Annotated in this window: 49 protein-coding genes; 31 read left to right on the top strand and 18 right to left on the bottom strand. The window is 62.7% G+C overall.

Annotation, left to right across the window (positions count from 1 at the left end; all coding sequences use genetic code 11):
- Nucleotides 1-208 precede the first annotated feature (208 nt).
- Nucleotides 209-2,566 (top strand): type II secretion system secretin GspD, encoded by a 2,358-nt coding sequence (gspD, locus tag GSQ88_RS21970; RefSeq protein WP_502706757.1) that lies wholly within the window; start codon nucleotides 209-211, stop codon nucleotides 2,564-2,566.
- A gap of 28 nt (nucleotides 2,567-2,594) precedes the next feature.
- Nucleotides 2,595-3,128, top strand: coding sequence for a tetratricopeptide repeat protein (locus GSQ88_RS21965; protein WP_246784905.1), 534 nt, complete (start codon nucleotides 2,595-2,597; stop codon nucleotides 3,126-3,128).
- A 12-nt stretch (nucleotides 3,129-3,140) separates the two neighbouring features.
- Here GSQ88_RS21965 and GSQ88_RS21960 read toward each other — a convergent pair whose 3' ends face one another.
- Nucleotides 3,141-3,914, bottom strand: a complete 774-nt coding sequence (locus tag GSQ88_RS21960) for a ferredoxin--NADP reductase (protein ID WP_159009840.1) — start codon at nucleotides 3,912-3,914, stop codon at nucleotides 3,141-3,143.
- Between the two features lie 161 nt (nucleotides 3,915-4,075).
- Between GSQ88_RS21960 and GSQ88_RS21955 the strand changes: the two genes are divergently transcribed.
- Complete coding sequence (locus tag GSQ88_RS21955; RefSeq protein ID WP_159009839.1) at nucleotides 4,076-5,275, top strand: amidohydrolase family protein; 1,200 nt, start codon at nucleotides 4,076-4,078, stop codon at nucleotides 5,273-5,275.
- Between the two features lie 114 nt (nucleotides 5,276-5,389).
- Here GSQ88_RS21955 and GSQ88_RS21950 read toward each other — a convergent pair whose 3' ends face one another.
- Nucleotides 5,390-5,821, bottom strand: coding sequence for an EamA family transporter (locus tag GSQ88_RS21950; protein ID WP_159009838.1), 432 nt, complete (start codon nucleotides 5,819-5,821; stop codon nucleotides 5,390-5,392).
- A 41-nt stretch (nucleotides 5,822-5,862) separates the two neighbouring features.
- Nucleotides 5,863-6,594 (bottom strand): transporter, encoded by a 732-nt coding sequence (locus GSQ88_RS21945; protein ID WP_246784904.1) that lies wholly within the window; start codon nucleotides 6,592-6,594, stop codon nucleotides 5,863-5,865.
- Nucleotides 6,595-6,717: 123 nt separating this feature from the next.
- Between GSQ88_RS21945 and GSQ88_RS21940 the strand changes: the two genes are divergently transcribed.
- Genes GSQ88_RS21940 through GSQ88_RS21930 form a run of 3 tightly spaced genes read left to right on the top strand, consistent with a single transcriptional unit; the run spans nucleotide 6,718 to nucleotide 9,201 of the window.
- On the top strand, nucleotides 6,718-7,605 hold the full coding sequence (locus GSQ88_RS21940) for a MurR/RpiR family transcriptional regulator (RefSeq protein WP_159009837.1): 888 nt from the start codon (nucleotides 6,718-6,720) through the stop codon (nucleotides 7,603-7,605).
- A gap of 36 nt (nucleotides 7,606-7,641) precedes the next feature.
- Nucleotides 7,642-8,415: a COG4705 family protein gene (locus tag GSQ88_RS21935; RefSeq protein WP_159009836.1), complete on the top strand. Its 774-nt coding sequence runs from the start codon at nucleotides 7,642-7,644 to the stop codon at nucleotides 8,413-8,415.
- A gap of 42 nt (nucleotides 8,416-8,457) precedes the next feature.
- A complete protein-coding gene (locus GSQ88_RS21930) occupies nucleotides 8,458-9,201 on the top strand; it encodes a COG4705 family protein (protein ID WP_159009835.1) in 744 nt (247 codons plus the stop codon).
- Between the two features lie 7 nt (nucleotides 9,202-9,208).
- On the opposite strand, the gene GSQ88_RS21925 is transcribed toward GSQ88_RS21930, so the two are convergent.
- The 8 genes from GSQ88_RS21925 to GSQ88_RS21890 all read right to left on the bottom strand — a co-directional run bounded on the left by GSQ88_RS21925 (nucleotide 9,209) and on the right by GSQ88_RS21890 (nucleotide 17,370).
- Complete coding sequence (locus GSQ88_RS21925) at nucleotides 9,209-9,664, bottom strand: MarR family winged helix-turn-helix transcriptional regulator (protein WP_159009834.1); 456 nt, start codon at nucleotides 9,662-9,664, stop codon at nucleotides 9,209-9,211.
- A gap of 23 nt (nucleotides 9,665-9,687) precedes the next feature.
- On the bottom strand, nucleotides 9,688-10,392 hold the full coding sequence (locus GSQ88_RS21920) for an ABC transporter ATP-binding protein (RefSeq protein WP_159009833.1): 705 nt from the start codon (nucleotides 10,390-10,392) through the stop codon (nucleotides 9,688-9,690).
- On the bottom strand, nucleotides 10,389-11,180 hold the full coding sequence (locus tag GSQ88_RS21915; RefSeq protein WP_159009832.1) for an ABC transporter ATP-binding protein: 792 nt from the start codon (nucleotides 11,178-11,180) through the stop codon (nucleotides 10,389-10,391). Before GSQ88_RS21915 ends, GSQ88_RS21920 begins: the two co-directional genes overlap by 4 nt.
- The gene (locus GSQ88_RS21910) at nucleotides 11,177-13,063 is read right to left on the bottom strand and encodes an ABC transporter permease (RefSeq protein ID WP_159009831.1); all 1,887 of its coding nucleotides are present in this window, start codon (nucleotides 13,061-13,063) and stop codon (nucleotides 11,177-11,179) included. Before GSQ88_RS21910 ends, GSQ88_RS21915 begins: the two co-directional genes overlap by 4 nt.
- A 119-nt stretch (nucleotides 13,064-13,182) precedes the next feature.
- A complete protein-coding gene (locus tag GSQ88_RS21905) occupies nucleotides 13,183-14,391 on the bottom strand; it encodes an ABC transporter substrate-binding protein (protein WP_159009830.1) in 1,209 nt (402 codons plus the stop codon).
- Between the two features lie 25 nt (nucleotides 14,392-14,416).
- Nucleotides 14,417-15,001, bottom strand: a complete 585-nt coding sequence (locus tag GSQ88_RS21900; protein WP_159009829.1) for an amino acid synthesis family protein — start codon at nucleotides 14,999-15,001, stop codon at nucleotides 14,417-14,419.
- A 24-nt stretch (nucleotides 15,002-15,025) separates the two neighbouring features.
- The gene (locus tag GSQ88_RS21895) at nucleotides 15,026-15,931 is read right to left on the bottom strand and encodes a UPF0280 family protein (protein WP_159009828.1); all 906 of its coding nucleotides are present in this window, start codon (nucleotides 15,929-15,931) and stop codon (nucleotides 15,026-15,028) included.
- Nucleotides 15,928-17,370 (bottom strand): 6-hydroxynicotinate reductase, encoded by a 1,443-nt coding sequence (locus GSQ88_RS21890; protein WP_159009827.1) that lies wholly within the window; start codon nucleotides 17,368-17,370, stop codon nucleotides 15,928-15,930. Before GSQ88_RS21890 ends, GSQ88_RS21895 begins: the two co-directional genes overlap by 4 nt.
- Before the next feature lie 339 nt (nucleotides 17,371-17,709).
- Here GSQ88_RS21890 and GSQ88_RS21885 point away from each other — a divergent pair, with 339 nt between their 5' ends.
- The 3 genes from GSQ88_RS21885 to pncB all read left to right on the top strand — a co-directional run bounded on the left by GSQ88_RS21885 (nucleotide 17,710) and on the right by pncB (nucleotide 23,156).
- Nucleotides 17,710-18,192, top strand: coding sequence for a (2Fe-2S)-binding protein (locus tag GSQ88_RS21885; RefSeq protein WP_159009826.1), 483 nt, complete (start codon nucleotides 17,710-17,712; stop codon nucleotides 18,190-18,192).
- On the top strand, nucleotides 18,192-21,752 hold the full coding sequence (locus tag GSQ88_RS21880; protein WP_159009825.1) for a molybdopterin cofactor-binding domain-containing protein: 3,561 nt from the start codon (nucleotides 18,192-18,194) through the stop codon (nucleotides 21,750-21,752). Before GSQ88_RS21885 ends, GSQ88_RS21880 begins: the two co-directional genes overlap by 1 nt.
- A 99-nt stretch (nucleotides 21,753-21,851) precedes the next feature.
- Nucleotides 21,852-23,156: a nicotinate phosphoribosyltransferase gene (gene pncB, locus GSQ88_RS21875; protein WP_159009824.1), complete on the top strand. Its 1,305-nt coding sequence runs from the start codon at nucleotides 21,852-21,854 to the stop codon at nucleotides 23,154-23,156.
- Between the two features lie 5 nt (nucleotides 23,157-23,161).
- Here the strand turns inward: pncB and GSQ88_RS21870 are convergent, their stop codons facing one another.
- Together GSQ88_RS21870 and GSQ88_RS21865 are read right to left on the bottom strand one after the other, a co-directional pair.
- On the bottom strand, nucleotides 23,162-24,739 hold the full coding sequence (locus GSQ88_RS21870) for an MFS transporter (protein ID WP_159009823.1): 1,578 nt from the start codon (nucleotides 24,737-24,739) through the stop codon (nucleotides 23,162-23,164).
- Nucleotides 24,740-24,758: 19 nt separating this feature from the next.
- A complete protein-coding gene (locus GSQ88_RS21865) occupies nucleotides 24,759-25,856 on the bottom strand; it encodes an HlyD family secretion protein (protein ID WP_159009822.1) in 1,098 nt (365 codons plus the stop codon).
- Nucleotides 25,857-26,151: 295 nt separating this feature from the next.
- On the opposite strand from GSQ88_RS21865, the gene GSQ88_RS21860 reads away from it, so the two are divergent.
- Nucleotides 26,152-27,240 carry a YeiH family protein gene (locus GSQ88_RS21860; RefSeq protein WP_159009821.1) on the top strand — a complete coding sequence of 363 codons (1,089 nt, stop codon included), beginning with the start codon at nucleotides 26,152-26,154 and terminating at the stop codon, nucleotides 27,238-27,240.
- Between the two features lie 5 nt (nucleotides 27,241-27,245).
- Nucleotides 27,246-28,124: a LysR family transcriptional regulator gene (locus tag GSQ88_RS21855; protein ID WP_159009820.1), complete on the top strand. Its 879-nt coding sequence runs from the start codon at nucleotides 27,246-27,248 to the stop codon at nucleotides 28,122-28,124.
- Between the two features lie 287 nt (nucleotides 28,125-28,411).
- Here the strand turns inward: GSQ88_RS21855 and GSQ88_RS21850 are convergent, their stop codons facing one another.
- On the bottom strand, nucleotides 28,412-30,091 hold the full coding sequence (locus tag GSQ88_RS21850; protein ID WP_159009819.1) for a methyl-accepting chemotaxis protein: 1,680 nt from the start codon (nucleotides 30,089-30,091) through the stop codon (nucleotides 28,412-28,414).
- A 556-nt stretch (nucleotides 30,092-30,647) separates the two neighbouring features.
- On the opposite strand from GSQ88_RS21850, the gene GSQ88_RS21845 reads away from it, so the two are divergent.
- Nucleotides 30,648-31,322, top strand: a complete 675-nt coding sequence (locus GSQ88_RS21845; protein WP_159009818.1) for a response regulator transcription factor — start codon at nucleotides 30,648-30,650, stop codon at nucleotides 31,320-31,322.
- A 1-nt stretch (nucleotide 31,323) separates the two neighbouring features.
- The gene (locus GSQ88_RS21840; RefSeq protein ID WP_159009817.1) at nucleotides 31,324-32,682 is read left to right on the top strand and encodes a sensor histidine kinase; all 1,359 of its coding nucleotides are present in this window, start codon (nucleotides 31,324-31,326) and stop codon (nucleotides 32,680-32,682) included.
- 350 nt (nucleotides 32,683-33,032) lie between these two features.
- Here GSQ88_RS21840 and GSQ88_RS21835 read toward each other — a convergent pair whose 3' ends face one another.
- A complete protein-coding gene (locus GSQ88_RS21835; RefSeq protein ID WP_159009816.1) occupies nucleotides 33,033-34,082 on the bottom strand; it encodes a hydroxyacid dehydrogenase in 1,050 nt (349 codons plus the stop codon).
- Between the two features lie 305 nt (nucleotides 34,083-34,387).
- On the opposite strand from GSQ88_RS21835, the gene GSQ88_RS21830 reads away from it, so the two are divergent.
- Entirely contained in the window at nucleotides 34,388-35,272 is an 885-nt protein-coding gene (locus tag GSQ88_RS21830) for a GNAT family N-acetyltransferase (RefSeq protein ID WP_246784903.1), read from the top strand.
- A gap of 33 nt (nucleotides 35,273-35,305) precedes the next feature.
- Here the strand turns inward: GSQ88_RS21830 and GSQ88_RS21825 are convergent, their stop codons facing one another.
- Complete coding sequence (locus tag GSQ88_RS21825; protein WP_159009815.1) at nucleotides 35,306-36,274, bottom strand: Bug family tripartite tricarboxylate transporter substrate binding protein; 969 nt, start codon at nucleotides 36,272-36,274, stop codon at nucleotides 35,306-35,308.
- A 226-nt stretch (nucleotides 36,275-36,500) separates the two neighbouring features.
- On the opposite strand from GSQ88_RS21825, the gene GSQ88_RS21820 reads away from it, so the two are divergent.
- The 4 genes from GSQ88_RS21820 to GSQ88_RS21805 all read left to right on the top strand — a co-directional run bounded on the left by GSQ88_RS21820 (nucleotide 36,501) and on the right by GSQ88_RS21805 (nucleotide 39,015).
- A complete protein-coding gene (locus GSQ88_RS21820; protein ID WP_159009814.1) occupies nucleotides 36,501-37,049 on the top strand; it encodes a thiamine pyrophosphate-binding protein in 549 nt (182 codons plus the stop codon).
- 8 nt (nucleotides 37,050-37,057) lie between these two features.
- Nucleotides 37,058-37,672, top strand: coding sequence for a thiamine pyrophosphate-dependent enzyme (locus GSQ88_RS21815; RefSeq protein WP_159009813.1), 615 nt, complete (start codon nucleotides 37,058-37,060; stop codon nucleotides 37,670-37,672).
- A 130-nt stretch (nucleotides 37,673-37,802) separates the two neighbouring features.
- On the top strand, nucleotides 37,803-38,162 hold the full coding sequence (locus GSQ88_RS21810; protein WP_159009946.1) for a VanZ family protein: 360 nt from the start codon (nucleotides 37,803-37,805) through the stop codon (nucleotides 38,160-38,162).
- A 100-nt stretch (nucleotides 38,163-38,262) separates the two neighbouring features.
- Nucleotides 38,263-39,015 carry a F0F1 ATP synthase subunit A gene (locus GSQ88_RS21805; RefSeq protein ID WP_159009812.1) on the top strand — a complete coding sequence of 251 codons (753 nt, stop codon included), beginning with the start codon at nucleotides 38,263-38,265 and terminating at the stop codon, nucleotides 39,013-39,015.
- Nucleotides 39,016-39,051: 36 nt separating this feature from the next.
- Here GSQ88_RS21805 and nikR read toward each other — a convergent pair whose 3' ends face one another.
- Nucleotides 39,052-39,504 carry a nickel-responsive transcriptional regulator NikR gene (nikR, locus tag GSQ88_RS21800; RefSeq protein WP_159009811.1) on the bottom strand — a complete coding sequence of 151 codons (453 nt, stop codon included), beginning with the start codon at nucleotides 39,502-39,504 and terminating at the stop codon, nucleotides 39,052-39,054.
- A 515-nt stretch (nucleotides 39,505-40,019) separates the two neighbouring features.
- Here nikR and GSQ88_RS21795 point away from each other — a divergent pair.
- Nucleotides 40,020-42,047: a TonB-dependent receptor gene (locus tag GSQ88_RS21795; RefSeq protein WP_246784902.1), complete on the top strand. Its 2,028-nt coding sequence runs from the start codon at nucleotides 40,020-40,022 to the stop codon at nucleotides 42,045-42,047.
- 262 nt (nucleotides 42,048-42,309) lie between these two features.
- Here GSQ88_RS21795 and GSQ88_RS21790 read toward each other — a convergent pair whose 3' ends face one another.
- Nucleotides 42,310-44,439 carry an acetate--CoA ligase family protein gene (locus GSQ88_RS21790; RefSeq protein WP_159009809.1) on the bottom strand — a complete coding sequence of 710 codons (2,130 nt, stop codon included), beginning with the start codon at nucleotides 44,437-44,439 and terminating at the stop codon, nucleotides 42,310-42,312.
- Nucleotides 44,440-44,785: 346 nt separating this feature from the next.
- Between GSQ88_RS21790 and GSQ88_RS21785 the strand changes: the two genes are divergently transcribed.
- From GSQ88_RS21785 to GSQ88_RS21735, 12 genes are all read left to right on the top strand, one after another.
- The gene (locus tag GSQ88_RS21785; protein WP_502706760.1) at nucleotides 44,786-45,478 is read left to right on the top strand and encodes a GntR family transcriptional regulator; all 693 of its coding nucleotides are present in this window, start codon (nucleotides 44,786-44,788) and stop codon (nucleotides 45,476-45,478) included.
- Nucleotides 45,479-45,575: 97 nt separating this feature from the next.
- Nucleotides 45,576-47,315: an oxalyl-CoA decarboxylase gene (gene oxc / locus GSQ88_RS21780; protein ID WP_159009807.1), complete on the top strand. Its 1,740-nt coding sequence runs from the start codon at nucleotides 45,576-45,578 to the stop codon at nucleotides 47,313-47,315.
- Nucleotides 47,316-47,404: 89 nt separating this feature from the next.
- Nucleotides 47,405-48,682 carry a formyl-CoA transferase gene (gene frc / locus GSQ88_RS21775; RefSeq protein WP_159009806.1) on the top strand — a complete coding sequence of 426 codons (1,278 nt, stop codon included), beginning with the start codon at nucleotides 47,405-47,407 and terminating at the stop codon, nucleotides 48,680-48,682.
- 198 nt (nucleotides 48,683-48,880) lie between these two features.
- The gene (locus GSQ88_RS21770; RefSeq protein WP_159009805.1) at nucleotides 48,881-49,069 is read left to right on the top strand and encodes a hypothetical protein; all 189 of its coding nucleotides are present in this window, start codon (nucleotides 48,881-48,883) and stop codon (nucleotides 49,067-49,069) included.
- A 14-nt stretch (nucleotides 49,070-49,083) separates the two neighbouring features.
- A complete protein-coding gene (locus GSQ88_RS35045; RefSeq protein WP_174248077.1) occupies nucleotides 49,084-49,221 on the top strand; it encodes a hypothetical protein in 138 nt (45 codons plus the stop codon).
- A gap of 265 nt (nucleotides 49,222-49,486) precedes the next feature.
- On the top strand, nucleotides 49,487-50,800 hold the full coding sequence (oxlT, locus tag GSQ88_RS21765; protein WP_159009804.1) for an oxalate/formate MFS antiporter: 1,314 nt from the start codon (nucleotides 49,487-49,489) through the stop codon (nucleotides 50,798-50,800).
- 276 nt (nucleotides 50,801-51,076) lie between these two features.
- On the top strand, nucleotides 51,077-51,511 hold the full coding sequence (locus GSQ88_RS21760) for a CBS domain-containing protein (RefSeq protein ID WP_159009803.1): 435 nt from the start codon (nucleotides 51,077-51,079) through the stop codon (nucleotides 51,509-51,511).
- Between the two features lie 51 nt (nucleotides 51,512-51,562).
- On the top strand, nucleotides 51,563-52,618 hold the full coding sequence (locus GSQ88_RS21755; RefSeq protein WP_159009802.1) for a ketopantoate reductase family protein: 1,056 nt from the start codon (nucleotides 51,563-51,565) through the stop codon (nucleotides 52,616-52,618).
- Between the two features lie 326 nt (nucleotides 52,619-52,944).
- Nucleotides 52,945-54,240, top strand: coding sequence for an aspartate aminotransferase family protein (locus GSQ88_RS21750; protein ID WP_159009801.1), 1,296 nt, complete (start codon nucleotides 52,945-52,947; stop codon nucleotides 54,238-54,240).
- A 184-nt stretch (nucleotides 54,241-54,424) separates the two neighbouring features.
- The gene (locus GSQ88_RS21745) at nucleotides 54,425-55,420 is read left to right on the top strand and encodes an NAD(P)H-dependent flavin oxidoreductase (protein ID WP_159009800.1); all 996 of its coding nucleotides are present in this window, start codon (nucleotides 54,425-54,427) and stop codon (nucleotides 55,418-55,420) included.
- Between the two features lie 204 nt (nucleotides 55,421-55,624).
- Nucleotides 55,625-56,599 (top strand): zinc-binding dehydrogenase, encoded by a 975-nt coding sequence (locus GSQ88_RS21740; protein ID WP_159009799.1) that lies wholly within the window; start codon nucleotides 55,625-55,627, stop codon nucleotides 56,597-56,599.
- A 178-nt stretch (nucleotides 56,600-56,777) separates the two neighbouring features.
- Nucleotides 56,778-57,653, top strand: a complete 876-nt coding sequence (locus GSQ88_RS21735; protein WP_159009798.1) for a carotenoid biosynthesis protein — start codon at nucleotides 56,778-56,780, stop codon at nucleotides 57,651-57,653.
- Nucleotides 57,654-57,671 lie beyond the last annotated feature (18 nt).

The following is a 57,671-nucleotide window of genomic DNA, read 5'->3' as shown; positions in this document are numbered from 1 at the left end:
AAAACATTTGTCACCGACATTCGCCAATGATCGCAACGCAGTGTGTCGCGGAATCAACGCATGATGAATTGATTGACCGGCCAACGATGCCGACAATTATTTCTGTCATGATCCGGCGCTAGGTATGCGGCCGGGCTTCGGCATCGTCGCAAACCATCCGCGCGAACGATCCGCATGTCCAAGCACACACTCGGAATGGCGGGAACTTATGGTACGCGTCGGCATGCTGGGCCGGTACCGGTTAATCGGTCGCAGCGCTTGCGCTGTCTTTACTCTATTATCCATGGGCCTGTTGGCCTCGTGCAATTCCGCCACCACGGGCACGACATCGACCAAGGACGGCTCCGAGCTCGACGTGCTCGACAGCGTGCGCTCGCTGGATCTGCTGCCGCGCCAGTCGCAGCCAGTCGATGCCGTGACGAAAATGTCCGGCCAGGGCGGCAGTAGTCGTGCGGTGATGTACGAGGGCACCGAGGTGACCGCCGTCTCCGACGCGCGGCCGCAACCCGCAAGCAGCGGCAACGGTTTTGATCTCAATTTTGAAAACACCCCGGTGGCGACCGTCGCCAAGGTGGTGCTCGGCGACATCCTCAACGTCGGCTACACGATCGATCCGCGAGTGCAAGGCACCGTCAGCCTGGTTTCGGTGCGGCCGGTTCCCAAATCCGATATCGTCTTCGTGCTGGAAAATGCCTTGCGGCTCAGCGGCGTCGTGCTGCTGCACGACACCGCGGGCTATCGCCTGACGCCGCTCGGCGATGCCGTCGGCGCAGGACGGGTCGATTCCGCCGGCGCCAGTCCAGAACCTGGTTTCGGTGTCTCGGTCGTGCCGTTGCAATTTGTCTCGGCGCAGACGCTGCTGAAACTGATGGACAGTTTTGCGACCAAGGCCGGCACGGTGCGCGCCGATGTGACGCGAAATCTTCTGCTGATTCAGGGCACCGGCGCCGAACGCCGCACCGCCGTGGACACCGCGCTGAGCTTCGACGTCGACTGGATGCGCGGTCAATCGGTCGGCATTTTTCCCGTTTCGAGCGGCACGCCGGCGCCGATCATCGCCGAACTGGAAAAGATCGTCGATTCCGGCGAGAACGGCCTCAGCCAGAACGTCGTCAAATTTCAGCCGATCGCCCGCCTCAACGCCATCATGGTGGTCAGCAAGCGGCCGGACATGTTGCGTATGGCGGCAACCTGGATCAAGCGGCTCGACCGCGAGGATACCGCGCGAACCACCGTTCACGTCTATCGGGTGAAGTATGGCGAAGCCCGCCAGATCGCGCGACTGTTGACCGACATGTTCATCGGCGGCTCTTCCTCCAGCCTGCTCGATAGCGCCGATAACCAGATCGCGCCGGGATCGGGCAGCTCGGCGACATCGAGCGGCGATCGTCTCTCGCTCAATCCCAACGGATCGTCATCATCGCCGTCGTCATCATCGTCACCATCAAGCAATGGTTTCGGCTCCCACAGCGCGTCCGGAAGCGGAACCGGCGGGCAAGGTGCCGGTGCGGGCGGCAACGGCGCGCTCGACAGCGGCCACGGCGCGAGTTCCGGCAACAATCAGCCGCTGTTGCAGGATGTGCGGATCACGCCTGACGTCGTCAACAACACGCTGTTGATCTACGCGGATCAGGCCAACTACCACATCATCGAAACCACGCTGATGCAGGTCGATCAACCGCAGCTGCAGGTCGCGATCGACGCAACCATCGCCGAGGTCACGCTCAACAACGATTTGAGCTACGGCGTTCAGGCCTATATCACCAGCCAGAATCTCGGATTGAAGCCGAACACCGGCTCCGTCCTCGGCACCCAGGCGGCGACCGCGCCTGCCACCACGACCGATCCCACGACCGGGCTTGCCAGCGTCGCCGGATCGGTCTCCAACGCTTTCATCAATCGTGCGTTTCCCGGATTCAACTTCCTGGTCGGCTCCGAAACGCAACCGAGTTTCATTCTCGACGCGCTGCACACCGTCACCAGCGTCAAGGTGCTGTCCAATCCGTCGCTGGTCGTGATCGACAACCAGACCGCGACGCTGCAAGTCGGCGATGCGGTGCCGGTGTCCACCGGCAGCGCCACCGTGCTGACGACCAGCAACACGGTCGTCAACACCATCGACTATCGCAACACCGGCATCATCCTGCGGGTATCGCCGCGCGTCAGCGCCAACGGCAACGTCAGGCTCGACATCGAGCAGGAAATCAGCAACGTGTCGACCGCAACCGCGGCCAGCCTGACGCCGACGGTGTCGGAGCGGAAGGTCAAGAGTTCCATCTCGGTGGCGAACGGCCAGACCGTGCTGTTGGCTGGACTGATCAGCGAACAAAAGAACGGCACCCGCTCCGGACTTCCAGGGCTAGATCAGATTCCCGGCCTCGGCGATGCCTTCGGACATCAGGATAATTCCACCGCGCGCACCGAGCTGATCATTTTCATCCGGCCGCAGATCATTCGCAACGGCTCGGAGGCGCATAACGTGGCCGAAGAGTTCCGCTCGAAAATGCGCGGCGATATCGCGACCACATCGAGCAACAAGGCGATCACCACCAGTGTCGTGCACTGATAGCGAAATAGCGGGTGCAGCAGCTTTCGTGCGGCGGCGTCTGTCGGCGATATCGCTCGTCGTGTTGACGTGCATCGCAACAACATCGATCGCGCATGCCGACGCGCTGGCGCGCGGCACCGCGGCCTATTCTCGCGGCGACTATAATCGGGCGGCGAAGGAGCTCGAGCCTTTGGTCGAGCGCGGAAACACCCGGGCGTTCGCCCTGCTCGGCTTCCTGTACGAACACGGCTTTGGTGAACCAAAAGCCTATCCCGTCGCGGCCCGTCTTTATGCCCAAGGTGCCGCGCGAGGAGATCCGTTCGGCCAGGCCATGCTCGGATTGCTGTACGACAAGGGCTACGGCGTTCCGGAGGATTTCGTGCTCGCCTACAAATGGCTCGACCTTGCCGCGGCCCACGCAACCGGGCCTCAGCGCGATGTCTATGCAAGGTACCGCGACGCGGTCGGATCGAAAATGTCGCCGAATGAAATCACCGAGGGCCAGCGGCTTGCCGCGGACTGGACGCCCGTCGCATCGGTGCCGCCCGGTTGGGCGGATTCCCGACCCCGTCGCGAATAATTCGAACGCGGCTCAGCGTTCCGCGAACGCCTTCTCGACCACGAACTGGGCCGGCTCACCGTGATTGCCCTCGACAAATCCCTTGTCCGACAGCAGCGCCCTTGTGTCCTGAACCAGGGCCGGGCTGCCGCAGATCATGATGCGATCATGCTCGGCCTCGAGCGATGCCAACCCGATATCGCTGAACAGCTTGCCTGAAGTGATCAGGTCGGTGATGCGGCCGCGATTGCGGAAGGGATCGCGGGTCACGGTCGGATAATAGATCAGCTGGTTGCGCACCAATTCGCCGATCATTTCGTCGTTCGGCAATTCCTTGGTGATCATCTCGCCATAAGCGAGTTCGGCGACGCGGCGGCAGCCGTGCAGCAGCACGACTTTTTCGAAGCGCTCATAGGTCTCGGGATCCTTGATCACGCTGAGGAAGGGCGCCAAGCCGGTGCCGGTGCCGATCAGATACAGATTGCGGCCGTCTTCCAGATTGTCGATCACCAGCGTGCCGGTGGCCTTGCGGCTGACGATGATCTCGTCGCCTTCCTTCAGATGCTGAAGCCGCGAGGTCAGCGGGCCATCGGGAACCTTGATCGAGAAGAATTCGAGCCGGTCTTCATAATTGGCGCTGGCGACGCTGTAGGCGCGCAGCAGCGGCTTCTCGCCGACCTTCAGGCCGATCATGGTGAACTCGCCGTTGCGGAAACGGAACGACGGATCGCGGGTGGTGGTGAAGCTGAACAGCGTATCGGTCCAGTGATGGACGCTCAAAACGCTTTCCTGGTTGAAATTGCTCATGCTGCCGATCCCGCTGGAGTAAGCCCGATTTGCGACGCTTAATTCATTCGTATACAATCGTTTGTACACAAATGAATAATCCAACTTGATCCCGGCGTCAAGGCACGGGCAGAATGGATCTCCACAGCCTGCGAAGGCATTGAACAAAAAGGACAAAACCCATGGCCCATGACGCCCCCCAGGCCAGCGGCCCGAGCAGACTGGTGATCCGCAATATCGGCCTGCTGCTGTCGGGCGCGCTGGAAAAGCCGATCCTCGACGCCGACACCATCGTGGCCGACAACGGCAAGATCACCGCCATCGGGCGCGCCAAGGACGTCGACACCGAGGGCGCCACCACGACCGTTGATGCCGCCGGCACCACCGTCGCGCCCGGCCTGATCGACAGTCATGTCCACCCGGTCGCCGGCGACTGGACGCCGCGGCAGAATCAAAGCGGCTGGATCGACAGCTATCTGCATGGCGGCGTCACCACCATGATTTCCGCGGGCGAAGTGCATATGCCCGGCCGCCCTCGCGACGTCGTCGGCCTCAAGGCGATGGCGATTTTCGCGCAGCGCGCGTTCTGGACGCTGCGCCCCGGCGGGGTGAAGGTGCATGCTGGCGCGCCCGTCATCGAGTGCGAGATGGTCGAGGACGATTTCAAGGAGCTGGCCGCAGCCGGCGTCAAACTGCTCGGCGAAGTCGGCCTCGGCGGCGTCAAGGATGGCCCGACCGCGCGCAAGATGGTGGGGTGGGCGCGCAAATACGGCATTCAGAGCACCATCCACACCGGCGGTCCCTCGATCCCGGGTTCCGGCCTGATCGACAAGGACGTGGTGCTGGAAGCGGACACCGACGTAGTCGGCCATATCAATGGCGGCCACACCGCGTTGCCCGACGACCAGATCCGCTGCATCTGCGAGGGCTGCAAGCGCGGCCTCGAACTGGTTCACAACGGTAATGAACGCTCGGCGCTGTTCACCTTGCGGACCGCGCGCGAGATGGGCGACCTCAGCCGTATCATCCTCGGCACCGATGCGCCGGCAGGCTCAGGCGTGCAGCCGCTCGGCATCCTGCGTATGGTGTCGATGCTATCATCGCTCGGCGACATCCCCGCCGAACTCGCCTTCTGCTTTGCCACCGGCAACACCGCGCGGATGCGCGCGCTGGATTGCGGCCTGATCGAGATCGGCCGCTCCGCCGATTTCGTCATCATGGATCGGGCACAGCACTCGCCGGGCAAGACCATCCTCGAAAGCGTGCAGCTCGGCGACCTCCCCGGCATCGGCATGACCATCATCGACGGCATCATCCGCACCCAGCGCAGCCGCAACACGCCGCCCGCGACGAAGGTACCGGAGATTATCGGAGGGCATTAGCCTAGTTCGTCATTGCGAGGAGCGAAGCGACGAAGCAATCCAGCCTTGCTTGTGGCACTGGATTGCTTCGCTTCGCTCGCAATGACGAAGCAACACCGTCAGCAGCGCGGCGCTTCAGATCTTCACCGCAATCAGCACGGCGCCGCAGCCGATCATGGCGATGCCGAGCCATCCGGTGGGTGAAGGCCGTTCGCCGAGCAGCAGCACGCCGAAGATCGCAACCAGTACCACGCTGAGCTTGTCGACCGGGGCGACCAGCGAGGCCGGACCGAGCTTCAAGGCGCGGAAATAGCACAGCCAGGATGCGCCGGTCCCAAGGCCCGACAACACCAGGAAAGTCCAGGTCCGGCCTGAAATCTGCTGCGGCGGCACGAACTGGCCGGTGGCAAGCAGCAACAGCAGGAAACTGACCAGCACGACAATGGTGCGAATGAAGGTCGCGAGATCGGAGTTGATATTCTCGACGCCGATCTTGGCAAAGATCGCCGTCAGCGCCGCGAACACCGCCGACAGGAGGGCCCATACCTGCCAGGATTGGAAACTCATGCGGTATCCTTTCTCTTCTCTGCGGCGCGCATCTCGTCGCCTCAAAATGTGAACAAGACGGAGGCGTACCAGGAAACTTGATCGGTCTCGTTGATGTTTTCGATTCCGCGGCTGACATAACCCAGCAGGTGATAGTTATCGTTCAGGTCATAGCGCCACCCGATGCCGACGCTGGTGGTCGCCGGCGTGCCGACTGAATCGGCGGTCTGGTGAAACAGCTCCGCACCGAGCTGAAATTTTGGCAGAAGCTGATAGGTCAGCACCGCGCCCGCCTGGCAGAAATCCACCGCGCGGCGTTCGGTGACGGTACACCCACCGCCGCCAAACGCGGACCAACCACCGCTCCAGTCCTTCTGCACCCACACCGGCAGCAGCAACGACGCATGATTATCGCCAAAGCTGCTTGAACTGGCCGGTAGGAAAATGCGCGGGAAAACACTGACATCCAGCCCGAATGAATCCTGGTGCAGAAAGCGGTATTTGGCGGCGAGTTGGACATTGCTCAAGCCGACGCTGGCGCCCTCGCCGGCGGGCTGCTCGATGCCGGCGGGCAAGGTTGCGGTTATCTGAAGATCCGGCGCGGCGCCGTAGTTGAAATCGATACCGCTCTGGCTGGTCGTGCCGGTGCGCGTCGTGGCGCCGAGGCTGTACGTGTAGATTTCGAAATGCTGGTAATCGGTCGGTTCGGGGTCGTCGGAAATATACGGCGGTCCGGCGACAGCGGATTGCGTCAGCAGCACCAGCACAAGACAGGCGCAGGTTCCTGAACGCATCAGATGTCTGAAGCTATCGGCCATCGGGTAACGCAATCCGCTTGATCTCACCATCATGTAGTATATGCTACACACCGTGGCGTCGAGTTCCATTTACTACCTACGTGCCGGGAGAGCCGCCTTTTGGCCATCGCAACCGCCCTCGATTCCGGAACTGAGCTCGATCGCGTGCTGCGGCGGGCACATCAGCAACTCGGCGCCGCCGGCTTGCGCGTGGCTAAATTCATCGATGAAAACCGGCAGGTGGTGCTGGCGAGTTCGGCCGCCGCGCTCGGCGCCCGCATCGGCACCTCCGACGCCACGGTGTTGCGCACCGTTCAAACCCTGGGCTTCGCCAGCCTCGCCGCGCTCAAGCGCGCCATTTTGAACTCGCCAACGGCCTCGACGCCGGCCGACGACATGCGGCGCACCCTCGTCGATCTTGAGAAAGCAAGCGGTGAAGCGCTCGACGGCGTCCTGCAAGCGCACGCCGAGGGCCTCGCCGTGCTGCAATCCGGCAAATGCCGCGCCCAGATCGCGGCGGGTGTTGGCGTTCTCGACGGCGCCGATCGCATCGCCGTGTTCGGGATCGGTCCGTCCGCGGCGCTCGCCACCTATGCTTCGATCCTGCTGGCGCGAAGCGGCCGCCGCAGCCGAACGATCAGCGCGACCGGATCGATGCTGGCCGATCAGCTTCTCGATCTCGGCGCCGGCGACGCGCTGTTGATCCTCGCCTATGGCCGTCTCTACCGGGAGGTGAAGGCGGTATTTGCCGAAGCCAGGGCGTTGCGCCTGCCGACCGTTCTGGTCACCGAAGCCGACGATACGCCGTTGGCGAAATTGGCCGATGTCTGCGTGGTCATTCCGCGCGGACGCCCGGGCCAGATGGCGCTTCATGGCACGACCCTCGTCGGCCTCGAAGCCCTGGTGCTGTCGCTCGCTGCCGCGAAGCCAAAGGCAGCGTTGGCCTCGCTTGAAAATCTCAATCGGCTGCGGCGCGCGACCGAAGCACAGACCAAAAGCGCAAAATAGCGCCGGCGCCCCAAGACGACCGAAAGGGTCATCCGCATGGATCAGGATATCGAACGCAGTAAGGTTCCGGAGATCACGCTGGTGTTCTGGATCATCAAGGTACTGGCGACGACGCTGGGCGAAACTGGCGGCGACGCGGTTTCGATGTCGATGAATCTTGGCTACGCCGTCAGCAGCTTTATCTTCATCGGAATCTTCGTGGTCGTCGTCGGCGCGCAGATCGCGGCGAAGAAATTTCATCCGTCCCTCTATTGGCTGGTCGTGATTGCGACCACGACCGCGGGCACCACCATGGCCGATTTCGCCGATCGCTCGCTCGGCATCGGTTACCCCGGTGGCGCCTCCCTGCTGTTCGTTCTGCTGATGGCTTCGCTGGCGATCTGGTATTGGTCGGCCGGTTCGGTTTCGGTCAACACGGTCTCGACGCCGAAGATCGAGACGTTTTATTGGGTTGCGATCCTGTTCTCGCAAACGCTCGGTACCGCGCTGGGCGACTGGATGGCCGATACCAATGGCCTCGGATATGAGGGCGGCGCGCTGGTGTTCGCCGCCGGTCTGGCGCTGATCGCGGCGGCCTATTTCCTGACCGGCATCTCGCGAACCCTGCTGTTCTGGGCCGCCTTCATCCTGACCCGGCCGCTGGGCGCGACGCTCGGCGATCTGCTCGACAAGCCGACGGATAGCGGCGGTCTTTCCTTCAACAGGTTCTACGCCTCGGCGATCCTGGCTGCCGTCATCATCGCTTGCGTCGCGTTGCTTCCGCAACGCGCCGGCAGGCATCCGGGCAAACCCCGCGCGACCGAAGCGTAATCAATCGACGTATCATTGAGCGGAGCGCGGAGGACGACATCGATGCAGCCCAACCACCTGCCCACGCTGGGGCCGCGCTATTGGAGCGCGTTGTGCCTGGCGAGCATCTTCGGCGCCAACATGGGCGACCTGTTTGCGCGAAACCTCGGCCTCGGCCATGTCGCGGGCCTGCCGTTTCTGGCAGCGGCGCTCGCTATCGTGATGGTCGCCGAACGCTTCGACCGGACGCAACACCAAACCTACTATTGGCTCGCGATCATCATCGTGAGAACGGCTGCGACGAACTTCGCGGATTTTGCCGCCGGCGATTTGAAACTGCCGAGGATATGGGTGATGGCCGTCCTGACGATCCTTCTCGTCGCGGCGTTGTGGCTGAGCTGGCAATTCGCCTGGCGGCGGCTCGCCAATAAAGCTGACAATCTGCTTCGCGCGGATCTCGGCTACTGGGTCTGCATGTTCATCGCCGGGACCTTGGGGACCGTGATCGGGGACTTCTGCTCGCACAATTTGCGGCTCGATGATGCCGGAGCCATGGCCTTGCTCTCGCCGATGGTGGCCGTGCTGTTCCTGATCGGGCGGCGAGGACCGCTTCGTTGGCTGCCGTTTTACTGGCTGACGGTTGTCGCGATCAGGGCGGCGGGAACCGCGGTCGGCGACTTTGTTTCCGGCCGAAACATGCTCGGCCTGCCCCTCAGCACCGCCGTGACAGGCATCTTGTTCGTTGCGCTTCTCGTCTTATGGAAAGAGTCCGGAAGATCGCAACAAGCCGTGCCGGTGGCGCCCTGAGGGCCGCTCACCGCAACTTTTCCAGCAACGCCATCAGCGTCTCGCGCTCTCTAGCATCGAGCGGCGCCAGTGTTTCGCGCGTGATCACCAGCGCATTTGGGGCGGCCTTTTCGACCGCCTGCTGCCCGGCGCGGGTAAGGCTGACCAGCAGGCGCCGGCCATCTTCGGGATCGGGGCTGGTTTCGGTCAGGCCGCGCGCGGTGAGCCGGTCGATCACGCCCTTGATGGTGGCGACATCCATCGCGGTGAACCGGCCCAGTTGATTCTGCGAACACGGCCCGGTCTCGGTGAGTTTTGACAGCGCGGCCCATTGCGCCGAGGTCAGGTTGATACCGATCTCGCGGGCGAAGATCGTGGCATGACGCTGCCAGACCTGGCGCAGGATGAAGCCGATCTGCTCGTCGAGAATGTAGGACGGCTTTGGCGGTTTGACGCTTCGTTTCGCTGCGACGCCCCTGCCCATTGCGATGCCTCCGTTGCGGGCCGTCACAGCGACAAATGCGCGTCGCGGATATCCGGACGGGCGTCGAGTTCGCTCATGGTGCCGCCAAAGCAGATCCGGCCGCGTTCGATGATATAGGCGCGGTCGGAAATCAGCCGGGCGAAATGCAGATTTTGCTCCGACACCACGATGCTGACGCCCTCCTTCTTCATCGCCAGGATGGCCTCGACCATTTGCTCGACGATCTTCGGCGACAGGCCCTCCGACGGCTCGTCCAGCAGCACCAGCGACGGATTGCCCATCAAAGTGCGTGCGATCGTCAGCATTTGCTGCTCGCCCCCGCTCATGCGTCCGCCCGGACGGTTGCGCATCTCGCCGAGGTTCGGAAACAACTTGAACAGCTTTTCGCGATCCCATTGCGGCGCGTTCGGCCGCTTCGGCTGACGGCCGACTTCGAGATTTTCCTCCACCGTCAGATCGGTGAAGATACGCCGTTCTTCCGGCACGTAACCGAGGCCGCCGCGCACGATCGCATGGGTCGGCTCCTTCGATACGTCCTTGCCCTCGAACATGATGCGGCCGGAGCGCTGCTCGACCAGACCGACGATCGAACGAAAGGTGGTCGACTTGCCGGCGCCATTGCGCCCGAGCAATGCGACGACCTCGCCATCGCCGACCTCGAGCGCGATATCGAACAGGATATGCGCCGGGCCATAATGGCTGTTGAGGTCCTGAACCGACAGCTTCATGTCGCCGCACCTTCGTGGTGCCGTGCGTCGTACATCAGGCCGCCGCCGAGATAGACGGCGCGGACCTGCGGGTCGTTGCGGACTTGTTCGGGCAATCCTTCCGCAATCAGCAGGCCGCGATTGAGCACGATGATGCGGTCGGCGTGCTCGAACACCACGTCCATGTCGTGCTCGGTGAAGAGCACACCGATCGATTGCTCCTTGGCGATCCGTGCGGTGAGCCGCATCAACTCGATACGCTCGCGCGGCGCCATGCCGGCGGTCGGCTCGTCCATCAGCAGCAGCTTTGGCTGATTGGCGAGCGCGACCGCGAGCTCCAGCCGTTTGAGATCGCCATAGGCGAGTTCGCCGCAAGGGCGTTCGGCGTAAGCGCCCATCCCGACCAGGTCGAGCAGACGGCCGGCCTCGGCCTTTGCAAAACCCGGCGTCGAGCGCCAGAGATTGAACAGCTGCCGGCCATAGGACACCAGCGCGACCTGGATGTTCTCGCGCACCGTCATGGTTGGAAAGGTCGCCGTGATCTGGAAGGTGCGCCCGACACCCAGCCGCCAGATCGCGCGTGGTTTCTTGCCGGCGGTATCCTCGCCGAGCAGATTGATGCGGCCGCTATCGGGGACGTTCTGGCCGTTGAGCATGTCGAAGCAAGTGCTTTTTCCGGCGCCGTTGGGACCGATCAGCGCCAGGATTTCGCCGGCGCGCAGCTCGAACGACACGCCACGCACGGCGTGCACCCCGCCATAGGATTTGGTCAGGCCTTCGACCGACAGCAGGATGGGCGCGACACTCATTCGGCGGTCTCGATGCGGGAGGTGACTAGCGCGGATTTCGACGACGCCGACCGGCGGCGATTGCGGATGGTCTCCAGCACCCCGACGATGCCCTTCGGGAAAGCGACCACGATCAGGACGATAAAGCCGCCCAGCACCAGTTTCGAAAGATCGGTCTGGCTCACCAGCCAGATGTTGAGCGCCTTGTAGACGATGGCGCCGACCACGGCACCGGACACCGTCTCGACGCCACCGAGCAGCACCATCACCAGCGCATCGACCGAAAGCGAGATGCCGAGATTATCGGGAAATACGCTGCCCTTGAGATAGGCAAACAGCGCGCCGGCGATCCCGGCAGCCGTTCCCGCGATCACGAATGCCGTCCACTGGATGCGCTTGCCGTTGATGCCGATGGCCTCACTGCGCAGCGGCGAATCCCGGGTGGCTCGAAGGGCAAAGCCGAACGGAGAAAATACCATGACCCGGAGTGCGGCGACCACCAGGGCGGCGACGCCAAGCGACAGCCAGTAGAAATGCGACGCGCTCGACACCCATTTTTCCGGCCATACGCCGAGGATGCCGTTATCGCCTCCGGTCACCGCGACCCACTGGAACGCGATCGACCACACGATCTGCGCGAAGGCCAAAGTCAGCATCGCGAAATAGACGCCGGATAATTGCACGGCAAAAAATCCGAACACGGCAGCACCGACACAACCCAGCAGCGGGCCGAGCAACAGGCACACGATCATCGGCAGACCGGCCATCTTGGCCAGCAGCGCCACCCCATAGGCGCCGAGCCCGAAATAAGCGGCGTGGCCGAATGAGGCGAGCCCGCCGACCGACATCAGGAAATGCAAGCTCGCGGCAAAGATCACGAAGATCGCAACCTCCGAGCCTACCGTGAGCGCGTAGTTGCCGCCGACCAGCGGCAACGCGGCCGCCACAATCAGCGCAACCATCGCCGCCAGCCGCTCGCCCGAGGTGAGCGGACGCCAGGGATTGACGGTCAGGCCCGGCGTGCGCCGCGCGGCGGCTTCCTGTTTTCCGAACAGGCCCCAGGGGCGCACGATCAGCACCGCCGCCATCACCAGGAACACCAGGATGATGGAGATCTTCGGAAAAATCAGGATGCCGAAGGCGTTGAGTTCGGAGACCAGCACCGCCGCGACAAAGGCGCCGATGATGCTGCCGAGCCCACCGATCACGACCACGACGAACACATCGACGATGATCCGCAAATCCATCGCGTGGTTGACTGCATCGCGTGGAATTTGCAGCGCGCCGCCAAGCGCCGCCAGGAACACGCCGACCGCGAACACGCTGGTGAACAGCCATTTCTGATTGACGCCGAGAGCCGCCACCATGTCGCGATCCTGGGTCGCCGCGCGAACCAGGATGCCCCAGCGCGTGCGCTGGAACAGCAGCCAGAGAATGCCGAGCACGACGGGACCGAGCACGATCAGAAACAGGTCATAGCTCGGGATGTTCTGGCCGAAGAAATCGACCGCGCCCTTGAGGCCCGGTGCGCGGCGGCCCAACAGATCGTTCGGGCCCCAGATCAGGACCACCAGATCCTCGACCATCAGGGTCAAACCAAAGGTCGCCAACAGTTGGAACAATTCCGGCGAATGATAAATCCGTCGCAGCAGCACCATCTCGACCAGCACGCCGACCGCGGCTACAACCAACGCCGCGACGACCATGCCGCCCCAAAATCCAAGCGCACCTGAAAAACGCTCAGTCAGCGTAAACGCCACGTAGGCGCCGAGCATGTAGAACGCGCCATGGGCAAAGTTGACGATCCGCGTCACGCCGAAAATGATCGACAGGCCCGACGCGACCAGAAACAGCGACGCGGCGCTGGCCAAACCTGTCAGGAACTGGACGACATAAAAGGCCATTGGCGGTCCGGGTTAGTGCATTTTGTAGGGTGGGTTAGCGAAGCGTAACCCACCGATCCGTTCACGAAAGTGGTGGGTTACGCCTTCGGCTAACCCACCCTACGCAGTTGGAGCCCGCATCACTCCTTCGGACGAAGCTTTTCGACTTCGGCATCGCTCGGCAAATAATCGGCGCCCTTGCGATACGACGTATCGACCATGATGCCCTTGCCGTCCTTCAGCGCGGTCTTGCCGACGAAGGCCCCAAGCGTCGATTGGTGATCGATCTTGCGGAAGGAGATCTCGCCGAACGGCGACGGCACGGCGATGCCTTCGGCGGCGGCGATCAGCTTTTCCGGATCGGTCGAACCGGCCTTGGTGAGGATCGCCGCTGCCGATTTGATGGTCTCGTAGCCGACGATCGAGCCGAGCCGCGGATAGTCGTTGTACTTGGCCTGATATGCCTTGAGGAAGGCATCATGCTCTGGCGTCTTGATCGAGTACCAGGGATAGCCGGTGACGATCCAGCCTTCGGGAGTTTCATCCTTCAGCGGATCGAGATATTCCGGCTCACCGGTCAGGAAGCTCACCACCGAACGATCCTTGAACAGACCACGGGTATTGCCCTCCCGCACCAGCTTGACCAGATCGGCGCCGAAGGTGACGTTGAGGATCGCTTCCGGATTGGCGGCGGCGACAGCCTGCACCACCGGACCGGCGTCGATCTTGCCCTGCGGCGGCCACTGCTCATCGACCCACACGATATCGGGCCGCTTCTCGGACATCAGCTTCTTGAACACCGCAACCGCCGACTGGCCGTATTCATAGTTCGGCGCGATGGTGGCCCAGCGCTTGGCCGGCAATTTCGCGGCCTCTTCCACCAGCATCGCCGCCTGCATGTAGTTGGAAGGCCGCAACCGGAAGGTATAGCGATTGCCCTTGGCCCAGGTGATGGCGTCGGTCAGCGGTTCGGCGGCGAGAAAGAAGACTTTCTTCTCCTTGGCGAAGTCGCTGACGGCAAGGCCGATGTTGGACAGGAAGGTGCCGGTCAGCATCGCGACGTTTTCACTCGAGACCAGCTCATTGGCGGCGGTCTGCGCGTCGGCGGGTTTGCCGCCATCGTCCTTGGAGACCACGACGAGCTTCTTGCCGCCGATGCCACCGGCGGCATTGATCTCTTCAACGGCCAGCTGCCAGCCCTTGCGATAAGGGTCGGTGAACGCCGGCAACAGCGAATAGCTGTTGATTTCGCCGATCTTAATTTCACTTTGCGCCATGGCGGAATTTGCCATGCCGGAAAGTGCGATCGCCAATCCCGCTCCCAAGAAATAATATCTGCTTGCCCGCATCCTCACGCCTCCAATGTCTGAGAAATTATCGTAAGCCGTCCTCGCCCTTGACTTCCTTGACGGTCAAGCCGCCGACCCGCGGCAGTGGCCGGCCGCTATCGGTGACTGCTACCGCGACCATGATCTCGTTGGCACGCGGCGCGTCATTGATCTGTACCTCCATGCCATCGAAATGGCTGCGCACGAACGCCGCATCCTTGTGGCCGAGCGGAATGTCCAGTGTCGTTCCCGGTCCGCTGCGTTTTTTCGAAGATGGGATCAATGCCGCGCCCTTGCTCAACACCTTGCGCACCGGCGCGCCCATTTTCGGATGCAAGATCGCGGCCGCATGCTCGAGTTCACCGTTTTCGCCGACCGCGGCCGCCTTGCCGTAGCTCTGCGCCTTGGCGCCGTCGATCCCAAGTGCCGCAACCGCCTTTTTCGACAGCAGTTCGCCGAGTTCCTCGCCAATCGCGATCAGCGGCGAAAGGTCTTCGACATATCGGCCGGCGAACGGATTTTCGATCACGGCAATCGCCGCCGCGCGCCGGGTCGGCGGCGAAATCGTCTGCCCCATCTCCAGATGCGTCTCTTCAACCACCGTGACAATCTTGCGAATGATTGCGCTCATCGCGTTCCGCCTTCTATTGCAACTTCAAGCATGCATCAGCTCCGGCACGCCTTGACTCAGTTTGTCCGTGGTCCGCGCGTCGGTTCGGCTCGCACCGACCGTCACTGTCCTGGCCATCAAGCGCAACGTAGCGCCCTCGATCAACCCCGACAAAAGTAATTGGCGCGCGCAACTTGCGCCTGCCTCCAGCGCATCCTCGATCTCACGATCAGACAATTCACCGACGTCCCGTGTGACAGGCCATGCCCCGAGATCGCTATCGGGCTGCAGCAAATTGGCGGGGCAACGGACAATCGCAGGGTGCCCCGGCAGATCGACGGCGTTGGCGATGATGGTAGCGGCGGCATCGGCCTGCGAGGCGGTACGCGCCAGCACCGTTACCGCATCGGCAATGCCGAGCGAGAAACTGCGCCCGTGGCGTCCGCTGGTCGCAATGCCGCGCGCGGCATCGTCGGCACTAATATCAAGTGTCCGCAACACGCCATGCTGGTCCGGCCGATCTATCAGCCCGATCGAAAATCGCTTGCCGTCGGCCAGATGCAGCGCGATATCGCCGCCATTGTTGACGTAAGCGCGTTGCAGCGGCGCTGCGCCCAGCATCGCGCCGAGAATCTCTTCCGCGACGCTGCCGGCAACCGCGGCCATCGGCGTGATGAAATGGTCGGCGGCGAATGGCGCCACCGCTCGATGCATCCGGCGCGCGACGACGCCTTTGAGCGCGCATTGTCGCGGATCTGCCGCCGCGCGCAATTCCGTCAGTTCCGCGCAGAGTTCATCGAGCAGACCGGTAAAACGCCGCGCCGCCGCCTGATAGGCTGCGCGAACATCGATCTCGCGGCCTTCGGCTTCCACGATCAGCTCGATCGGACCATCCTGCAAATGCAGCCGCCTGCCATCGGCCAGCCATGCGATTTGCGGAAGCCGAATCATGCGCGCCGTCCCGGCATCTGGCGGATTTCCGTGTTGTCCTTTAGCGACGCCAGCGGGCGGACATAATCCATATGGCCGCCGAGCGCGGCATAGTCCGACAACCGAAGCGTAAACTCGATCGGCGCGACCAGCGCCGGGGTCGGCACGTAACCGAAAGCGCCCACCGGCATCTGCGTGACATCGACCATGAAGGTGATGCCGCCGCCGGGCCAGACATATACCGGCGCGCCGCCGCTGGTGACGCGCGTCAGCGAATCCTTGACCGAGCGGGTCAGCCGCACCGGATTGTCGGTCACGCCCGCCCGCAACGATCCGCCCGCCCCGCCCATGAACAACACGGTGCACAACGCGGGTTCGCAATTTTCCTGGATGCGCTCGACCGACAGCTTGAGATCGAGCGGCATCTCTTTCTCGACCGGCTTCAGCGCCTCGTCGAGTTCGTAATAGGCCGCGTGCTCCCCGGTGGTCGAGACCATCAGCATGGTGGTGCCGGGACGCGCGGTCTTGGGATCGAACGGGCCCAAAACCGTCAGCGGGTCGGAAATCTTGGTGCCGCCCCAGCCGGTGCCAGGCTCAGCGACCTGGAAGTAACGCCCGGGGGTCGAGCGCCGCCCCTTCATCTTGATTCCGGTATCGGGAATGTCGAGCAGCTTGCCGGCCTGGTGTTCAGACAGCACGCCGGTGATGTGGTCGTCGACCACCACGACCTCATCGACCTTGCCCTGCCATTGCTTGGCGAACATGCCGATCGTGGCCGAGCCGCAGCCGACCCGCATCCGTTCCTCGGCGACGCCGTTGACGATCGGGGGATAGCCGGCCTGCACCACCACCGTGGCGCCGCCATCGATGGTCAGCTCCACCGGTTTGCAATTGCTGAGGTCCATCAGCGCATCGCAGGTGATGCGGCCTTCTTTCTTGGAGCCGCCGGTCAGATGATGCACGCCGCCCAGCGACAGCATCTGCGAACCGTATTCGCTGGTGGTGACGTGACCGACGGCCTCGCCCTGCACCCGCACCGTCGCGGTCTCCGGACCGAGATAACGGTCGGTATCGATCTTCACCTTGACGCCGCAATAACTAAAGATGCCTTCGGTCACCACGGTGACCATGTCGATGCCATCGATTTCCGACGACACGATGAAGGGCGCCGGTTTGTAGTCGGGATAGGTGGTGCCGGCCCCGATCGCGGTGACGAACATGCTGGGCTCGCGCACCAGCGTGCCGTCCCAGTCGCCGCCGGCCTGAAACGGCACCAGCCGTCCGCCGTGGGAGACCGTGCGCTCCAGCACGATATGCGGATCGACGCGAACCAGTTCGCCGTCGTGATTGGCATATCGATCGCACGCGCCGGCCGCGCCCGGCTTGATGTAGCACATCACCGGACAGGCATCGCAGCGGATCTTGTCGCCAGCAGTGGCGGTCGTCGGTTCGGTCACCATGAACAGGCCTGTCGCCGGCGAAAGCCGGATCAGTCAAATCGGTAATGGCGCATCTTAGCTAAATCCCGCGGCATCGATCATAGTGGATTTCCGCCGTCGGGCATTTCATTTGTATACGAACGATGTTGCGCGTGGAGCCTGGACCTGTCAAGCTTCCTTTCGATCCAGCGCCACGTCTGCCGAATAAAAACTCAATTGCCTGCCGCCATTGTTCATAAACCGGGCAACGGATTGCACCGCAACAGCCCGCCGGTTGCGCGTTTGTATGCAAACGGTATCTTCGCAAGCGGTTTGGCACCGCTTTTTTGCAGCGCAACCAAGCCCGTCGGGACGAGGAGCATGACGCAGACCATAACCCGCCTGACCGTCAACGGCGGCATCCACGATGTCGACGCCGCTCCCGATACGGCGCTGCTTTATGTATTGCGCAATGATCTAAGATTGAACGGACCTAAATATGGCTGCGGCCTCGGCGAATGCGGCGCTTGCACGGTGCTGATCGACGGCATCGCGGCGCGCTCGTGCGTGATCCCGATCGAAGGCTGCGTCGGCCGCGACGTGCTGACGCTCGAAGGCCTCGGCAGCCGCGAGCATCCCGATCCCGTGCAGGATGCCTTCATCAGGGAACAAGGGGCGCAATGCGGCTACTGTCTCAACGGCATGATCATGAGCACCAAGGCGTTGCTCAATCGGATCCCTCAGCCTTCCGAAGCCGAGGTGCTGGAAGCGTTGCGCCATAATCTATGCCGGTGCGGCGCGCATATTGAGATCATGCGCGCGGCGATGCGGGCCGCGGGCCGCGCCGTTGAGGCGCAAGGCTGATGACGACACCCGAACTATCCGAACAGCCGCGGCGCGCGACACCCCCGGGATCATTGTCGGTGGTGCGGCCCTCCGCGTCCGCGACCGGAGGCTTTGAGACCTTCGTCAAGATCACGGCCGACGGCGCGGTCACCGCCTATAATGGCCATGTCGATCTCGGAACCGGGATCAGGACCGCGCTTGGCCAGATCGTCGCCGAAGAACTCGACGTGTCCTTTGCGCGCGTCGTCGTCGTGCTCGGCGACACCACCCGCGTTCCCAATCAGGGCGCGACCATCGCCAGCGAAACCATCCAGATCACGGCGGTGCCGTTGCGCAAGGCCGCGGCCCAGGCGCGGCTGTTCCTGCTTGCACGCGCGGCCGAACGGCTGGAATTGCCCGAGAGCGATCTTGCGATCGAGGATGGCCTGATCCGCGGCCACAACCGAAGCATCAGCTACGGCGAGCTGATCGCCGGCGAGACCGTCCGTCTCGAACTATCCAACGATGTCGTGGTGAAAGACGTCGGCGCCTACACCATCGTCGGGCAGTCAGTGCCGCGCGTCGATCTTCCCGCGAAGGCGACCGGTGAACTGGTCTATGTCCATGATGTACGCCTGCCCGGCATGCTGCACGGCCGCGTCGTCCGTCCGCCCTACGCTGGCGTCGATGCGGGGCCATTCGTCGGCACCAGTTTTGTCGCGATCGACGAGGCTTCGGTACGGGATATTCCGGGGCTGATCGCCGTGGTGCAGATCGGCGACTTCGTCGGTATCGTTGCCGAGCGCGAGGAGAACGCGATCAAGGCGGCAGCCCTGCTCAAGGTCGATTGGAAGCCGACGCCGACGCTGCCCGACCTGAAGGACGTCGAAACCGCATTACGCGCCAACCCATCGACGCCGCGGACGCTGATCGACAAAGGCGACGTCGACACCGCTCTCGCACAAGCCGCCACACCGATCAATCGCACCTACGTCTGGCCCTACCAGATGCACGGGTCGATCGGTCCGTCCTGCGCCGTAGCGGATGTTCGGGACGGCCATATCCGGGTGTGGTCGGGCACGCAAAACCCTCATGTGCTGCGCGCCGACCTTGCCTTGCTGGCGGAACTGCCGGAAGCCGGCATCGAAGTGATCCGGATGGAAGCGGCCGGCTGCTACGGCCGCAATTGCGCCGATGACGTCACCGCCGATGCGCTGTTGCTGTCGCGCGCGGTCGGCCGTCCGGTCCGGGTGCAATTGACCCGCGAACAAGAGCACGCCTGGGAGCCGAAAGGCACCGGGCAATTGATGGACGTCAAAGGCGGCCTGACCGCCGACGGCAGCGTTGCCGGCTATGATTTTGCCACCCGCTATCCCTCGAACGGCGCGCCGACCTTGGCGCTGCTGCTGACCGGAAAGATCGCCCCGGTCGCGGCGGTGCTCGAGATGGGCGACCGCACCGCGATCCCGCCTTACGATTACGAGCACCTGCGCGTGGTGGCGCACGACATGCCGCCGATCGTGCGCGCGTCCTGGCTGCGTGGCGTATCGGCGCTGCCGAACACCTTTGCCCATGAATCCTACATCGACGAACTCGCCACCGAAGCCGGCGTCGACCCGATCGAATATCGCCTGCGTTACCTGAGGGATCCGCGCGCGGTCGATCTCGTCAAGGCGGTTGCCGAGCGCGCGGAATGGACGCCACGTCCAATATGGCAGGCGCCGGTCGCCGAAGGCGATATCGTGCGCGGGCGCGGTTTTGCCTATGCGCTTTACGTGCACAGCAAATTCCCCGGCTACGGCGCCGCATGGTCGGCCTGGATCGCCGACGTCGCGGTCAACAAGGCGACCGGCGAGGTCAGCGTGACGCGCGTGGTGGCCGGACAGGATTCCGGCCTGATGATCAATCCGGATGGCGTCCGCCATCAGATCCACGGCAACATCGTCCAGTCGACCAGCCGCGCGCTGATGGAAGAAGTCACGTTCGATCGCAATTCAGTGACGAGCCGCGAATGGGGCGCCTACCCCATCATCAAATTTCCGGACCTGCCCAAAATCGACGTGTTGCTGTTGCCGCGCCCGGACCAGCCGCCGCTTGGGGTCGGCGAGTCCGCGTCGGTCCCAAGCGCCGCGGCGATCGCCAACGCGATCTATGACGCGACCGGCGTGCGCTTTCGCGAACTGCCGTTCACGCCGGAGCGTATCCTGAAGGGATTGCGCGGCGAGCAAGCGCCGATCGCGACAGCACTTCCCGCACCGCCGCCCTCGCCTGTCCCGTCCGACACATGGCGAAAGCCTTTTACCGCCCGGCGCGGCGTGGTCGCCGGCCTCGCAACGTTATGCGCCGCGGTGGTCGGCATCGGCGCCGCGGTGCTGCCGTGGCGCGGGATCGCGCCGATCGCCCGGCCGGATCCGTCGGTCTATTCGGCTGAGACCATCGCGCGCGGCCGGCAACTGGCCGCGCTCGGCGACTGCGCAGTCTGCCACACCAACACCCATGGCATCGTCAATACCGGCGGCCTTGCGCTCGATACGCCGTTTGGCATCATCTACAGCACCAACATCACACCCGACGTCGAGACCGGGATCGGCGCGTGGTCCTACCCTGCCTTCGAACGCGCGATGCGCCAAGGCATTCATCGCGACGGCCGGCATCTCTATCCCGCGTTCCCCTATTCGCATTTTGCCAAGACGACGGATGCAGACCTGCAAGCGCTCTATGCTTATTTGATGGCGCAGGCGCCGGTGCGTGCCGAGCAGCCCACGACTAAGCTAGCGTTTCCGTTCAACCTGCGCCCGCTGCTGGCCGGATGGAACGCGCTGTTTCACCAGCCGGAAGCGTTCCAGGCCGACCCGACCAAATCAGAGATGTGGAATCGCGGCGCCTATCTGGTCGAAGGCCTCGGCCATTGCAGCGCGTGCCATTCGCCGCGCAACGCGCTCGGCGCGGAAAAGGCCGACGCTTATCTCGCCGGTGGTTTTGCCGAGGGCTGGGAAGCGCCGCCGCTGACGTCGCTGTCGCACGCCCCGATCCCCTGGAGCGAGAATGAGCTGTTTGTCTATCTGCGTTCCGGCGAATCCCGTTTCCACGGCGTCGCTGCCGGGCCGATGGCGCCGGTCGTGAAAGAACTCGCCGCGTTGCCCGACCAGGATATTCGCGCCATGGCGGTCTATCTCGGATCGTTCAACGAGGCGCCGATCGATCGACCGGTGCAGGAAGCACTCGCCGCCCAGTTCGAGGCGTCGACCGGCACCCGGGCTTCGGCGGCGGCCTCCGCCGGCGCCCGGATCTATCAGGGCGCCTGCGCGGTTTGCCATGAGGTCGGCGGCGCGCCGCTGTTCGGCAGCCGGCCGTCGCTGGCGCTCAACAGCAATCTGCATAGCGCGGTGCCCGATAATTTGATTCAAGTCATCCTGCATGGGATTGCCGCGCCGGTTTCCAGCGATCTCGGCTACATGCCTGCCTTCAAGGACAGCATGGACGACGACCAGGTCGCCGGGCTGGTGTCGTACCTGCGGCAGCAATTCGCCCCCGGCAAACCGCCCTGGAGTGGCGTTGCAGCGGCGGTCGGCCGCGCCAGGTCGGGCCCGACGCACTGATCTTGCTGGTATTTTTCGCCTATTTTTCTCATCCTTTTCTCATGGCGCCCGGCCGAAATGGCTCTAGCTGCAAGCTTTTCGGCAGGTTACGGTTGGCCCATGACAGTCACAGATATCGCCACGCGCACCTATAATCATGGCTTTCGGCTCGATCCCATCGTGCGCAGCCTGCTCGATACCGATTTCTACAAGCTCTTGATGCTGCAAATGATCCGGGAGTTCTACCCGGACACGCGCACCACCTTTTCGGTGATCAACCGCAGCAAGCATGTCCGGCTCGCCGAGGTGATCGACGAAGGCGAACTCCGCGCCCAGCTCGACCACGCCCGCACCGTCCGTTTCAGCAAGAAGGAGCTGATTTGGCTGGCCGGCAATACGTTCTACGGCAAGACCCAGATGTTCTCGCCTGAGTTCATCAACTGGCTCGCGACCTTCCGACTTCCCGAGTACGAACTGCACAAGGTCGACGGCCAGTATGAGTTGCATTTTCACGGGCCCTGGACCCACACCACGATGTGGGAAATCCCGGCGCTCGCGATCCTCAACGAACTGCGCTCGCGTCGCGTCACCAAGGGCCAGGGCCGCTTCGAACTCGACGTGCTCTACGCCCGCGCCAAAGCAAAGCTCTGGACCAAGGTCGAGCGCTTGCGCAAACTCGACGGCCTGCGGCTGTCCGATTTCGGCACCCGTCGTCGTCATGGATTCCTGTGGCAGCGCTGGTGCGTCGAGGCAGTGAAGGAAGGTCTTGGAGCCTCCTTTACCGGCACCTCCAACGTCCTGCTGGCGATGGACAACGACCTCGAAGCGATCGGCACCAATGCGCATGAATTGCCGATGGTGGCGGCCGCACTGGCCAACGACGATGAAGAATTGCGCCATGCGCCATATCGTATCCTGGACCAATGGCGCCACACCTATGGCGGCAATCTTCTGATCGCGCTGCCCGACGCGTTCGGTACCACATCGTTCCTACGCGACGCGCCGGAATGGGTGGCGGACTGGACCGGCTTTCGCCCCGACAGCGCGCCGCCGATCGCCGCCGGCGAAGAGATCATCAAATGGTGGAAGCAGAAGGGTAAAGACCCCAAGGAAAAACTTCTGGTATTTTCCGACGGGATGGATGCCGACTCGATCGAAGAAACCTACCAGCATTTTGCCGGCCGGGTCCGCGTCAGCTTCGGCTGGGGCACCAACCTGACCAATGATTTTGTCGGCTGCGCGCCGGACGGCTCTGCCGACCTCGATCCGATCTCGATCGTGTGCAAGGTCACGTCGGTCGACGGCCGGCCGGCCGTCAAGCTCTCGGACAACCCGGAAAAAGCCACCGGCAGTCCGGCCGAGGTCGAGCGTTATCTGCGCATCTTCGGCAACGCCGGCCGCGTTCGCACGCCGGTGCACGTTTAACCCTTCTAATGCGGCGATAGCGGGCCCTTTGGCGATGGGCCGATCAGGGCGACCAGCGCGAGGGCTGCGATGGCGAACCAGACGGTGAGCCAGAAGCCGTCGATATAGGCCAGCGTATTGGCCTCGCGCTGCACCAGCGTGGAGAGCAGATCGAGCGCCCGCGCCGGCGCGACGCCACTGCCGGCGCCGGCAAAATGCTGCGACAGTTTCGCCAGCATGTGGTTGACGTCGGCACTACCGTTGACGATGTGCTGGCCGAGAAAATTTGAATGAACCTGCTCGCGGACCCGCAGCCAGGTCGCCATCAGCGAGATGCCGATTTCGGCGCCCCCGAGCCGCATCACCTGGATGTAGGCCGCGAACGCCGTTGCGCGCGCAGGGTCGGCATTGGACAGCGCCAACACCACGATCGGTGTCAACGTGAACGTCTGCCCCACCGACTGCAACAGCACCATCGGGATGAAATCCCCGAGCGACCAATCATGCGTGAGCTGCGTACCCAGCAGACTAGCCACCCCGAACGCGGCCAAACCGATCACCATCACCGCCCGCGCGTCGAAGCGCCGCATCAGCCATATCGAGAGCGGCAGCAGCACCAGCATCGGCAGGATCGCATAGTTCAGGAACAGCGGGCCGGTCTGCTCCGGCCGTAACTGGTCGATGGCGACCAGGAAATTCGGCGCCAGCGAGGAATTCGAAAGGCTGGTCAGCGCGTAGAGCACGATCACGACCATGGCGAGGCCGGCATTGCGCGAGAACAGCACGTTGGTGTGCGCCCACGGCCGGCGCACGATGGTCTCGTTGATGAAGAAACCCAGCGTCAGCAAACCGCCGGCCGAAAGCAGCGCCACGATAGTGCCGGACTCGAACCAGTTCAGCCGGTTGGCCTGATCGAGGCCCGCGTAGATCATCGCCAATCCGAGACCGAGCAACAGCATGCCGCCCCAGTCGGCATCCACCAGCACTTCGGAGTTCACCTTCTCATGCGGCGTTCCCAGATAGACGAACAGGCCCAGCAGTGGAGCGATGATGATGTCCTGCCAGAACAGCCACTGCCATGCCCCATGGTCGACATAGAAGCCGACAACCGAAATACCCACATTCAGCGAAACGCCGACCCGGATCGAATACAGCGCGACCGCCGGAAGCCACCAGCGCGTCGGCAGATTACGCAAGATGATCATCAACGTCGCCGGAACGAAGGTGCCGAGCAGCAGGCCGTGAATGACGGTGAGGACCATCAGCACGTTGAAATCACGCACCAGCGGGATCGCCAGCGAGACCAGCGCATAGACCAGGCTGGGAATGGCGAGCACGCGGCGCAACCCGAACGCGGTCGCAAGCCACGCCACCGCCGGCGCGATTGCGATTTGCGAGGCGGTCGCGGCCGTGCTGAGCCAGGCCCCCTCATCGAAGCTCAGGCCGAACGCACCCTTCAGATCCGGCAGTCCGATCGTGAACAGGCGACTATCGAAATTAGCCAGGAACGCGCCGAGCAGCACCGCGCCGACCGCAAAGATCGGCCGGTGCGATGCTGTGCCGGTGGATACCGGTCCGGCCTGGATGTGCTTGGCTTCCGGCATTTTCGTTAGCTATCCAGCTCTATCGCGCGCCATCCTCGACGTGGATACGGGTCACCGCCGACATGCCCGGCAGCAGCCGGTCGATCAAGGGCTGCCCCTTGTCGAGCGCGATCCGGATCGGAATGCGCTGAACGACCTTGGTAAAGTTACCGGTGGCATTATCGGGCGGCAGCAACGCGAATTGCGATCCGCTGGCCGGCGAAATGCGCTCGACCCGGCCATGCAGCGTTTCATCGGGGAAACTGTCGATCGTGATTTCGACGGGCTGGCCAGGCTTGACCCGGGTGAGCTGGGTCTCTTTGTAGTTGGCGATCAGATAAACGTCCGGCAGCGGCACGACGTTGACGAGGTTGCTGCCGATGTTGACGTAATCGCCCGGCTGCACCTCGCGCTCACCGACCACGCCGTCGAACGGCGCCACGATCTTGGTGTAGCCAAGCCGCAACTTGGCGGCGGCAAGCGTTGCCTGCGCGCCCAGCACATCAGCGCCGCGCTGCTTCTTGGTTCCGCCAAGAACTTCCAATTGGTGGCGCTGGGCTGCGATCAATGCCCGGTTCGCGTGAACATCAGCCTGCGCCTTGGCAAGCTCGGCAACGGCCTGTTCCAGTTTCTGCCGGGTGCCGGCCTCCGTCTGCGTCAAGGTTTTCTGGCGCTCCTGCTCCTGTTGCGCCTCGACCTGAATGGCTTCCGCGGACAATTGCTGCGCCTCGGCCTGCGCAATCGTGGCGTATTGCAGCTCAACCTGATTGTTGAGATTATCGAGTGCCGCCTTCGCGCCTTCCACGCCGGCTTCCGCCTGCGCGACCTGCGCTTCGTAGTCGGCCGGATCAATCTGGATCAAGAGATCGCCGGCCTTGACGCGCTGGAAGTCCCTGAACGCGACGACGAGCACCTCGCCGGCAACGCGGCTGGAGAGCTGGGTCGTCTCGGCACGAACATAGGCATCGTTGGTGGTCTGCACCGCGGCGCTGCCGACCCAGGCGTCCCAACGCAACGTGGCCAGTGCGACAAAAGCCAAAGCGGCCACCGCCGCGATCAGCGGGATCGCCAGACGGCGCAACGTGCCGTGCGACGTCGAACGGGGAATGCTCGCTGCGGGTGAATCAGTCTGCGACATGCGACAAACAACTCCAGAGGCACCGATAGCCCGAACCACACCTTTCAACGAGAAACGTCAACCGAAAATTTCTTCCGGGCGCTGATCACGCCACCCGCTTGGCGCAGCCAGGCACAGCTCGGCAATGATCCCTTCTCTATCGATCCATGTTCCCGTCGATGATAGGCATTGGGCGGGCGTCCAGTCGAGTCGCGCCAATTGATCTATAAAATCGATTGATTTTACATTTATAATCTGTTGGATTGATTGAATGCGACGCCCGATAGTGGGTTGGACCGTTTCAGGGAGCCAACCCATGACCGCGATATCGAATGCCGACACCAGCAAAACACCACGCCGGCGCGCCGTTCGCGCGCTTCCCGCCCAGGCTATCAACTGGTCGGGCCTGCACGCCAACGGCATCTGGCCGGGCCTGTTTCTCGCTGCCATGGTCGCCGCCGCCGCCTATGCCGTCAGGCACCTGCCGGGGATGACGACGTTCAGCCCGATGATCCTCGCCATCGTGATCGGGATCGCGTTTCATAATCTGGTCGGCACGCCGGCCTGGGCGAAACAGGGCGTGACTTTCAGCATGCGCCGGCTGCTGCGCATCGCCATCATCCTGCTCGGCCTGCAATTGACGATCGTTCAGGTGATCGAGGTCGGCGGCCGCGGCATCGGGATCATCGCAGCGACGCTGGTGGCGACGTTTGCCTTCACGGTGTGGATGGGACGCGTGTTGGGCGTCGATCGCAAGCTGGCGCAACTGATCGCGGCCGGCACCTCGATCTGCGGCGCCTCGGCGGTGATTGCCACCAACACCGTCACCAACGCGCATGACGAGGACGTCGCCTACGCGGTCGCCTGCGTCACCGTGTTCGGCTCGGTCGCAATGTTTGCCTATCCGCTGCTGCCGGGATTGCTGCGGCTTGATCCGCACGCCTTCGGGCTCTGGAGCGGCGCGTCGATCCACGAAATCGCGCAGGTCGTCGCGGCCTCGTTCCAGGACGGCCAGAAGGCCGGCGAGTTCGGCACCATCGCCAAATTGTCCCGCGTCATGCTGTTGGCCCCGATGGTGATCGCGCTCGGATTGATGGCGAACCGCACCGCGCGCAAGACCAACTCTGGCGCCGAGACAACTTCCGCTCGCCCGCCGATGCCGTGGTTCGTGCTGGGCTTCGTCGCCCTGGTCGGCGTCAACAGCGTGGTCTCGATCCCCACTGAGGCCAAGGTCTGGATCGTGGCCGTCACCACGTTCCTGCTGTCGGTCGCGCTGGCGGCGATGGGCCTGGAAACCGATATCCGCAAACTCGCGGCCAAGGGCTTTCGCCCCGCTTTGCTTGGCGCGCTTGCCTTCCTGTTCATCGCCAGCTTCAGCCTCGGCCTGATAAAACTGATGGGATAGAAGGCATGACCCTGGAACAGCTTCGCATCTTCATCGCGGTCGCCGAAAAGCAGCACGTCACCCAGGCCGCGGGCGAACTGAACCTGACGCAATCCGCAACGAGCGCCGCCATCGCGGCGCTCGAAGCGCGTTATGGCATAAAGCTGTTCGACCGCGTGGGACGCGGTATCGTGCTGACGCAGACCGGGCGTGATTTTCTGGGTGAGGCCCGCGCCGTCATCGCCCGGGCCAAGGCCGCCGCCGAGGTGCTCAACGATCTTGCCGGGCTCAAGCGCGGCTCGCTGATGCTGGCCGCGAGCCAGACCGTTGGCAATTACTGGCTACCGCCGCGCATCCAGGCCTTTCAGGCGGCCCACCCCGGCATCGATCTGCAGGTGACGATCGCCAACACCGAACAGGTGGCGCAAGCGGTTCACCAGGGGCATGCCGACGTCGGATTCGTCGAAGGCGATATCGATGATCCCGTACTCTCGGCCCGCAAGATCGACGGCGATCAACTCGTCGTCGTGGTCGGGATGCGCCATCCCTGGGTCGGCCAAAGCAGGATCGCTCCGAAGAGTCTTGCGGCGACCGGATGGGTGCTGCGCGAAAAAGGCTCCGGCACCCGTTCGATGTTCGAGGCCGCGGTCAGGAAACTCGGCGTCAAACCCGCCGACCTGAAGGTCGTGCTCGAACTACCGTCGAACGAAGCGATCCGCGCCGCCGTCGAAGCCGGCGACTGCGCCACCGCGATATCAAACCTCGTGGTGGATCATTCGCTGGCCGCCGGCAGGCTGCATCGGGTCAGGATCGAAATGCCCCGGCGTCCGTTTCTTTTTCTGCGGCACAAGGAACGATACCAGAGCCACGCCGAGCAGGCCCTGCTGAAGGCGTTCCGGATCTGAAGCGTAACAAGATTGAGGTCGTCTCTGTTTCACCTCTCCCCGCCGGGGAGAGGTCGATTTGCTCCCGGCGATGCGAAGCATCGTCCGGTGCAAATCGGGTGAGGGGCGCTTAACGAGAGGTCGTACCCCCTCACCCCGATCCTCTCCCATTCGAAGTCGGATATATCCGACTTCGACAAATATTGATGCCCAACTCGGGTAAACCCGAGTTGGGTGGGAGAGGGAGCGCGTTTCCGTCGCGGCTCAAGCCCGATTCAAATCAAGCTCACGCGCGACGCGCCGCACCATCAGGCCGCGCGGATATTGGCGAGGAAGCGATCGACGTCGGCACGCAAGGTTGCGGCCTGGCCAGAGAGTTGTTCGGCCGAGGACAACACTTTGCTCGCCGCCGATCCGGTCTTGTCGGCCGCCTGATTGACGCCCGAGATGTTGCTTGATACCTGGCCGGTGCCTTGGGCGGCTTCCTGCACGTTGCGGGCGATCTCGCGGGTCGCGGCCCCCTGCTGATCGACCGCGATTGAGATCACCGATGCGATCTCGTTGATCGACCCGATGGTGCGGCCGATGCCCTCGATGGCCTGTACCGCGTCCGCGGTCGCGCCCTGCATCGCAGCGACCTGCGCCGATATCTCCTCGGTCGCTTTAGCGGTCTGGTTGGCAAGCGATTTGACTTCGCTCGCAACCACCGCGAATCCCCTGCCCGCGTCACCGGCGCGCGCGGCCTCGATCGTCGCGTTCAAGGCCAGAAGATTGGTCTGGCTGGCGATATCGCTGATCAGTTTGACGACATCGCCGATCTTCTGCGCCGCGGCCGACAGGCCCTGCACCGTGACGTTGGTGCGGTTGGCCTCGGCGACCGCCTGGCCCGCGATCTCGGTCGATTGCGTGACCTGGCGTCCGATTTCCGACACCGACGACGACAATTCCTCGGTCGCCGCCGCCACCGTCTGCACGTTGGCCGAGGCCTGCTCGGCCACGACCGCAACGCTGGTCGCCTGATGGCTGGCTTCGCCGGCCGTCGCCGACATGCTCTTCGACGTCGCCTGCATCTCCGCGGCAGCACCCGTCAAAGTGTCGAGCGACGCGCGGACCCCGTGTTCGAAATCGTCGGCCATCCGGTTGACGAGCTGTTTGCGCTCGGCATCCGACCGGACCTTCAACACATCCTGCTCGCCGCGCAGGCGGGACGCCTCGATCATGTTGTCCTTGAAGATCTGCACCGACTGCGCCATGGCGCCGACTTCATCGCGGCGTTCCTGCGCCGGGATGGCCGTCGATGTCTCGCCGTCGGCGATCTTGCGCATCGCTATTGTCATGGCCTTGATCGGATTGACGATGCTGCGGCCGAGCAGCACGAACATGCCGACCACCAGCAGCAGCGCGACACCGACCAACGCGCCGATCTGGCGTACCTGCGCCCAGAAGATCGCATCGATGTCGTCAAGATAGATTCCGCCGCCGATGGTCCAGTTGTAGGGCTTGAATTCGGTGGCATAGGAGACTTTCGGGATCGGCTCGTCGCCGCCCGCACGTGCAAAGCGGTAGCCGACAAAGCCGCCGCCCTGCGCGGCCAGCTCGATTTGCTGGCGTGTGAAAAACACGCCGTCGGAATCCGGCACATCGTACAGATTCTTGTTTTCAACCTTCGGGTTCGGATGCGACTGCACCAGCCCTTGCGGGCTGAAGGCATAGAAATAATCGTCCTTGCCGAACCGCAGCGTCCGCAGCAGCGCCTTGCCGCGCTCCAAAGCTTCGGCATCGGAAAGCCCCGCCTGATGCGAGGCCTGATAGTTCAGATCGACCGCCTGACGCGCCAACAGCACGACATCGTGGAGCTTGGCCTTGCGGTCCTCCAGCAAATTGTTTCGCAGCGTGGACAGCCCGACCGCCGCGACCGCGGCAATGCCGAGCACCGAAAGACAAACCATCATCAACAGCTTGGAGGATATTTTGAGATTGCCAAGCATGAAGCACCTTGCCGCTGGAATGGAGGTCGCCGGGGACGGCGCCCAGACCCCGGTGACTAACTTAAATTAATGAAATAGCTGCTAATGCGAGACAAATTACTCAGACCAGGGCGCGCAGGTATCATCGTGCAGGCGGGCTTGCGCCGCACCACCGCGCGGGGCGCGTCAAGCGGCGAGCCGGGCGGTCGCGCCTGCCTCCCCTCGGCTCGCCTCCTTCGGCGAACGCCATTCATCTTAAGATTGTATCATCGGCTTCATACCTGAAACTTGAAGCGCCGTCTGATCCGCCGCGCATTCCCGCCAAGTCATCGTTGTGCGGCTATCGCAGAGCGCCTCGCTCTTCCTTACATCAACCTTACATAAGCCGGCGTTTTTCTAAGATTCAGCCCTTGTTTGGCGATCTGACTCGGTTCATGGCTAGAGCGTTTTCGAGCGAAGTGGCCACCGGTTCGCGTCAAGAAAACGCGTCAAAAAAAGACTAGAGCCCCGTTCCGATTCCATCGGAACGGAAAAGGCTCTCGCCTTGAATTTTAGGTCAATCGATGAGGCGCTGCGCATGCGGTTATTGATTGTGGAAGACAATGTGGAGCTCGCCGAGTTGTTGGCAAAGGGCCTGCAGAGTGCTGGCTACGAGACTGACGTGCTCTCGACGGTTGAAGAAGCCACCAGCGTTCTTCTAACGACGTTCTACGCAGCGCTGATCCTCGACCTCGGATTGCCCGACGGTGACGGCCTGGCGCTGCTGCGCGAACTGCGACACCGGAACAATCCGATTCCCGTTCTGGTTCTGACCGCGCGTGGCGGCTTGCACGACCGCGTCCACGGCCTGCGCAGCGGCGCCGATGATTATCTGGTCAAGCCGTTCGCGCTGGAAGAACTGATCGCGCGGCTGGAGGCTCAGTTGCGGCGGCCGGGCCATCTGCTCGGCAGCACGCTTAGGATCGCCAATCTCGAATTCGATACCAGAAACCGGCAAGCCTCGATCGACGACAAGCCGCAACTGCTGTCGGCCCGCGAAACCGAGGTGCTCGAGCTGTTGATGCGCAGCAAGGGCCGCGTGGTTTCCAAGAAGCAGGCCGAAGATCACATCTTCGGACACTCGGGAGAGGTCGCCTCGAACGCCATCGAGGTGTACGTTCACCGACTGCGCAAGCAGCTTTCGGAGCGCGGCGCCAAGGTCCAGGTGCATACGATCAGGGGAGTAGGCTACCTGATCGCCGAGGAGAACTAGCGTGTTGCGCTTCAAGTCGATCCTTTCACGCATCGTCGTTCTCCATGTCGTCGCCGTCGTCATCACCTCCGTCTTCATGTCGCTGGCGCTGTCGTGGCTGCTGAACTATGCCACCAACAACATTCACAACGAAGCGATGCAGGAACAGGCCGTCTCGGTCGGCGAACATCTGACCGCGCAGCCCGACGGCCATCTCGAACTGGACCTGCCGCAGGACCTGCTCGGGCTCTATTCGCAGGCCTATGGCCGTTACTCCTATGCGGTGATCGACGATCACGGGCGCGTCCTGTTCTCCTCACTGCGGGATAACGCGGCGCTGTTTCCCGCCGATGCCCGATCGAGCGACGTCGAGTTTCTGCAACAACGGCTTGGCGACGCCACGGTGTCGGGCGCCAGCGTCAGGAAGACCATCGGCGGCCAGTCGGTCTGGATCCAGGCCGGCGAGGATCTGGCCAACCGCGACGTGCTGATCGACGACATCGTCGCCGATTTCTACCGGGATGTCGGATGGATCACGCTGCCGATCCTGATGGTGTTGCTGATCGCAGACATTGCGATCTTCCGCCGCGCGCTGCGGCCGCTGCGGGAGGCCTCGGAGATCGCCAGCGACATCGGACCGACGCGTACCGACGTGCGGCTGCCGACCGACGAGATCCCGCGCGAGGTGCGCCCGCTGGTATCCGCCATCAATCTGGCGCTGGACCGGCTTGAACAAGGTTTCCGGATTCAGCGGGATTTTACCGCCGATGCCGCGCACGAACTGCGCACGCCGCTGAGCATCCTGCGAACACGGCTCGACCTTCTCGAAGACAAGAAAATGCGCCAGGCCTTGCAGCGCGACGTCGAAGGCATGGCGCACATCATCAGCCAGTTGCTCGACATCGCGGAGCTCGATGCGTTCGTCGTGGACCCGCTCGAAAAAGCCGATCTTCGATCCGTCACCGCCGAGGTCGCGGAGTTCGTCGCCCCGCTGGCGCTGGCGCAAGGCAAGGATGTTGCCCTGCTGGGCACTGCCGAGCCGGTTTGGGTCAAGGGCAATCCGGAAATGCTGGGCCGCGCGATCCGCAACCTTTCGGAAAATGCAATCAACCACACCGCTCCCGGGACGACCGTGGAATTCATCGTCGACCAGAACGGTACGGTAAGTGTGCAGGATCAGGGACCGGGCGTTGCCGAGGAGGAACGCAACCTGATCTTCCAGCGCTTCTGGCGCCGCGATCGCCGCAAGGCCGGTAGCACCGGCCTTGGCCTTTCGATCGTTCAGCGCATCGCGGAGTTACATTCCGCCGTGGTCACGGTCGAAAACCGCGATCCTTCGGGAGCGCGCTTCTCGCTCAAGTTCGTGCCATTGGCGCTTTAGGTGGGTCTTCGATGGCGCGGTACCGACCGCTCAGGCGCCGACATCCGGCAGGCTGGCCGCCGCGATGGCGACGAACGCAGCGAGACGGCGCCGGATCTGCGACGGCGCCTTTCGAAGCAATGTTACGACCTGCTGCATACCCTAATTCCCGAAAGGCGCCCGCGGAACAGCGGTTCCGCCAACAACGCCAAGCAGGAATGTGGTCCGAGCCCGCCTGGGTGTCGAGGACATGGGAAAAATAGCAACACGGCCATCGTCTTGTTGGGCGATGGCAGTGGTTTTATTGCCGAGCCGAGGCCGCTAAGGGGAGAAATTTCTCCTCCGAAAACCCGGCCAAACCAGCTAAGCGCTCAGGCCGGGGCGAATCCGAAAGCGCGTTCGAAGCGCTTGACGTAGGCCGGCCATACCTCGGGATTGATGATACGCGGCGGCCGCTTGCCGTCGAGCGCATCGAGCACCTGCTGGGCCGCGATCCTGCCCATGTTTTCCCGCGCCTCCTTGGTCACGCCCGCCGTATGCGGGCTCGCCAGCACATTGTCGAACTGCAACAGCGGATGGTCCGGCGGCGGCGGTTCCTTGGCCCAGACGTCGAGGCCGGCGCCGGCGATCTGCTTGTTGCGCAGCGCCTCAGCCAGCGCCGCCTCATCGTGAATGAAGCCGCGCGCGGTCGTGATGAAATAGGCATGCTTCTGCATCAGCGCATACTCGCGTGCGCCGATCATGCCGCGATTGTCCTTGGTCAGCGGGCACGAGATCGACACGTAATCGGAACGGCGCAGCAAATCATCCAGCTCGACCTTCTCGCCGCCACGCGCCGCCATCTCGGTTGCCGAAAGAAAGGGATCGTAGGCCAATACGTTCATGTGCAGCAGGCCGCGGCAGAGTTCGGCGATACGGCGGCCGACATTGCCGAGACCAACGATGCCGATGGTCTTGCCCTGCGCCTCGGTGCCCATCAACGCGTTGCGCTCCACATTGGCCTCGCGTCGCAGCGCGCGATCCGCCTCGATGATGCGCTTCGACAGCGTCAGCAGCATGCCGACGGCGTGCTCCGCCACCGAATTGGCATTGCCCCCGGATTGATTGACGACGACGACACCTGCCGCCGTGCAGGCCTCGACGTCAACCGGATCAAAGCCGGCGCCGTTGCTGGAGACCAATAATAGATTAGGCGCGCGCCGCAGCAGATCAGCATCGACATGAAAGTGGCGGGCAAGCTCATCTCGCGCGGCGCCGATCTGATAGACATGCGCCGCCGAGAGAATCGGCGCCGAGACCTCGTCCGGGCTTTCGTTTTCGAGACGGTCGAGCCGCACATCGGCGCGCGCCTTGAGGATCTCGGCATAGATCGGATGGGCCAGGTATTTGACGTAGAACACGCGCTTGTTATTGACGGACATTGTTGGCGGAACCCTTGGTTGGAAATCCATGAAGCTTTGCCGGACCGGCGACGGGAAGCGATGCGGTAAGGCTGCATCGGCGCACGCATCCGAAACAGTTACCACCGATCGCTCCCGCGATGTCGTAAACGCGTATCCTCTCCAGCAAATTTTCTTTTGTAGCGATGCAACGCTTAAGCATATAGCGGCTAATATGCCGTCACACATCCTGCGATGCTTGTATGCGGCTATGCGTTGACTTAGCTTGGCCTCGCGCAAAACGAGATGATCCCATGACGCGACGCGGCGACCTGTGGTAATCTGACATGGCGGTCCTCGGAGCGATGCGCCCTGATTTGACGTCGCGACCCATTCGCGAGGAAGACCGCGAGCAAGTCGCCGATTGCCTGTTTCGCGGCTTTCCGTATAAGGGCAAAAAATACTGGGAGCTCGCGCTCGATCGCATGGCGTTGCGGCCGGCGGTGAGGGATTGTCCGAAATACGGCTACGCGCTGGACGATTCCGGAAAGATCGTCGGCGTCGTGCTTCAGCTGTTCACGCTCTATCGCATTGACGGCTTAGAGACCATCCGCTGCAATCTTTCGAGCTGGTGCGTCGATTCCGATTATCGCAGCTACGCGCTCCGAATGGTCGCGGCCGCCATCAAACGCAAGGATATCACCTACACCACGATCTCGCCGGTTCCGCGGACGCGGCGCGCGGCCGAAGGCATTGGATTTCGCCGCTACAGCAATGGCCAGATCGTATTTGCGCCCGCGCTCAGTCCGTCGCGAGCCGGCGGCGCGGTGCTCGAATATTCGCATACGCTGCCCGAAGCGGCTCTTCTGTCGGCAGACGAACGCCGCCTGCTCGAGGAACATGCAGGTCTCGGCTGCCGATCCCTGATCTGCGTGAAGGACGGCAAAGCGACGCCGTTCGTGTTCGTCGAACGCTGGATCCTGAAGGACCTCGTGCCATACTGGCAGCTGGTCTATTGCCATTCGATCGACGACCTCGCCGATTGGACCGGCTCGCTCGGGGGCTTTTTGCTGCGCGAGGGCGTGATGTTCTGCGTCGCGGATTCCAATGGCGCGGTCCCGGGCGTGATCGGGTGGTATCGTTCCGATTGGGCGCCAAGATATTTCAAGGGCCCGCTTGCGCCTCCCCTCAGCGATCTGTCGTTCACCGAACTGGTGGTGTTCGGCCCGTGACGGGGAGCCTATCGCAGCCCTCCGTCATCCCGATCATTCGGCCTTGATGCCGGCGGCTTTGATAATCGGGCCCCATTTGTCATAGTCGGCATGGATCTTGGCATCGAACGCTTCGGGCGAACCGCCGATCGGCGACGCACCGAGCTTGCCCAGGCGCTCCTTCACGGCGTCGGTATTCAACACGGCCACGAAATCACGCGAGAGCTTTGCCACGAGATCGGCAGGCATGTTGGCCGGACCGAGCAATCCCCACCACACTTCAGTGTCGTAGCCCGGCACCGCCTCCGACAGGCTCGGCACATCGGGCAGGAACGACGCCCGCGAAGCGGTGGTGACCGCCAGCGCGCGGACGGTGCCGGCCTGGATCTGTCCGACCGATTCCGGTCCGTTGTTGAATGACAGCGGAATCTGTCCGCCGAGGAGATCGTTGATCGCGGGCAAGCCGCCTTTATAGGGGATGCCGGCAATCTCGATTTTGGCGAGGTTCTTGAAAAGCTCACCGGCAAGATGCGTCGAGGTGCCGTTTCCGGAGTGGCCAAAGGACAGGCTTCCCGGTTTCGCCCTGGCCGCCGCGATCACATCGCCGACGGTCTTGAATGGGGAATCGGCGCGCACCAGCAGGATGTTCGGCGACGAAGCCAACAGCGAGATCGGCGTGAAATCCTTGAAGGTGTCGTAGGGCAGCTTTGGATAGAGAAACGGATTGGTCGGATGGCCGCTCGCGACCACGATGAGCGCGTAGCCATCCGGCGGCGAGGTCACCAGCGCCTGCGAGGCGATCACGCCGCCGGCGCCGGGCCGGTTTTCAATGACGACGGACTGGCCCCATTTTTGCGAGACCGCATCACCGAGCGTGCGGGCCAGGATGTCGACCGCGCCGCCGGCGGCATACGGCACGAAAATATGCACGGGCTTCGACGGAAACGGCGACTGTGCCCACGCGCTGCCGCCCGCGGCCAGCATCGCCAATGCCGCCGCCAACATCCGCAACCGCCAGGCCATGGTTTGCCTCCCGTTCTTGTTGCCCGTGTTATCGCACACCGGCAGGTCCAGGGCATCCCCAAGAACCTTAAAGACAGCCCTTAAAGCACCGCCACGAGCGCAGACCACGGGTACGCCTGGGCATGTTGACAATCCCAAGGATCGCGTCAAGTTTCGGCGCCTCGACACGACCGCATCTGGTCGTGTTGCGACAAGAACATCGGCGCAAAGCATGAGGGAGAATTCGATGGCGGCTGCCGAGGCACAAACCACGCCACAAGCCCCGGACAAGAGCTGGCATGGCATCGTGCTGGAAACGCTCAAGCGCAACGAGATCCGGCTGGTGCCCTACGTTCCCGACCGGGTGCTGACCAGCCTCATCAAGAACATCCATGCCGATCCGTTCTTCACGACGTTCCCGACCGCGCGGGAAGAAGAAGCGGTGGGCATCGTTTCCGGCGCCTGGATGGCCGGCATGCGCGGCGCGGTGTTGATGCAGACCAGCGGCTTCGCGACGCTGGCCAACGTGCTGGCCTCGCTCGCGGTCCCCTATCAGATTCCGCTGATCATGTTCGTGTCGGAGCGCGGGACTCTGGGAGAATTCAATTACGGACAGTCGCTGGTCTGCCGCACCATGCGGCCGGTGCTGGACTCGCTCGCGATGGAGCATCACACCGTAACCCGGCTCGACGAACTGGAATTCATCGTTGACCGCTCGATCAAGCAGGCCATCACCACCCAGGCGCCAGTGGCGCTGATCCTCTCGCCGCTGTTGACCGGCGGCAAAGTGCTGTGAGCGCCCCCATGAGCAAGCAAGCAAATACCTCCGCCCGCAACACCAAGATCATGAACCGGTTCGACCTCACCTCGCGGCTGGTCGCGAAGCTGAAGCACGAGGAGGCCGTAGTCGGCGGCATCGGCAACACCAATTTCGACCTCTGGGCCACCGGCCATCGCCCGCAGAATTTCTACATGCTGGGCAGCATGGGTCTCGCCTTCCCGATCGCGCTCGGCGTCGCGCTGGCGCAGCCGACGCGCCGCGTCTTCGCGCTCGAGGGCGACGGTTCGCTCCTGATGCAACTGGGCTGTCTGTCGACGATCGCGACGCTGGCGCCGAAGAACCTCTGCATGGTGGTGATGGACAACGGCGTCTACCAGATCACCGGCGCGCAGCCGATCCCGGGCTCCGCGACAGCCGATATCGTTGCCCTCGCCGTCGGCTCTGGCATCACCAACTCTAGCTGGGCCGCCGATGAAGAGGATTTCGAGCGCCTCATCGAGCAATCGCTGTCGGCTTCCGGACCGACCTTGATCGGCGTACGCATCGACGACAAGCCGGGAACCGGGCAAACCCGTCGCGACCCCGTGCAGCTCCGGGAAAGTTTTATGCGCGGCATGGGCATTCGCCAGGGGCTTTGATTATGGAGCCCTTTGATTACTGAGCGCCTTGATTATCGATCGGGCACAGGCCGGCCGCCATTAACCCTACGGCATCGGAAATTCACGGGAAGCCGACGCCGGCCGCAAATCGTGATATCCCGGCGCGATGATGACAATCGTCTTGAGAATATTCGCCTGGCTTTTGGCCGCCGCGGTCACGTTTGCGACCCTCGGGCCGGCCAGCTATCGGCCGCACTCGCATCTCGGCCAGGACGGCGAACATGCCTTTGCCTTCATTCTGATCGGGGTGGCGTTCGGCCTTGCCTATTCGCGGAACCGGCCGCGCACCGCGATGATCGCCGTGGTCATGATCGGTGTCATCGAACTGTTGCAACTCTGGGCGCCGGGGCGGCACGCACGGCTTGAGGATTTTGTGGTCGACGCCCTGACGGCCTGCGTCGGCCTCGTCATCGCCGCCGGACTCGATTGGGCCCTACAGCGGATGCGCGCGGCTACCAACGCCTCCTGAACTCCACCCTCTTGCATCGATCCAAACGCCAACCGCGGGTTGTTTTCCCGGAGTGTCCGTATAAGCTTGCCTTCGACGAAACCCGAAGTCCGAGAGACCAATGGCCGTCGACGCGATCGAACAATTCCAGATCACGAAACTGTTCACCATTGGTCATATTGGCGGACAGGAAATCGCATTCACCAATTCGTCGGCCTACATGTTCGGTTCGGTGGCCGTGATTTCGCTGCTGATGATCGCGGGCACTGGGGCAAGACGGCTTGTCCCCGGCCGCATCCAATCGCTGGCGGAAGTGACCTACGAATTCGTCGCCAGCATGATCCGGACCAATGCCGGCTCGGAAGGCATGAGGTTCTTCCCGCTGGTGTTCTCGCTGTTCACGTTCATTCTGGTCTCGAACGTGATCGGGATCATTCCCTACGCCTTCACGGTGTCGAGCCATCTCATCGTCACCGCGGCGATGGCGCTCCTGGTGTTCTTCATCGTGCTGATCTACGGCTTCTACAAAAACGGCCTGGGATTTCTCAGGGTGTTCGTGGTGTCCGGTGTTCCGCTCTACGTTCTCTTGGTGGTGGTGCCGATCGAAATCATTGCGTTCTTCATCAAGCCGATTTCGCATTCGGTGCGGCTTTTCGCCAACATGCTGGCAGGCCACATCGCGTTGAAAGTGTTTGCCAGCTTTATCGGTATGCTCGGCGCTTTCGGCTTGATCGGCTGGTTCGGCGCCGTCTTGCCGCTTAGCCTGGTCGTGGCGCTGACCGCGCTCGAATTGCTGGTCGCGTTCCTGCAGGCCTACGTGTTCGCCATCCTCACCTGCATCTACCTCAGCGAGGCGATCCATCCGGGCCATTGACGCCGGGGCGCGCTCACCGGATAGACCGCGCTTGAATCACGGATGCCGATGACGAGCCCCCTTTCGGGCGCTGCCGGCTTTCTTCTCGGTCTCGGTCGGGATCATCACGAGGCGGCCATACCGTACCCCGCGCTCGGCAATGATGTGATCGGCAAAATGCTGGACCTCGGCGCCGGTCCCCTTCAGCGCGGTTACTTCCATGCAATTGTCGTCGTCGAGGTGAACATGGAGCGTCGCCACCGAGAGGTCGTGGTGTCCGTGATAGTTCTCGACCAGGCGTCGCGATAAATCTCGTGCGGCGTGATCGTAGACATAAACCAGCGCGGCAACGCAGTTACCGGATTTTCCGGATTTTTGCGCAGCCTGCTGCATGCCGGCCCGGGTGAAATCGCGGATCGCTTCAGACCGGTTCTGATACCCCTGCGCGGCGATCATCTGATCCAGTTCATCCATCAGGTCGTCGTCGAGCGTAATGGTGATGCGCTGCATTGTTGGGCCTTTCGTCATACCAAGTATGATGAATTGTCATTGACATCATACTCGGAATACGGCTCCATCCGCCGATAAGAGTACGATGCGCGAAATGCTTACACCGCGGTTGTGAATCTGGCCACGACCATTGCGGGTTTCAGGCCTGATGCTTCGCCTCTTGACGGTACGGGGGCTGTGGCGTGTCGAACGGGTGGCGTGAGCTGGCGCCGATATCGAGTTTCATCCTAGCGCTTGCATCCGCGCAGATGCTCCGGGCACAATCGCTGCCGGAAGCCGCCAGTCCGGTGCCGGTCGCGATCGTCGCATCCTCGACAAATTCCGCGACGTTGCCGCCCGTCACCGTGGAGGCGTCTCCGCGCCACACGGCCAAGCCGCGGCGACCACACCAGCGCAACAGCCAAAATATTCGGCGATCTCTAAGGACACCGGCGACCGCGAATCGATCGTTTCAGCAGGCCGCCTCCCCGTCGGGCACGCCAAATGCCGGATCGGGCGCCGTTGGCCCGCCCAACATGGCGAGCCAGATGATTTTCACGGGTGAAGACGTCAACGCCCGTCCGGTCACCCGCCCGGGCGAAATATTGGAAGCTGTCCCCGGCCTCATCGTCACGCAGCACAGCGGCGAGGGCAAAGCCAATCAGTATTTTCTGCGTGGCTACAATCTCGATCACGGGACCGACATGGCGATCTCCGTCGATGACGTTCCGATCAATTTGCGCACCCATGCGCATGGGCAAGGCTATTCGGATTTGAACTGGCTGATGCCGGAGACCGTCAATACCATCGAGGTTCGAAAGGGGCCGTATTATGCCGACGAAGGCGACTTCGGCTCGGCGGGCAATCTTCACATCGGGCTGATCGACAGTGTCGACAAAAGCATGGCGTCGGTGACGTCAGGCAGCTTCGGCTATCAGCGCTTCTTCGGCATGGGCTCGACCAGGCTCGGCGACGGCACGCTGCTGCTGGCGGGTGAGGCCGGGACCTATAACGGGCCATGGGCCAATCCGGACGACATGCGCAAGATCAATAGTCTGTTGCGCTACACAGAGGGTACCGCGCAGGACGGCTTCTCCCTCACCGGCATGGCGTATTCGAACAAATGGAATTCGACCGATCAGGTACCGGAACGCGCCATTACCTCGGGCCAGATCGGGCTCTATGGCGAGGAAGACCCGACCGATGGCGGCAACACCAACCGCTTTGCGTTGTCCGCGCGTGTCGCCGGCACCGACGATGCCGGATCGTGGAAGGGCAATGTCTATGTGGTCAAAAGCGAACTCGATCTGTTCAACAATTTCACCTACTTCCTGACCAATCCGTCCCAAGGTGACCAGTTTCATCAGCACGACGACCGTGTCATGACCGGCCTCAACGCCTCACGAACGCTCAACGGATCGTTTGCCGGGCGGCCGATGGAAACCACTTTCGGCGTCCAGACCCGATATGACGACATTAGCCTGGCTCTGACCGACACCGTCCAACGCGCGTTCCTGTCGAATGTCCGCAGCGACAAGGTTGGCGAAGGCAGCGTCGGCGTTTACGCCGAAAACACCGTGCACTGGACCGACTGGTTCCGAACCACGGTTGGCGTGCGCGGCGATTATTACGACGCCAGCGTCTTTTCGATTTTCGACGGCAACAATTCCGGAAATGTTCAGGCCGCGATCGCCAGCCCGAAATTCACCATGGTGCTCGGCCCGTTCGACAAGACCGAATTTTTCTTCGGCGCCGGCGAAGGGATGCACAGCAATGACGCGCGCGGGGCGACCATTACCGAAGAGCCGACCGATCCGAGCACGAAGTTGTCGGCCTCGCCACTATTGGTGCGGACCAAAGGCATCGAGGTCGGTGTCCGCAGCAAACTCATCCGGGGACTGGACTCCTCGATCAGCCTGTTTGGCCTCGACCAGGACTCCGAGATCGTTTTCAACGGCGACGCGGGCGATACCTCCGCCAGCCGGCCGAGCCAACGCTACGGCATCGAATGGACCAACAAGTACCAGCCGCTGTCGTGGCTGGCGCTGGACGGCGATGTCGCGCTGTCGCACGCCCGGTTCGTCGGCTTCGACACCGAACAGGCTACACTCTACGATTCGCTGGCAGGGTTTCCGCAGGCGCAGATCGGCAACGCGCCCGGCAATTACATTCCCAACGCGCCGGCCGTCGTGGCGTCGGGCGGCATTACCATCGGTGAAAAGACCGGCTGGTTCGAAACCTTGCGCTGGCGCTATCTGGGTTCAAGCCCGCTCACCGAAGACAACGCCTTCCGCTCGCCGCCGACCAGCATCTTCAACGGCCGCATCGGCTATCGTTTTGAAAACGGCTGGCGCATCCAACTCGACGGGCTCAATCTGCTCAACAGCAAAGCCAACCAGATCACCTATGCTTACGGTTCCCTGATCAAGACCGACAGCCTTTATAGCCTCTGCTTCCCGGTGCAGACGGCGCCGACGGCGGTCTGCCAGAACGGCGTCATGGACTACGTGCTGCACCCGATCGAGCCGCTGGCGGTGAGGCTGACGCTTGTCGGCAGCTTTTAGCGCGAAGATTCCGAGGTTTGGATCATCTATCTCCGACGTCATCCTGAGGAGCGGCCGGTTGGCCGCGTCTCGAAGGATGTTGTTCAGCGCAGTACGTGTAGCCATCCTTCGAGGCTCGCAAGGGCTCGCACCTCAGGATGACGGCCGAGTGTGAACCGGTTGATGTTACGGAAGCCGAGTTGAATTCATGGGTAACGCCCTCATAAAAAATGCCGCCCGGCACACCGGACGGCATTTCGTTCAATGAGACGTTTCGGGCTTGTTACAGCAGCCCGGCGCCCCTCGCCCATTTGTATTTGGCGCCGAGCACTTCGACCGGCAGTTCGGTCGAGTAGGCATAGGACGGAATGCCGTTCTGGTAGAGATATTCGGCGGCCTCCTCGACCTCGACGTCGCCGGCGAGCGAGGCGACGATCGGCTTCACGAAGCCCTTGGCTTCCATTTCTTTCTTCACCTCGACCATGTTGCGGGCGAACACCATCGGTGGCGTGACGATGGTGTGCCAGTAGCCGAGGATCAGCGCATGGATGCGTTCATCCGACAGTCCGAGCTTGACGGTGTTGACATAGGTGATCGGTGGCTCGCCGCCGGTGATGTCGACCGGGTTGCCGGCCGCGCCGAACGGAGGGATGAATTTTCTGAAGGCAGCATCGAGGTCGGGTGGCATCGCCATCAACGACATACCGTTGTCGACCACCGAATCCGACAGCAGCACGCCCGATCCGCCGGCGCCGGTGATGATCAGGATGTTTTCCCCTTTTGGCGTCGGCAGCACCGGGACGCCGCGCGCAAACTCGAGCAATTGCCTCAAGGACCGCGCGCGGATCACGCCCGACTGCTTCAGCACATCCTCATAGATCTTGTCGTTGCCGGCGAGCGCGCCGGTGTGCGACGAGGCGGCCTTGGCGCCTGCGGACGTGCGGCCCGCTTTAAGCACCACCACCGGCTTTTTCTTGGAGACACGCTTGGCGGCTTGGGCGAAGGCGCGGCCGTCCTTCAGATCCTCGCAATGCTGCGCGATGATCGTGGTGTTCGGATCCTGCTCGAAGAACGCCAGCAGATCGTCCTCGTCGATGTCCGACTTGTTGCCGAGCCCGACGATGGCGGAAACGCCCATCTTGGCCGAACGCGAGAAGCCGATGATCGCCATGCCGATGCCGCCGGATTGCGACGACAGCGCCGCCGAGCCCTTGACGTCGTAGGCGGTGCAGAACGTGGCGCAGAGATTGGCCGGCGTATAATAGAAGCCGTAGATGTTCGGCCCCATCAGGCGGACATTGTACTTCTTGCCGATCTCGACGATCTCGGCCTGCAATTCCGGCGCGCCGGCTTCGGCAAAGCCCGACGGAATCAGCACCGCGCCCGGGATTTTCTTCTCGCCGCATTCGATCAGCGCACCCGCGACGAATTTCGCGGGGATCGCGAACACCGCGGTGTCGATCACGCCCGGCACGTCCTTGACGCTCTTGTAGGCCTTGTAGCCGAGGATCTCGGCGGCCTTGGGATGGATCGGGTAGATGTCGCCCTTGTAGCCGCCATTGATCAGGTTCTTCATCACCGAATTGCCGATCTTGCCGTCCTCGGTGGAGGCGCCGATCACGGCGACCGCCTTCGGCATCATGATGCGGTTCATCGCGGTGACGATTTCCTCGTTCGGCCGCGGCGCCGGGCGGGGCTTGTAATCGAAGTCGACGACAATGCGCACGTCGGCGGCGATCGCGTCAGACTTGGTGGCGAATACCGGGTTGAGATCGAGCTCGACGATCTCCTGAAAATCGGTCACGAGCTGCGAGACCTTGACGATAATGTCCGCCATCGCGTCGCGGTTGGCCGGGTCGCCGCCGCGCACGCCCTTGAGCATGTCATGGGCCTGGATGCCGTCGAGCATCGACAGCGCGTCTTCCTTGGTAGCCGGCGCGAGGCGGAAGGTGATGTCTTTTAGCACTTCGACCAGCACGCCACCGAGGCCGAAGGCGACGAGCTTGCCGAACGAACCGTCGGTGATCGAGCCGATGATCACTTCGGTGCCGCCCAGCAGCATCTGCTGGATCTGGATGCCTTCGATCTTGGCGTCGGCCTTATACTTCTTGGCGTTCGCCAGAATGGTCGCGTAATTCTTTTCGACGTCGGCGGCGGTTTTCACGCCGACCATCACGCCACCCGCCTCGGTCTTGTGCAGGATATCCGGCGAGACGATCTTCATCACCACCGGAAAACCCATGGCGGCCGCGATCTTGGCGGCTTCGTCGGCGGATTTAGCCACGCCCTCCTTCGGAACCGGGATGCCGTAGGCATCGCATACCAGCTTGCCTTCCGGCGCCGTCAGGCTGGTCCGCTTATCCGCCTTCACGGAATCGAGGATCTTGCGGACCGCATCTTTCGAATTCGACATTGGTTTCCTCCTTGAAGTCGTTTTTTGGTTCCCGGAACCGCCTGCGCGCCTTTGACCCACTCCGGGAAAAGCGTTTGGCGGCCACTCAATCCGTCTCCGGCGGCCGAACCCGCCACCCGCGCTGGACGGCGTCCGGATTGCGGCGATCTCGCCCTTATGGCATTTGGTATGCCAGAAATGAAGTTGTCAAGGCAAGCCATCCGCTGGAAATGCTGAAAATAACGTCGCCTTGACATCCTGGCATCTGGTATGCCAAAAATCTTCCAACGATTATTCTGGTAAAGGATGCTTCCCCCACAGGAGAATCATCGTGCCCGAACGGAAACAAACCAAGGCGCCGCCCACCATGGCCGAGGCAGAAATCTCAATTGTCCGGATCGCGCCGGAGACCAGCTTCAAGAACAAGGCTTATGAAGCCTTGAAGGAAGCCATCCTCAAGATGGATATTTACGCTGCGCCTGAACCCGTGATGCTCGACGAGCGCGCGCTGTCGGAACGCCTCGGCGTCAGCCGGACGCCTATTCGCGAAGCGATCGCGATGCTGGAGCAGGACGGCTTCGTCAAGACGGTGCCGCGCCGGGGCATCGTGGTGGTGCGCCGCACCAAGACCGAAATCGTCGACATGATCCGGGCCTGGGCCGCGCTCGAGAGCATGGCCGCACGCCTGATCACGACTACCGCGCGCAAGAAGGACATTTCCGCGCTGCGCGATTTCTTCAAGGATTTCGGCAAGGACCGCCTGCCGCAGGATCACGTCGAGGAATATTCCAAGGCCAACATCGCCTTTCACCAGGCGCTGATCTCACTCAGCGAATCGCCGGTGCTGGTTGACATGACCAACGACATCCTGCTGCACGTTCGCGGCTACCGGCAATTGACCATCGGAAGGGTCGACCGCACCGCGACCTCGCTGCCCGAGCATCTCGCCATCATCGAGGCGCTCGAAGAGCGCAATACCGAGCTTGCGGAAAAGCGCGCGCGCGACCACACGCTCGGCCTTGCCGCCTATGTCGAGGCGCACGGCCAGGAGCTTTTCTAGGGAGAGCTTTTCTAGCGAAAGCTGTCTTAGCCGAACGAAGGTTTTCACACTGGACGGTCCACCCGTCCACACCAAGAAACGATCAGGGAGAAGCGGAATGTCCGCGGCAGTACAGAGCATCGAACCCAAGACCACCGAACCCGAGCGGGAACTGACCGACGGCTTCCATCTCATCATCGACGCGCTCAAGCTCAACGACGTCAATACGATCTACGGCGTGCCGGGCATTCCGATCACCGATTTCGGCCGCATGGCGCAGGCAGCCGGCATCCGGGTGCTGTCGTTCCGTCATGAGCAGAACGCCGGCTACGCCGCCTCGATCGCGGGCTTCCTGACCAAGAAACCGGGCGTGTGCCTCACGGTATCGGCGCCGGGCTTCCTCAATGGCCTCACCGCCTTGGCCCACGCCACCACCAATTGCTTCCCGATGATCCTGATTTCGGGCTCGTCGGAGCGCGAGATCGTCGACCTGCAACAGGGCGACTACGAGGAGATGGACCAGCTTGCGATCGCAAAACCGCTCTGCAAGGCAGCGTTCCGCGTGCTGCACGCCGCCGACATCGGCATCGGAGTGGCGCGGGCGATCCGCGCCGCGGTGTCGGGCCGCCCGGGTGGCGTCTATCTCGATTTGCCGGCGAAACTTTTCGGCCAGGTGATGGACGCCGAGGCCGGCAGAAAGTCGCTGGTCAAGGTGATCGATGCCGCGCCGGCGCAGCTCCCCGCGCCGGATTCCGTCAAGCGCGCGCTCGATGTGCTCAAATCCGCCAAGAAGCCGCTGATCATTCTCGGCAAGGGCGCCGCCTACGCGCAGGCCGACGATGCGATCAAGTCGTTCGTCGAAAAGAGCGGCGTGCCGTTCCTCCCCATGAGCATGGGCAAGGGCCTGCTGCCTGACACGCATCCGCAGTGCGCGGGCGCAGCGCGCTCGACGGTACTGAAGGATTCCGACGTCGTGATGCTGATCGGCGCCCGCCTCAACTGGCTGTTGTCGCACGGCAAGGGCAAGACCTGGGGCGATGCGCCCAAGCGCTTCATCCAGATCGACATCGAGCCCAAGGAAATGGACTCCAACGTCGAGATCGTGGCGCCTGTCGTCGGCGACATCGGCAGCTGCGTCTCGGCGATGCTCGCCGCGATGGGCAACAACTGGCAAGCGGCGCCCGCCGACTGGATGAGCGCAGTCGCCAAGAAGCGCGAAGAGAACGTCGCCAAGATGGCGCCGCGCCTGATGAACAACAATTCGCCGATGGATTACCACGGCGCGCTCGGCGTCTTGCGCACCATCGTCAAGGAGCGGCCGGACGCGATGCTGGTCAACGAGGGCGCCAACACGCTCGACCTCGCGCGCGGCATCATCGACATCTACCAGCCGCGCAAGCGCATCGACGTCGGCACCTGGGGCATCATGGGCATCGGCATGGGCTACGCCATCGCCGCCGCGATCGAGACCGGCAAGCCGGTGTTGTGCGTCGAAGGCGACTCGGCGTTCGGCTTCTCCGGCATGGAGGTGGAAACGATCTGCCGCTACAATCTGCCGGTCTGCATCGTGATCTTCAACAATGACGGCATCTATCGCGGCACCGACGTCAACAGCGCCGGCAGCGATCCCGCGCCGACCGTATTCGTCAAGGGCGCGCGCTACGACAAGATGATCGAGGCTTTTGGTGGCACCGGCGTCAATGCGACGTCGCCGGACGAACTGAAGCGCGCCGTCAACGCGGCGATGGATTCAGGCAAGCCGACGCTGATCAACGCCGTGCTCGATCCCGCCGCCGGCAGCGAGTCGGGCCGCATCGGCAACCTCAATCCACAGAGCGTGCTGAGCAAGAAGAAATAGCTTCAACCCAATCCGGACGGGGCCGCGAACGCCCCTTCCCTTTTTCCCTCCTGCACATGCAGGACCAGATACGAGACGGAGTACAGAAGATGACAAAGGCGCTGAAGGGCGTGCGAATTCTCGATTTCACCCACGTCCAGTCGGGACCGACCTGCACGCAATTGCTGGCATGGTTCGGCGCCGACGTGATCAAGGTCGAGCGCCCCGGCGTCGGCGACATCACGCGTGGCCAGTTGCAGGACGTGCCGAATGTCGACAGCCTGTATTTCACCATGCTCAACCACAACAAGCGCTCGATCACGCTCGACACCAAGAACCCCAAGGGCAAGGAAGTGCTGACCGCGCTGATCAAGAGCTGCGACGTGCTGGTGGAGAATTTCGGCCCCGGCGTGCTCGATCGCATGGGATTTCCCTGGGAGAAGATCCACGCCATCAACCCGAAGATGATCGTGGCCTCGATCAAGGGTTTTGGTCCCGGCCCCTACGAAGACTGCAAGGTCTATGAGAACGTCGCCCAGTGCACCGGCGGCGCGGCGTCGACCACCGGCTTCCGTGATGGTCTGCCGCTGGTCACCGGCGCGCAGATCGGCGACAGCGGCACCGGCCTGCATCTGGCGCTCGGCATCGTCACCGCACTCTATCAGCGCACCATGACCGGCGAAGGCCAGAAGGTCACCGCGGCGATGCAGGACGGCGTGCTCAACCTTGCGCGGGTCAAACTGCGCGACCAGCAGCGCCTCGCGCATGGCCCGCTGAAGGAATACAGCCAGTTCGGCGAAGGCATTCCGTTCGGCGAAGCGGTGCCGCGCGCCGGCAACGATTCCGGCGGCGGCCAGCCCGGCCGCATCCTCAAATGCAAGGGCTGGGAGACCGATCCCAACGCCTACATCTATTTCATCACCCAGGCGCCGGTCTGGGAGAAGATCTGCGACGTCATCGGCGAACCCGGCTGGAAGACCCATCCGGATTACGCCAAGCCCGCCGCGCGCTTGCCGCGATTGAACGCGATCTTCGCGCGCATCGAGCAGTGGACGATGACGCAGACAAAATTCGAGGCGATGGATATCCTCAACAAGGACGACATCCCCTGCGGACCGATCCTGTCGATGAAGGAACTCGCCGAAGACCAGTCGCTGCGCGCGACCGGCACCGTGGTCGAGGTCGATCACCCGACCCGCGGCAAGTACATCTCGGTTGGCAACCCGATCAAGCTGTCGGACTCACCGACCGAAGTCACGCGCTCGCCGCTGCTCGGCGAACACACCGACGAGATCCTGCGCCAGGTGCTCGGCTTCAGCGACCATCAGGTCGCCGAGATCCACGATTCCGGCGCGCTCGATCCGCCACGCAAGCAGGCGGCGGAGTAACGACGGGCCCGCAACAGCGTCGCCCTCATGGTGAGGAGCCGCTCTCCCGGCAGACGTCATCCTGAGGTGCGCGCTCTTTCTTGCGCGCCTCGAAGGATGGTGTTCTGCGTCGTGCTTGCGGCCATCCTTCGAGGCTCGCCCAAGCGGGCTCGCACCTCACGGGCGAACGCACCGCGTTCGTCCCGGGGATGACGGCCGATGGCAGCGATCTTCGAATCTCAAGGCCGCCGGTTCCCGGCTGCCTTTTTCGTGATCGGGATCCCCGGCCGCGTCATTTTGTTGCACTGCAAACGTCGTCATGCTGCTATGCAAACAAAGCAGTTGCGGTTGGTATCTGGTATACCTAATCTGTTGTCAGAACGCAGCGAGCCGCTGCACCCGCTTTAAGCTAGGGGGACAACATGTCCGATACCACCGCTCTTCGCTTGGCTCCCGCCAGCACCCTGTTCGGCCGCCTAATGGCCTTGGTCGACCGCCTCTTGATGGCGAACGCCCGGATCGCCGATCGCAACGGCGATCCACCGTATTTCGGGCTCTGATAACGGGCCGCGCGGATATTCCGCGTCCCGCCGATCAAGCCTGTAACCCTTCCTCCCTGACTGAGGCCCCGGTTTTTGCGGGGTCTTTTTTTGCGCTAAAATCCAGATAATCCCAAGTCCGCAACGCCGAGTCCCGCCACGCCACGCACTCCACCCCTGCGACATAATGAGCAGAACGGAGGGCTTGCGCTCTGGCATAATACATACCACTATGCGATGACCCTAACGCTCGCCATAAAAATAGAAGCGTATCCCGGGAGGAATCATGAGCATCACGACACAACCTGCGGCATCCCCTGCGCCTGAAGGCCCGTACTTCCGGTGGCTGCAACTGGGGATGGGCATCGTCTGCATGGCGATGATCGCCAACCTGCAATATGGCTGGACGCTGTTCGTCGATCCGATCGACGCCAAATATCACTGGGGCCGCGCCGCGATCCAGCTGGCCTTCACGCTGTTCGTGGTGACCGAAACCTGGCTGGTTCCGATCGAAGCCTGGTTCGTCGATAAATACGGCCCGCGCGCCGTGATCATGTTCGGCGGGGTGATGATCAGCCTCGCCTGGGTGCTGAACTCCTACGCCGATACGCTGGTGCTGCTTTACGTCGCCGCGATCGTCGGCGGCATCGGCGCCGGCTCGGTGTACGGCACCTGCGTCGGCAACGCGCTGAAATGGTTTCCCGACCGCCGCGGCCTCGCCGCCGGCGCCACCGCCGCAGGCTTCGGCGCGGGGGCTGCGATCACCGTGGTGCCGATCGCCAACATGGTGGCCGAAAGCGGCTATCAACACGCCTTCTTCACCTTCGGCATCGGCCAGGGTGTCATCGTCTTCATCCTTGCGATCTTCCTGCGCAAGCCGTCGCGGGTGATGCCGGCGAAGAAGAAACAGCTGCATCTGCCGCAGACCAAGATCGACTTCACGCCGCCGCAGGTGCTGCGCAGCCCGATCTTCTGGGTGATGTATCTGGTGTTCGTGATGGTCGCCGCCGGCGGCCTGATGGCGGCCGCCCAGATCGCGCCGATCGCGCATGACTTCAAGATCGCCGACCAGCCGGTGGGGCTGTTCGGCTTCCAGATGGCCGCATTGACCTTTGCGATTTCGCTCGACCGCATCTTCGACGGTTTCGGCCGGCCATTCTTCGGCTGGGTTTCCGACACCATCGGCCGCGAACACACCATGTTCATCGCGTTCGGGACCGGCGCGCTGATGCTGCTGACGTTGTCGGTGTACGGCCACATCCCGATCGTGTTCGTGCTGGCGACGGCGGTTTATTTCGGCGTGTTCGGCGAGATCTACAGCCTGTTCCCGGCCACCAGCGGCGACACATTTGGCGTGAAGTTCGCCACCACCAACAACGGCATGCTCTACACCGCCAAGGGCACGGCGTCGCTGCTGGTGCCGCTCGCCAGCATCATCGCGACCCATTTCGGCTGGCAGGCGGTGTTCGTCGTCGCGGTCGCACTCAATGCCACTGCGGCGCTGATGGCGGTGTTCGTGATCAAGCCGATGCGGCGCGCGTTCATCCTCGGCCATGAAGCGACGGCGAGCGCCCAGGCCACCGACGCCAAAGTCGCCTGACCCTCAGCTTCGGATTCAACCAAGAGGCGCATTCCGGTGCGCCTCTTTTTTGTCCACAGAAATTGGAATACATAATACCAATTAACTTTTCAGACGCCGGTTTCAACGTCAGAGGCCGGTGCCCTCCAGCGCCGGACAGCCAAATAAGTCAATAATACTGCCGTTTATTCGATGGTGTGCGCGGTGGACGACGTCAAGATCGAATTGACAACTGGAATAATGTATACCAATATCGTGATCACAAGAGACACTCATGGAAACCCCAAGGAGGTTGCGATGAAAGTCGGAGACATCCTGCGCAAGAAGACGGCACGCGTGGCGACGGTTCGCATGAACGAAACCGTGGGCGTTGCCGCCCAATTGATGCGCGCCAGCAATATCAGCGCGCTCGTGGTCAAGGACGTGGTGCGGACCGAAGGCAATACCGCGGTCGGAATGTTCACCGAGCGCGACGTCGTGCGCGCGATCGCCGAACACGGCGCGGCCGGCGTCAACCTGAAGGTCTCGCAGCTGATCTCGGTGCAGCAACTGGTGTCCTGCAGTTCGGCCGATACGCTCGAACATGCGCGCCACCTGATGAACAGGAATCACATCCGGCATCTGCCCGTGATCGATAATTACAGCCTGATCGGCGTGGTCAGCGTCCGCGATATCTCGACCGCGTTCGATGAAGCCTCGGCGGTCGCCAAACCCGCCGTCGACGCCGCCTGACCCAGGCGCGCCAGAGACAATTCCGCCCCCCTCATCCGTGGACGAAAAAGCATGGCGCGCAACATTCTGATCCTCGGGGCCTCCTATGGCTCCCTGCTGGCGACCAAGCTGCTGATGGCCGGTCACAACGTGACGCTGGTTTGCCGGCAGCAGACCGCCGAGCTGATCAATCGCCACGGCACCGAAGTTCGCATCAAACTGCGTGACGAGGCGCAGCACCGGGCGATCTTTTCACGCGATCTGCCGGGCATATTGGACGCGGTGCCGCCGGCCGAGGTCGATATTTCCCGTTATGATCTGGTCGGTCTGGCGATGCAGGAGCCGCAATACACCAACCATACGATCCGGGTGCTGATGATCAAGATCGCCGAGGCGAGACTGCCTTGTCTTTCGATCATGAACATGCCGCCGCTGCCCTATTTGAAGCGGATCCCGGCGCTGGCGGCGATGGATCTGGAGCAGGCCTATACCAACGCCAACGTCTGGCAACGCTTTCAGACCGGACTGGTGTCGCTGTGCTCGCCCGATCCGCAGGCCTTTCGTCCGCCGGAAGAGAAGGCGAATGTGCTTCATGTCGGCCTGCCGACGAATTTCAAGGCCGCGGCCTTTGCCGATGAGAAACACAACCACCTGCTGCGCGAACTCGAAGCCGATATCGACGCAGTGAGGCTCGACGGCCACGACGTTCCAGTCAAACTTCGGGTGTTCGAGTCGCTGTTCGTGCCACTGGCAAAATGGTCGATGCTGTTGACCGGAAATTACCGCTGCATCACCCCGCATGAGCCGCGCTCGATCCGCGACGCCGTGCACGGCGATCTCAAACTCTCGCAATCGGTCTATGACCATGTGGATTCGATCGCGCGGCGGCTGGGCGCCGAGCCTGCGGACCACGTACCCTTCGAGAAATATGCCAAGGCGGCGGAAAGCCTGCTCAAGCCATCGTCGGCGGCGCGCGCGGTCGCCGGTGGCGCGCGCTTCATCGAACGGGTCGACCTCCTGGTAAAGTTGATTTCGCATCAGCTTGGCCTGCCCCATGCCGAGATCGACCGCACGGTAGAGGTCGTGGATCAAAAACTCAGTGATGGGGTCGTGGCCGGCGCGGCGTGACATTCGCCTCTTTCGTGATCCCAGGGCCGGTCTGCTTGAGGACCGCGGCAATGCGCGGCAAGCGCTGACTCCAGCATTTCCCGGTTGCCATATCCGAGCGCGATCCGGGCAGGCGCCGACGCTTGCTGGGCTCAGACGGATCGAATATTCTACGAAATCAACCTAGAACAATATTACAACACTCCGGTGGGATACCCAGGACGATTGGCTGCGGTGGTGGATCAAATGGTCCGGCATTGTACCGCCAACCAGCCAGAGCCACGTCGCGCGCCTCGTCAACCGGTGCGGGGCGCCCTACAATCTGAGCCGAGAGAAAAACAGCCGACATGAAGAACAACAGTGAAGAGCAGCATCTGGTCGAGACCGCCCGCCGCGTGCTGCCCGGGGGCAGCTTCGGCAATATTGCGAGCGAGATCATCATCCGCGAAGGCCGCGGTGGACGGGTATGGGACGTTAGCGGCAACGAGTATGTGGACTTCCTGCTCGGCTCCGGACCGATGCTGGTCGGCCACGCCAATGCAGAGGTCAACGCGGCCGTTACGGAACAGCTGGGCCGCGGCACCACTTTTTTCGCCAACAATGAATATGGCATCCAGCTCGCGGCAGAGATCGTGGAGGCGATGGACTGCGCTGAGCAGGTGCGCTTTGCGAGCTCCGGAACCGAGGCTGATGCGATCGCGATGCGTGCGGCACGCGCCTATCGCAAGCGCAGCAAGATATTGAAGTTCGAGGGCGGTTATCACGGCATGAGCGACTACGGCTTGATGAGCCTGTGGCCGAGCGGCGCCGGCAACTCCGCGCGCGCGGTGCCGGACTCGGCGGGGATACCGGATTCGGTGCGGGACGAGATGCTGGTCGCGCCCTTCAACGATCTCAAGGCGGCGCAGCAACTGATCCACGCGCACAGGGATGAGCTCGCGGGCGTGATTGTCGAGCCGATGCAGCGCCTGCTGCCGCCGGCGCCCGGATTTCTGCAGGGCCTGCGCGACATCACTGCCGAATATGGCATTCTGCTGATCTTCGACGAAGTCGTGACCGGCTTCCGGTTGGCTTACGGCGGCGGCCAGGAATATTACGGCGTCACGCCGGATCTTTGCACCCTGGGTAAGGTGGTCGGCGGTGGCTATCCGCTATCCGCGATCGCCGGCAAGGCCGAGATCATGGCGCATTTCGACAAGGCGAAGGTCGGCGCCGAAGGCTTCATGCCGCAAGTCGGCACCTTGAGCGGCAACCCGATCGCATCGATTGCCGGCCTTGCCACACTCAAGATTCTGAAGCGCCCCGGCGCCTATGAAAAACTCCACGCAACGGGTAACGCGATCCGGACCGGGCTGGAGAAGGCGCTGCACGACGCCGGCATCCCTGCCGTCGTCAAGGGCGAGCCTGTGATGTTCGATGCTTATTTCACCAACCGTGCCAAGGTGGACGACTATCGCGACACCTTGGACGTGAACCCCAAGGTAACCCGCCGCTTCAATGACCTGCTCCGCGAGCGCGGCATCTTCAAGGGAGACAGCAAGTTCTACATCTCGCTTGCCCATGACGAGAAGGACGTGCGTAACGCCGTCAACGCCTTCCAGGAAGCAGCATCGATCATCGCGAAAGAACCGCCGCTCGCCTGAGGCGCGTCGGGCGCTTTGGCGGAATTGTCCGCCCCGCGGAAACAAAAGCCCCGCTTTTGCATGATGGCGTCGCCCCGACCTGCCCCACCCCCGGTGGACATTTGCGGGGGGTGGCGGCATCCTGCCGCTCGAAATCAAAAGAACGCGCGCGGCCGGCCGCGCCGGGGAAACATAGAGGCAACACATGATCAAGACACGATTCACCGAACTCGTCGGCGTCGAGCACCCGATCGTGCAGGGCGGCATGCAATGGGTCGGACGCGCCGAACTGGTGGCAGCCGTTTCCAACGCCGGCGCGCTCGGGCTGATCACGGCGCTGACCCAGCCGACGCCGGAAGACCTCACCAAGGAAATCGCGCGCTGCCGCGACCTCACCGACAAGCCGTTCGGCGTCAACCTCACCATTCTTCCTTCGATCAAGCCGCCGCCTTACGCGGAATATCGCCAGGCCATCATCGAGGCCGGCATCAAGATCGTGGAGACCGCCGGCAACAAGCCGCAGGAACACGTCACCGAGTTCAAGAAGCACGGCATCAAGATCATCCACAAATGCACCAGCGTCCGTCACGGGCTGTCGGCGGAGCGGATGGGCGTCGATGCGCTCTCGATCGACGGCTTTGAATGCGCCGGTCATCCCGGCGAGGACGATACCCCCGGCCTGATCCTGATTCCGGCCGCCGCCGACAAGATCAAGATTCCGATGATCGCCTCCGGCGGCTTCGGCGACGGCCGCGGCCTGGTCGCGGCGCTGGCGCTCGGTGCCGAGGGCATCAACATGGGCACCCGCTTCATGTGCACCAAGGAGAGCCCGATCCATCAGCTGGTGAAGGAAAAGATCGTCGCCAATGACGAGCGCGAGACCGAATTGATTTTCCGCACCATGCGCAACACCTCGCGCGTCGCCAAAAACGCGATCAGCACCAAAGTGGTCGCGATGGAAAAGGAAGGCGCCAAGTTCGAGGACGTCCGCGAACTCGTCGCAGGCGCGCGCGGCAAGATGGTGTACGCCAACGGAGATCACGATGAAGGCATCTGGTCGGCCGGACAGGTGCAGGGATTGATCCACGATATCCCGACCTGCGCCGAACTGGTCTCGCGCATCATGCACGATGCCGAGGCCATCATGCGCGAGCGCTTTGAGGCCATGATGTCCGGCACCCGTCGGCAGGCCGCGGAATAATCGTTCCGTCGTTGCGAGCGCGGAATAATTGGCGAGTTCGTCATTGCGAGGAGCGCAGCGACGAAGCAATCCAGCTTCTTCTGGAGTAAGATGGATTGCTTCGCGGAGCCTGTCATCGGGCGGGCATTCGCCCGACCCGTTGGCTCGCAATTACGCAGAAATAATTATCGTCCCGATTTACCAGCAAGAAAAAGAAAGCTGCCCATGAAAGCCTATGTCTACGGCGCCAACGGCGCCGAAATCACCGACGTCGCAAAACCCGCACCGAAGGGCACGCAGGTGCTGGTTCGCGTGCGCGCCTGCGGCCTCAACCGCGCCGACCTCGGCATGACCAAGGGCCACGCCCATGGCAGCGCCGGCGGCGTCGGCGCGGTGCTCGGCATGGAATGGGCGGGTGAGATCGCGGAAGTCGGCCCCGACGCCAGGGGCGTCAAGGTCGGTGAACGCGTGATGGGCTCCGGCGGTGCGGCGTTTGCCGAATATGCCCTGGCCGATCATGGCCGGCTGTTCCGGATTCCCGGCAATGCCAACATGAATTTCGAGGAAGCCGCGACCTTGCCGGTCGCGCTCGCCACCATGCACAACGCGGTGGTGACCAATGGCGCCTTGCAACCCGGCCAATCCGTGCTGATCCAGGGCGCCAGCTCCGGCGTCGGCCTGATGGCGATGCAGATCGCAAAACTCAAGGGCGCGAAAATCGTGATCGGCTCATCGACCGATGCGACGCGGCGCGGGCGCCTGAAGGAATTCGGCGCCGACCTCGCGGTGGATTCCTCCGATCCCGGCTGGGTCGATCAGGTGCTCAAGGCCACCGACGGCGAAGGCGTCGACCTGATTGTCGACCAGATCTCGGGCAAGGTCGCCAACCAGAACATGAAGGCCACCAAAATCAAGGGCCGCATCGTCAATGTCGGCCGGCTCGGCGGCACACACGCCGATTTCAATTTCGACCTGCACGCCGCGCGACGCATCAACTACATCGGCGTCACCTTCCGCACCCGCTCGATCGAGGAAATCCGCGAGATCTTCGTCGAGGTGCAGAAAGACATCTGGCCCGCGGTGGAGGCGCGAAAACTGCAACTGCCGATCGACAAGGTGTTTTCGTTCGACGACATCGGCAAAGCCTTCGAGCGCATGGAAGCCAACCAGCATCTGGGCAAGATCGTGGTGAGGCTGTAGCTTGAGGCCGTCATCGTTACTTCCCCTCTCCCCTTGTGGGAGAGGGTGGCTCGCATCGAAGATGCGAGACGGGTGAGGGGTTTCAGCCTCTCGTTGTGTATCGACCCCTCATCCGGCACGGACTTCGTCCGTGCCACCTTCTCCCACAAGGGGAGAAGGGAAGTAAGGGAAAGCCGTCATGACCGAGACCGTCAGCACAGACACCGGCGACAAGCGGACCGTCACCGTTCGGACGACAACCCTGTGGCTATTGATTGCCGGCTATCTCCTCGCCGTTATCTGCTTCACCTGGAATCCGACCCCGATCGCACAAGCGCTGGCGGCCATCGGAATCGTCGGCGCATGCCTGCATGCCACCATGACCTATGGCTTCCGGCACATGCTGGCGCTGTTCGCGATCTGCGTCGTAACCACCTTCGCCATCGAAAACCTCGGCGTCGCCACCGGCTTTCCATTCGGACATTATCATTTCGAAGTCGGCGCCGACCTGCCCCACATCGGCGCCATTCCCGTGATCGTCGGACCTCTGTGGTTCGGCATGGGCTATTTCTCGTGGCGGCTCGCGTCGATCCTGCTCGACGGCGCCGATCGCCGCCTTGACCGGAATTTTAACTTGATCGCCCTGCCCATCGTCGCGGCGTTTATCGCCACACAATGGGACATGGTGATGGAGCCCGCCGCGGCAACGATCGGCAAGGCCTGGATATGGCACGACGGCGGGGCCATTTTCGGCGTACCATTGTCGAATTATTTCGGCTGGCTATTGACCGCATGGCTGTTCTTTCAAATGTTCGCACTGTATCTGCGCCGCCGCCGCGGACCGTGGATGCAGAACAACCAGACCGCCCTGAACGCGATTGCGATCCTGTTCTATGTTTGCGGTGGCCTGACGCATGTCGTGCCCTGGATGATGGGACAATCCGGCGACGTCACCGATGCCGCCGGTCATATCTGGAAAATAGCCGAACTGCGCGAAGCCACCGTCGCCACCATGATGTTCACCATGCTTTTCACGGCATTGCTGTCGGCGTTTCGGCTGGCGAAGAGTGCGTGATGGCGGGCGATTGCTGCT

The organism is Bradyrhizobium sp. S69, from assembly GCF_009766005.1.
In the GTDB taxonomy this organism is placed as follows: Bacteria; Pseudomonadota; Alphaproteobacteria; order Rhizobiales; family Xanthobacteraceae; genus Bradyrhizobium.
Note: the sequence above shows the minus strand (reverse complement) of the source record. Positions and strands in the feature narration are given on the sequence as shown.

Coding starts and splice junctions, on each gene's coding strand:
- GSQ88_RS21760 (WP_159009803.1), top strand. CDS start 51,077: ATGAAAGTCGGAGACATCCTGCGCAAGAAGACGGCACGCGTGGCGACG.
- GSQ88_RS21930 (WP_159009835.1), top strand. CDS start 8,458: ATGCAGCCCAACCACCTGCCCACGCTGGGGCCGCGCTATTGGAGCGCG.
- GSQ88_RS21785 (WP_502706760.1), top strand. CDS start 44,786: ATGGCCGAGGCAGAAATCTCAATTGTCCGGATCGCGCCGGAGACCAGC.
- oxc (WP_159009807.1), top strand. CDS start 45,576: ATGTCCGCGGCAGTACAGAGCATCGAACCCAAGACCACCGAACCCGAG.
- GSQ88_RS21790 (WP_159009809.1), bottom strand. CDS start 44,439: ATGTCGAATTCGAAAGATGCGGTCCGCAAGATCCTCGATTCCGTGAAG.
- GSQ88_RS21870 (WP_159009823.1), bottom strand. CDS start 24,739: ATGCCGGAAGCCAAGCACATCCAGGCCGGACCGGTATCCACCGGCACA.
- GSQ88_RS21735 (WP_159009798.1), top strand. CDS start 56,778: ATGACCGAGACCGTCAGCACAGACACCGGCGACAAGCGGACCGTCACC.
- GSQ88_RS21745 (WP_159009800.1), top strand. CDS start 54,425: ATGATCAAGACACGATTCACCGAACTCGTCGGCGTCGAGCACCCGATC.
- GSQ88_RS21920 (WP_159009833.1), bottom strand. CDS start 10,392: ATGAAGCTGTCGGTTCAGGACCTCAACAGCCATTATGGCCCGGCGCAT.
- GSQ88_RS21770 (WP_159009805.1), top strand. CDS start 48,881: ATGGCAGCGATCTTCGAATCTCAAGGCCGCCGGTTCCCGGCTGCCTTT.
- GSQ88_RS21845 (WP_159009818.1), top strand. CDS start 30,648: ATGCGGTTATTGATTGTGGAAGACAATGTGGAGCTCGCCGAGTTGTTG.
- frc (WP_159009806.1), top strand. CDS start 47,405: ATGACAAAGGCGCTGAAGGGCGTGCGAATTCTCGATTTCACCCACGTC.
- GSQ88_RS21880 (WP_159009825.1), top strand. CDS start 18,192: ATGACGACACCCGAACTATCCGAACAGCCGCGGCGCGCGACACCCCCG.
- GSQ88_RS21955 (WP_159009839.1), top strand. CDS start 4,076: ATGGCCCATGACGCCCCCCAGGCCAGCGGCCCGAGCAGACTGGTGATC.
- GSQ88_RS21885 (WP_159009826.1), top strand. CDS start 17,710: ATGACGCAGACCATAACCCGCCTGACCGTCAACGGCGGCATCCACGAT.
- GSQ88_RS21910 (WP_159009831.1), bottom strand. CDS start 13,063: ATGGCCTTTTATGTCGTCCAGTTCCTGACAGGTTTGGCCAGCGCCGCG.
- GSQ88_RS21915 (WP_159009832.1), bottom strand. CDS start 11,180: ATGAGTGTCGCGCCCATCCTGCTGTCGGTCGAAGGCCTGACCAAATCC.
- GSQ88_RS21825 (WP_159009815.1), bottom strand. CDS start 36,274: ATGGCCTGGCGGTTGCGGATGTTGGCGGCGGCATTGGCGATGCTGGCC.
- GSQ88_RS21855 (WP_159009820.1), top strand. CDS start 27,246: ATGACCCTGGAACAGCTTCGCATCTTCATCGCGGTCGCCGAAAAGCAG.
- GSQ88_RS21795 (WP_246784902.1), top strand. CDS start 40,020: ATGGCGAGCCAGATGATTTTCACGGGTGAAGACGTCAACGCCCGTCCG.
- GSQ88_RS21945 (WP_246784904.1), bottom strand. CDS start 6,594: ATGCGTTCAGGAACCTGCGCCTGTCTTGTGCTGGTGCTGCTGACGCAA.
- pncB (WP_159009824.1), top strand. CDS start 21,852: ATGACAGTCACAGATATCGCCACGCGCACCTATAATCATGGCTTTCGG.
- GSQ88_RS21890 (WP_159009827.1), bottom strand. CDS start 17,370: ATGGTGACCGAACCGACGACCGCCACTGCTGGCGACAAGATCCGCTGC.
- GSQ88_RS21935 (WP_159009836.1), top strand. CDS start 7,642: ATGGATCAGGATATCGAACGCAGTAAGGTTCCGGAGATCACGCTGGTG.
- GSQ88_RS35045 (WP_174248077.1), top strand. CDS start 49,084: ATGTCCGATACCACCGCTCTTCGCTTGGCTCCCGCCAGCACCCTGTTC.
- GSQ88_RS21905 (WP_159009830.1), bottom strand. CDS start 14,391: ATGCGGGCAAGCAGATATTATTTCTTGGGAGCGGGATTGGCGATCGCA.
- GSQ88_RS21960 (WP_159009840.1), bottom strand. CDS start 3,914: ATGAGCAATTTCAACCAGGAAAGCGTTTTGAGCGTCCATCACTGGACC.
- nikR (WP_159009811.1), bottom strand. CDS start 39,504: ATGCAGCGCATCACCATTACGCTCGACGACGACCTGATGGATGAACTG.
- GSQ88_RS21950 (WP_159009838.1), bottom strand. CDS start 5,821: ATGAGTTTCCAATCCTGGCAGGTATGGGCCCTCCTGTCGGCGGTGTTC.
- oxlT (WP_159009804.1), top strand. CDS start 49,487: ATGAGCATCACGACACAACCTGCGGCATCCCCTGCGCCTGAAGGCCCG.
- GSQ88_RS21740 (WP_159009799.1), top strand. CDS start 55,625: ATGAAAGCCTATGTCTACGGCGCCAACGGCGCCGAAATCACCGACGTC.
- GSQ88_RS21850 (WP_159009819.1), bottom strand. CDS start 30,091: ATGCTTGGCAATCTCAAAATATCCTCCAAGCTGTTGATGATGGTTTGT.
- GSQ88_RS21925 (WP_159009834.1), bottom strand. CDS start 9,664: ATGGGCAGGGGCGTCGCAGCGAAACGAAGCGTCAAACCGCCAAAGCCG.
- GSQ88_RS21830 (WP_246784903.1), top strand. CDS start 34,388: ATGGCGGTCCTCGGAGCGATGCGCCCTGATTTGACGTCGCGACCCATT.
- GSQ88_RS21865 (WP_159009822.1), bottom strand. CDS start 25,856: ATGTCGCAGACTGATTCACCCGCAGCGAGCATTCCCCGTTCGACGTCG.
- GSQ88_RS21750 (WP_159009801.1), top strand. CDS start 52,945: ATGAAGAACAACAGTGAAGAGCAGCATCTGGTCGAGACCGCCCGCCGC.
- GSQ88_RS21815 (WP_159009813.1), top strand. CDS start 37,058: ATGAGCAAGCAAGCAAATACCTCCGCCCGCAACACCAAGATCATGAAC.
- GSQ88_RS21895 (WP_159009828.1), bottom strand. CDS start 15,931: ATGATTCGGCTTCCGCAAATCGCATGGCTGGCCGATGGCAGGCGGCTG.
- GSQ88_RS21810 (WP_159009946.1), top strand. CDS start 37,803: ATGACAATCGTCTTGAGAATATTCGCCTGGCTTTTGGCCGCCGCGGTC.
- GSQ88_RS21805 (WP_159009812.1), top strand. CDS start 38,263: ATGGCCGTCGACGCGATCGAACAATTCCAGATCACGAAACTGTTCACC.
- gspD (WP_502706757.1), top strand. CDS start 209: ATGGTACGCGTCGGCATGCTGGGCCGGTACCGGTTAATCGGTCGCAGC.
- GSQ88_RS21860 (WP_159009821.1), top strand. CDS start 26,152: ATGACCGCGATATCGAATGCCGACACCAGCAAAACACCACGCCGGCGC.
- GSQ88_RS21755 (WP_159009802.1), top strand. CDS start 51,563: ATGGCGCGCAACATTCTGATCCTCGGGGCCTCCTATGGCTCCCTGCTG.
- GSQ88_RS21900 (WP_159009829.1), bottom strand. CDS start 15,001: ATGAGCGCAATCATTCGCAAGATTGTCACGGTGGTTGAAGAGACGCAT.
- GSQ88_RS21835 (WP_159009816.1), bottom strand. CDS start 34,082: ATGTCCGTCAATAACAAGCGCGTGTTCTACGTCAAATACCTGGCCCAT.
- GSQ88_RS21820 (WP_159009814.1), top strand. CDS start 36,501: ATGGCGGCTGCCGAGGCACAAACCACGCCACAAGCCCCGGACAAGAGC.